This window comes from Bradyrhizobium shewense (genome assembly GCF_900094605.1).
GTDB classification, from domain to species: domain Bacteria; phylum Pseudomonadota; class Alphaproteobacteria; order Rhizobiales; family Xanthobacteraceae; genus Bradyrhizobium; species Bradyrhizobium shewense.
In genome coordinates, this window is sequence record NZ_FMAI01000013.1 from 57,672 (window position 1) to 114,282 (window position 56,611).

A 56,611-nucleotide genomic window follows, 5' to 3' on the forward strand; every position below is an offset into this window, starting at 1 on the left:
TCCGGGCCGTCTCGGCGGCAATCATCTCGTGGCCGAGATCGACCGCGCGCGTCTCCATCGCCGTCATCATCTGAAGGCCAAGGCCCATGCGCTGGAAGGCATCGGCGACCGAGATGGCAAATTCGCCGTGCCGAACGGCCGCGTCATAGGCGTATCGCGCTTCGCCGATGATCCGGCCGTGGCCCTCCTGCCTGAGTTCGGCGAGCAAGGTGAAGTGGTCGAGGCGGTCGGACTTGGCGACGCACTCGGCCGCGACCACGGAGAGATCGGTTCGCGCGCCCATGAAGCGCTTGCTACGCGATGTCGTGGAAAGGCCGGTGAAATAGACCGAGAGGCTCTCGACATCGGATTCGCTGGCGGTCCTGATGCAGACCATGCCCTTCGTTTCGGCCAGTTCGACCGGCTCGACGACGGCTCCCGGAAACAGCTGTGACATGCGTGATGCTTTCGGCAGGTTGCTGGGACTTGCAGACCTAGCCGAGGCCGCGCACCGTCCGCTTGGACGGAGCTGCCAATCATGCGGATAGAAACGAACAGCTCGTTTTCATGTGCCGCGCGTCACACACGGGAGAGCGAAGGCACCTCCTCGGGCACGATCGCCTGAAGGCCGCCGAAGCGGCGCTCGCGGCCGTGGAAGGAGGCCAAGGCGGCGGCGAGATCGCTCGCGTCGAATTCGGGCCACATCCGCTCGGTGAAGTGCAGCTCGGCATAGGCGCCTTCCCAGAGCAGGAAGTCCGACAGCCGCTTCTCGCCCGAGGTGCGGATGATGAGATCGACGTCGCGCAAGCCGGCTTCGCCGGTGACGAGCTGCGAGAAGGCTTCGCGGGTAAGGCTCGTCAGCGCGGCCGCCTTCGCCGCGGCATTGAGGATGGCGTCGCGCGCGGAATAGTCGACGGCGATACGCAGGTGCAGCGTCGAGCCTTCAGCGGTCGTCTCTTCGGCGCGCGTGATCGCGTTGGCGATGCCGTCAGGCAACCGGTCGCGGCGGCCGATCACGGTGAGGCGCACGCCGTTCTTGACCAGGCTCTGCACCTCGTTGGCGAGATAGAAGCGCAGCAATGTCATCAGCGCCGCGACCTCGGCCTTCGGTCTGCGCCAATTGTCGGTGGAGAAGGCATAGAGCGTCAGGGTGCCGATGCCCTGTTTTGGCGCGGCCTCGACGATGCGGCGGATGGTCTCGACGCCGGCCTCGTGGCCGCGCACGCGCGACAGGCCGCGCCGCGTCGCCCATCGTCCGTTGCCATCCATGATGATGCCGACATGAAGCTTCTCGTTGCGGGACGCAAGGTCACTTTGCATTGCAAAGTCTCCGGTCAAAAAGGGGGGAGGATCAGGTCGAGACGATACCGAGGCGGCCGAGCGGCGGCCCCTCGCGGCCGGCAGCTTTCGCAGCGTCGCGCACCAGGCGCTCGAGCACGGCGAGATAGTCGAGGAAACGGCGGCGCCCGGTCTTGGTGAGGCGGCAGGTGGTGTGCGGGCGGTTGCCCTCGTAGCCCTTGGTCACCTCGACGAGGCCGGCCTCCTGCAGCACGCCGAGATGCCGGCTGAGATTGCCGTCGGTGAGGCCGCAGAGCTGCTTGAGGTCGGCGAATGCCAACCCCTTGGGATGCGCCATCAACGAGGTCAGAAGCCCGAGCCTCGCCTTCTCGTGGATCACACGGTCGAGCCCTTCATAGGAGAAGGGCGCGCTGTCAGTCTTCGACATCATGGTCTCCCGATGCGACATAGAGAATGCCCGCCATCACCGACTGCCCGATCACGAAGGGCAGGCCCATGGTCCACGGCGACAACGTGTGCGTCTGGCTCGCGAGCACCACCACGGCGAAGCCGGACACGAAATACCAGGCACCGGCGAGCGCGACGGTGCGCGGCAGCGAGCGGACGGAAGCGAAAATGCCGAGCGACACCAGGATCTGCCACAGGCCCGGGAGCAGCCAAAGCGTCTCGCCCGCGAACTTCCACATCACCACCGCGAGCAGCACGCCGGCAACGCCTGCGGGCAGGAACTGCTCGACCGCCTGGTGGATCATGGCGTCGGCCAGACCCGAATGATGGCGGTGCGAACGCGCACGCATCTCGATCCCGATGATCAGGCCGGACAGCGCGGCGGCCATGAACCAGCCGAGGAAAAAGCCGAGCGGCTCGCCGGTGGGATCGCCCAACAGCCAGAATTGCAGGATCGCGGTGAGCAGCGCGACAGCGCCGGTCGCGGCCATCGTCGCAGGGCCATAGCCGCGGAACGCCGTACCGGCCGCAATCTGGCTGCGAATCGCCACGATGTCAGCCAGTGCCTTGTCGAGATCGCGCAACGCCAGAACCTCGCTCCGCCCGTGTTTCCGGGATTGCTCGTCCCGTTACTTTGTAATGCAAAGTATATGGCATTGCAAAGCAAACGCAAGCCCGAAAGTCGCTGCGAGAGGATACCGCCGGCCCAGACAACTGCCGGTTGCGTACTCCCTGCTCCCGTAGATAAGATGCGGTCCAAAAGCGTCCCGGGGGCTGGTATGTGGCTTAAGTCATTAATTCTCGCATCTTTATTGCAAATAGGTATCGCCGGAGCCGCGAATGCGGCGGGACCGTTCGGCAGCGTCAATGTCGGCAACTGGATCGGCGGCGCCTTCAGCAACGACCAGACCGGCGCCTTCTCCCATTGCGCCGCGACGACACCCTATGCGAACGGCGTCATCCTCGTCGTAAGCCAAAATTCCGCCGGGACCTGGTCGCTCGCCTTTGCGAGTCCCAGCTACAACTTCAACAAGGGTGAGAACGCCGCAATCGACGTGACCTTTGACGGGCGGGAGCAGGCCCGGCTGTACGCGACGGCGTATCAGTCCAACATGCTCACGGCCATCATGCCACTCAACGTCGTGCGTACGTTTCAGAAGGCCAGCCTGATGGTCGCAACAGCCGGCCGCGCCGTGCTGAATTTCGATCTGACATCGACCGGGCCGGTCATCGCGGCATTGGCCAATTGCGTGAGCAAGGTGAAAGCCGACGGGCTCGACAAGGCCGGCGACTTCACCAAGGTTGCGGCGAAGCCCGCAGCGGCCGGCGACAAGCAAGGTGCGCCTCCCGCCAAGCCGGGACGAACCGGAACCTTTACCGGCACTGGTTTTGTGGTCAGTCCCAACGGACATGTCGTCACCAACAGTCACGTGATCGATAGCTGCACCGGAGATATCAAGGGCAATCTCGCCGGTGAGGCCGCGATGGTTCTGCGCGTTGTCTCCAGCGACGCGACAAACGATCTCGCGCTGCTGCAGGCGCCGGCGACAGCAATGTTCAAGGATTTTGCGAAGATCCGGGACCGCTCGATGCACTCCGGCGATCCAGTGGTGGCCATCGGCTTCCCGCTGCACGGCTATCTCTCCTCCGACCTGACCGTGACGACGGGAATCGTCAGCTCCCTCAGCGGCTTCCGCAATCACACCGGACGTTTGCAGATCAGCGCGGCCGTTCAAGCGGGCAACAGTGGGGGCCCCTTGTTCGACCTGTCCGGCCAGGTCGCAGGCATCGTTGTTGCCAAGCTCAACGCGCTCAGGATGATCAAGGAGACCGGACAGCTGACGGAGAATATCAACTTCGCCATCAAGACCGGCGCGCTGCGCGACTTCCTCGACAACTCCGTGGTGCCCTACCAGACCGCAGAGCCCAAGGGCGAACTGAAGACTGCCGACATCGCCGCCAACGCCCGCGCCTACACGATGCTGATCTCGTGTACCGGCACGGAACAGGCGGACGCGAAGCGGTAGCGACGCGCAAGACGTAGCCCGTAGCCCGGATGGAGCGAAAGCGAAATCCGGGACGATATCTCTTCGGCTACAGCTCCCCGGATTACGCTGCGCTCCATCCGGGCTACGATCGGGTAGCCTTTAATACGGAGCGACGGGCCGCACGCGCCGCGGCGGCCGCGGTTCCGCCGGCAGCCCTTGGCCGTAGGCGAAGCGCGGATTGCGATCGCAATACAGCAGCCGGCCGGACACGCTGGCCTGGCATTGTTCATGGGTGTTGTAGCTGCATTCGCCGGGATAATCATAGTCGCCGCCCCGGGCGCACCATGGATAGTCGCGCGCGGCCGCGGGCGTGATGGTGGCGAAGCCGGCCAGGACCGCCGCACTGAACGTCATCAGCACCAAATGCATCTTGCGCATGATCCAACTCCTCTCTAGCTGGCCCGAGATACGGCGCCATCTATCATCAGGTTTCGCAGCGCCATTTTATTCCAGATCAACGAAACAAGACACGCAAGAAAAAAGCCCTGCCAGACGGCAGGGCTCCTATCCTCACGATCACAAGACCGCTACTCGACCTTCAGGCCGGCGAACTCGACGACCTTCTTCCACTTCTCGGTCTCGGCCTTGATCTCCTCGCCGAACGCCTCGGGCGTCTGCGCCCGCGGCTCGCCACCGAGCTCGACCAGACGCTTGGCCATGTCGGGCTCCTTGATCACCGCGTTGACCTCGGCGTTGAGCTTGGCGATGATTTCCTTCGGCGTGTTCTTCGGCGCGCCCATGCCGAACAATGCGCTGGCCTCATAGCCCTTGACGGTGTCGGCGATCGGCTGCACGTCAGGCAGCTGCGCCGAGCGCTCCGTGGTGGTGACGCCGATGGCGCGAAGCGAGCCGGAGCGGATGTGCTGGATGATCGAAGGCATGTTGTCGAAGATCACCTGCACCTGGCCGGCGAGCATGTCGGTGATCGCGGGCGCAGCGCCGCGATAGGGCACGTGCTGCATCTTGCAGCCGGTCATCGCCATGAACATCTCGCCGGACAGATGCACCGAGGTGCCGTTGCCGGACGAGGCCATGTTGACCTTGCCGGGATTGGCCTTCACGTATTCGATGAACTCGGCGACGTTCTTTGCCGGCACGTCCTTGTTGACGGTCATCACGTTCGGCACGCGCTGGAACGAGGCGACCGGCGCGATGTCGCGCACGAAGTTGAACTTCAGATTGGTGTAGAGCGAGGCGTTGATGTAGTTGGCCGGATTGACCAGCTGCAGCGTGTAGCCGTCGGGCTCGGCATTGACGACCGATTCGGTGGCGATATTGTTGCCGGCACCCGGCTTGTTCTCGATCACGAATTGCTGGCCGAGCTTTTCCGACAGGCGCTGGCCGATCAGCCGCGCCAGGATGTCGGTGGCCCCGCCCGGCGGATAGCCGACCACCCATTTCACCGGGCGGGCCGGATAATCGGCGGCAAAGGCCTTCGACAGCGGGGTGGCTGCAAGCGGACTGGCGGCGAGCAGGCCCAGCGCGGTACGGCGAGTGATCATCTCAAGGGTTCTCCCAACGTGTTGTTCTTGAAGCCAGATAGCTTGAAGCCGGCGTCGGTGGGGTTGTAACAAAGCTTGCCGCAGGCGCAAAGTGCGCGGGGCGCATCGCGACGAAAGGATAAGGCATGGCGGTCAAGGTCGAAGCCCTCGATCATCTCGTCATCAACGTCGCCGACGTCGCGGCTACCGCGGAGTGGTACCGCAGGATTCTCGGCATGGAAGTCAAGGTGTTCGACCCAGGCGGCGGCAAAGCGCCGCGGACTTCGCTTCACTTTGGTAACCAGAAGATCAACGTCCGGCCGCGCGATGCCGACAAGGTGGAGTGGTTCACCGCGCACCACCAGACCGCCGGCAGCGAGGATCTCTGCTTTCTCACCTCCGCCACGCCCAATGAGGTGGTGGCGCATTTGCAGGCGCACGGCGTCGCGATCGAGGAAGGTCCGGTTCCCAAGCAGGGCGCGCGCGGCACGCTGCGCTCGGTCTATTGCCGGGATCCCGACGGCAGCCTGATCGAGATTTCGTCGTACGAGGATTGAGGTAGGCGGGCGCTACACACTCCATCGTCATGCCCGGGCTTGTCCCGGGCATCCACGTTCTTCGAGCGGCAAGACGTGGATGGCCGGGTCAAGCCCGGCCATGACGGAGGAGAGAGTGCGCGCCTCACAAGGCATGATGCACTCATGCCCCTCCCCGATTTGCTCGCCGCGCCGTGCGATGGCAGGAAGACGCAATAAACAAAAGGCAGCCTCCATCAAGATGCAGGCTGCACGGGGAGGATCCATGCCACTTCACCAGACCGCGGCCGGGATTGTCGGCCCATTCGACGGGCTCGACGTACCCTGGCTCTTGAGGATGCGCGCCGAGGTGCGGCGTGATCATCCGTTCCTGATCTGGGCGCCGTTCGATGCGCCGGCGCGGCGCTGGAGCTATGGCGAATTTCACGAGCGGGTCGGCGCGCTCGCGGCAGGGCTGGCACGGCGCGGCGTGAAGCCGGGCGAATATGTGCTCATTCATCTCGACAATTGCATCGAGGCGCTGCTGGCATGGTTTGCCTGTGTCGAGCTAGGCGGCATCGCGGTCACCACCAACACCCGCTCGGCGCCGGCCGAGATCGCGTATTTTGCCGATCATTGCGGCGCGGTCGCCGCGATCACGCAGCCGGCCTATGCGGAGATTGTCGCGCAGAACTGCCGCAACATAAGCTGGATGGCGGTGACCTCGCATGATGCGGGCGCAGCGCCCGCACACGGCGTCTCGCGCGGCGACAGTTTTGAATCCCTGTTCGGCGACAGTGCCGACCGCCCCAGGCGCCCGGCCGATCCGCTGGCGCCGTGCAGCGTGCAGTACACCTCGGGCACGACCTCGCGCCCCAAGGCCGTGCTGTGGACCCACGCCAACGCGCTGTGGGGCGCCAAGATCAACGCCGCGCATGAGGACCTGCACGCCAGCGACGTGCACCAGACCTATCTGCCGCTGTTCCACACCAATGCCCTCGCCTACTCCATGCTGGCGACGCTGTGGGTCGGCGCCACCTGCGCGATCCAGCCGCGCTTCTCGGCCAGCCGGTTCTGGGGCGTCGCGCGCAAGCACGGCGCGACCTGGACTTCGACGATTCCGTTCTGCATAAAGGCGCTGCTCGAGCAGGAGATCCCCAGGGATCACAAATTCCGCCTGTGGGGCACCGCGATCAACGAGCCGCCGGCCTTTGCCGCCTTCGGCGTCAAGATGATCGGCTGGTGGGGCATGACCGAGACTATCACCCACGGCATCGTCGGCGAGGTCGACCAGCCCAACATACCGATGTCGATCGGCCGCGCGGCGCCTGAATATGAAATCCGCATCACCGACGACGAGGGACGGCCGACCGAGGTCGGCGGCACCGGCAATCTCGCGATCAAGGGCATCCCCGGCCTGTCGCTGTTCGCCGAATATCTGCACAACGAGAAAGCGACGCGCGAGAGCTTTGACGCGCACGGCTTCTTCCTCACCGGCGACCGCGTCGAGCGTTTGGAAAACGGCTACATCAAGTTCGGCGACCGCGCCAAGGACATGCTGAAGGTCGGCGGCGAGAACGTCGCGGCCTCCGAGATCGAGCAGGTGATCGCGCTGGTACCGGGCGTGCGCGAGGCTGCCGTGGTGGCCAAGTCGCATCCGATGCTGGACGAGGTGCCGGTCGTCTTCATCATCCCGCAGGCCGGCGTTGCAGGCGCCGCGCCAGACCTGCACGAGCGCGTGATGGAAGCCTGCCGCAAGGGCCTTGCCGACTTCAAGGTGCCGCGCGAGATCCGGTTCGTCGACGACATGCCGCGCTCGACGCTGGAGAAGGTGGCGAAGGCGGAGCTGAGGAAGTTGGTGGGGTAGCGCGCGGCCACACGGCGCGCTGCCGTAGGGTGGGCAAAGCGAAGCGTGCCCACCATTCAAAGTGTGATCGGAGAGAGCTCGTGGGCACGGCGCTTTGCGCCTTTGCCCACCCTACGGCAGCGGAAAACGCTGCGCTAGAACGACCCCAGCGCCACAGGCCTGAACGCCTGCAGCAGCTGCTGATCGAGCTTGCCGCCCATGCCTTCCATCATCCCGAACGCACGGGAATGCGTGAAGGGCATGCGGTAGGCGCGTTTCTCGACCAGCGCGGCGTAGATGTCGACGATCGTCGTCAGACGCACGATGTCGCTGATCTGGTTCGACGACAGGCCGTTCGGATAGCCTGAGGCGTCGAGGAATTCGTGGTGATGCAGCACGACGTCGAGCATCTCCGGCGGGAAGCCGCCTTGGGCGGCGAGCGCGTCATAGCCGCGGCGCGGATGCTGGCGGACCTCGGCCATCTCATCGTCGGAGAGCTTGCCGGGCTTGTCGAGCAGCGCGGAGGGAACGAAGGCCTTGCCGACATCGTGCAGCAGCGCGGCGCGGGTCAGGCGGCGCTGGTCGTCCTCGCGCATGCCGAGGTGCTGCGCGAAGGAGACGGCGAAGCCGGTGACGAACAGGCAGTGCCGGTAGCTGCCGACATGGTGGCAGCCAACCGTGGTGAGCCATTCACGCAGCGAGGAATGCTTGATCGCCTTCAGGATCTTGCTCTCGGCGGCAATCACGTCGTCGAAGGTCAGGGGCACGCCGAGCGGCAGCTTCTCGAACATCTTCGCCAGCACCGCGTGCGCCGCCTCGACGCCGCGGTTGAGCGTCTTGCCGCGGTCGGTCGCGTCATAGGCGGCGGTGTCCGGGAAGGCAGCGCGGATGCGCTGAAGGATGGCGTCCGCCTGGAGCGGCCGCGAGATGGTGTCGGTGGCGCCCAGTGCCCAGGCCTGCATGGTGCCGTGATGCAGGGCATCGGCGAGCACGAACAGCCGCGGCATCGAACGATAGGCGTCGCTGCGCAGCTTGTTGCGCACCCGCTGCACGCTCTCGGGCGAGCGCAGGTTGATATCGACCACGAGGCCGGACAGATCGCGCGAGGGCTGCTCGGGAATCCCCTGCGTCGTCACCGTCGAGACATCGCCGACCGCCTTCAGGATGCTGGCGAGCTCGGTGCTCTCGTCGCTCCGGTCGGAGGCGAGCAGAAGCCGGCGTTTGGCGGCGGTTTTGGCTGAGGCGTTCATGACTTCCCCAAAGCACGGGATTGGATTTGGCGTCAGCCTAAGCCGGATCAGGTTCTCCGGCCCTTAAGAGGCGTGCTCAATGGAACCTTCTGGAATCGGGCGCAATTTTAGGGACTTCGGGTTCCAGAAGAGGAACTTTAAAACCGCGAAAAACAACCCCATGCACAGTAGACGGGGCATTGAAAGATAAGGGGAATTTTACCGTCATGGCCGGGCTCGTCCCGGCCATCCACGGCCTTTGACCCCGGAGCACGAAGAACGTGGATGCCCGGGACAGGCCCGGGCATGACGGTGTACCGGATGCAGAGAGATCCAAAACAAATCCGCCGGAGGTTGCCCTCCGGCGGATCGTCTCATTCAGCAATCACGCTCGGCGTTACGCCTTCATGCTCGCCTTCACGGCCTCCGCCGTGATCGGCAGTGCCCGCACGCGGGCGCCAGAGGCGTTGAAGATGGCGTTGCCGATGGCGGGGGCGACCACCGTCACCGCGGGCTCGCCGACACCGGTGGCCTTCTCGCCATTGGCGATCACGGCAATGGCTACCTCCGGCATCTGGCTCATGCGCAAGGGCGTGTAGCTATCGAAATTGGTCTGCTCGATGCCACCGTCCTTCAGCGTTGCCTTCTCGTACATCGCCAGCGACAGGCCCCACAGCGCCGCGCCCTCGACCTGGGCACGAATGTTGTCGGGATGCACCTGCGTGCCGACGTCGGTTGCGACCGTGAGCTTCTTCACGGTAACCGCGCCCGACGGCGCCACCGCGACATGGGCGACGCACGCCGTCCAGCTCGCGGTTGCGCGCTCCTGCGACGAGACGCAGGCAACCCCCATGCCCTCGCCTTTCGGCAATGGCCTGGTGCCGTAGCCCGACAGCCCCATCGCGGCGAGCAGCGTGTTGCGCAGCCGCTGCGCGCCGCCATCGTTCTTGCCGGCGCCGTCGAGCAGGGAGATGCGGAACTGCGCGGGATCCTTGCCCGTGGCAGCCGCGATCTCGTCGATCATGCTTTCGACCGCCCAGAAGGTCCAGCCCGGTGCCACCGAGCGGAGCTGGCCGGACGGCGTGGCGTTGTGCGCGAGCTCGTTCTTGATCGCGCGCACATAATGGTTGGGCACGGTGTAGAAGAAGTCGGCCCCGTTCACCGTGAAGCTATCGAGCGGCCCCTTCTTGTCGACCGAGGGCGTCAGGAAATCGGGGATTCCCCAGCGCGCGGTCGGCCAGGCCGAGACCACGTCGTGGCTGAGCGCGACGAGCTTGCCGTCGCCGTCCACGCCGGCCTTCACTTTCTGGTAGGTGAGCGGACGCGAGAAATCCATCGTCATGTCGTTCTCGCGCGTGTAGATCACCTTGACCGGCTTGCCGATCGCCTTCGCCGCCTGCACCGCGGGAATCATCATGTCGGCATCGAGACGCCGGCCGAAGCCGCCGCCCAGCCAATGCTGATGCATGACGACGAACTTCGGATCGATCCCGGCTGCACCCGCAGCGATCGCGCCGGAGCGCGTCGCGAACTGGTTGCCGGAATAGATGTGCAGGATGTCGCCCTTGAACTCCGCAGTGGCGTTCATCGGCTCCAGCGGCGCGTGGATGTTGATGCTGGTGGTGTACTCGGCCTCCACCACCTTGGCCGCCGAGCCGAAGGCCGCGTTGGGATCGCCGTCCTTGACGAAGAACTGGCCGGAATCCTCCAGGCCCTGAAGCCGCTTGGCTTCATCGAGCAGCGACTGGCTCGACAGTTTCGCGTTCGGACCGCCGTCATAGGCGATCTTCAGCGCCGCCGCGGCCTTCTTGGCATTGGCGTAGGTGCCGGCGACCGCGACGACCCATCCCGATGTCGTGCCGGTCTTGTCGTCGAGGGTGACGGCCTTGATGAAGCCCGGCACCTTCTTCGCCGCACTGTCGTCGACCGATTTCACCGTGGCCCCAAACCGCACCGGCGGGGTAACCACCGCGCCATAGGCCATGCCCGGCAGCATCACGTCGATGCCGTATTTCGCCGTGCCATTGGTCTTGGAGGGAATGTCGAGCTGCGGCACCGACACGCCGATCATGGTGTACTGATCCGGCGTCTTCAGCTTGATCGCCTTCAGCTCGTCCGGCGTGAACGTCTTGGTCGCCTTGCCGCTCTTGACGATGTCGGCAAACGACATCTGCTTCTTCGACTTCGGATGCACGATCATGGAATCGCGCACCACGAGTTCCGCCGCCGGCACACCCATCGCAGCGGCCGCGCCTTCGGTCATGGCCATGCGACCCGCGGCGCCCGCGCGGCTCATCGCCTCGAAGTTCATCATGGTCGACCAGCTGCCGCCGGTGATCTGCGCGCCGAGCACGGGATCGTTGAACTTCGGATCGTTGGAGGCGAGCGCGACGCGCATGTCGCTCCATTTCGCGCCCAATTCCTCGCAGACGATCTGGGCCATGGTGGAGGCGATGTGCTGGCCCATGTCGGCCTTGCCGCAGGTCACGGTGACGAGACCATCCGGCGAGATCGCATACCAGACGCTCGGCTCGAAATTGGTGGGAGCCGCAGCCGAGGCGGAATCGATGCCGGGTACGCCGGCATAGCCGAGCACGAGGCCGCTTGCGGCGGTGCCGACGAGGAAGGAGCGGCGGCTGAGATCGGTCGTCGCGGGGCTGATGTTCTTGACGTGCTCGTTCATGTGGGCCTCCGTTCGTTGCCGGAGGCGGACGCGGTGCGCATCTCGGATGCGGCGCGCATGATCGCCTTCTGGATCCGCGAATAGGTCATGCAACGGCAGAGATTGCCGTCCATATGCGCCACGACCTCTTCCTTGGTCGGATTGGGATTCTTCGACAGCAGCGAAGCCGCCTGCATGATCTGCCCGGATTGGCAATAGCCGCATTGCGGCACCTGCTCGGCGACCCACGCTTTCTGCAAGGGATGATCGCCCTTGGCGGAGAGGCCCTCGATGGTGGTGATCTTCTTGCCGGCGACATCGCCGACCATCGTCTGGCACGAGCGCACGGCTTCGCCGTTGACGTGCACGGTGCAGGCCCCGCACAGCCCGGCACCGCAGCCGAACTTGGTGCCGGTCATCTGCAATTGCTCGCGGATGGCCCAGAGGAGCGGCGTGTCGTTCGCCGCATCCACGGACATACTCCGCCCGTTGATGGTGAGTGTTGGCATAGGCGTCTTCCCCTGCCGGTGCATGAAGCCGCTTACGGCGGCAACTTGAATAGCGGACGCCCACCGGGCTGGCGTCAGCCTTGGCGGCGAGAATGATCGGGTTCGCGTGCCGTGGCAAATGCAATTTGGAACGAGTCGAAAAAACCGCCTCTGCACTTGCTCGTTGTGCGCCGCGCCAACGGCGCCGACGCAGCCACTGGACACAACAGCGCGTGCGTCAGACATGCGTGCCATCGCGTTCAGGCAGTTTCTTCCAGGTAACTTGGCAGGCTAGAGTGCAACGTCGATGCAGGTGCCCCTTCTCCCCTTGCGGGAGAAGGTGGCGCGAAACGCCGGATGAGGGGTGTTTCTCCGCTCGCAAGACCATTCGTGAGGAGAGAACCCCTCACCCGGCTTCGCTCCGCGAAGCCACCCTCTCCCACAAGACAAGGGGAGAGGGTGCACCGGTGTCGAGGCGCGATATAACAAGAAACGAGAAGGGGTGGAGACATGCCGAAGATCAACAGAGACGGCGTCAATATCTACTACGAGATCCATGGCAACGGCCCGCCGCTGCTGCTCACCCACGGGTATTCCTCGACGTCGGCGATGTGGCATGGGCAGGTCGATGCGCTCGCGAAGGATCACACGCTGATCCTGTGGGACATGCGCGGCCACGGCCAGTCCGATTATCCCGATGATCCCAACGCCTATAGCGAAGCGCTGACGGTCGGCGACATGGCGGCGATCCTCAACGCTGTCGGCGCTGAGCGCGCGATCATCGGTGGTCTCTCGCTCGGCGGCTACATGTCGCTCGCGTTCTATCGCACCTATCCGCAAGCCGCCCGTGCGCTGCTGATTATCGACACCGGCCCCGGCTTCAAGAAGGACGACGCGCGCGAGGCCTGGAATGCGCGGGCGCTTGGCACGGCCGACAAGCTCGATCGCGAAGGTCTCGACATGCTGAAGTCGGCGACGCGCGAGCGCGCTACGGCGAACCATCGCAACGCCAGGGGATTGACGCTCGCCGCGCGCGGCATGCTGACCCAGCGGGATGCGCGCGTAATCGAGCTGCTGCCCGACATCAAGGTGCCCTGCCTGATCGTGGTCGGCGCCGACGACACGCCGTTCCTGGCCGCGTCCGATTACATGGCGGCAAAAATCCCCGGCGCACAAAAGGTCGTGATCCCCGCGGCCGGCCACGCCGTCAACATCGATCAACCCAAGGCTTTTGTTGACGCGGTCCAGCCTTTCCTGAAGAACTTGCCGGCATAGGCCAAGCAATCAGAGACGTACCATGATGCGAGCGATCTTCGCGGCGGGCGCAATGGCGGCGCTGCTATCGTCGGCGGCGCAGGCCGAGCCCTTCGGCGCGGTGCCGCCGCGCCAGCCCTTCGTCACGACCTTGTCGAACAATACGCCGCTCGCCTTCGGCATGGATGCCGAGCAGAGCGCCCGCGCTCTCGGGCAGCCGCTGCAATATGTGCGCGGACGTCCCGGCAACGAGATCTATCTCGCGCTGCGCAACATCGGCGGCAGCGGCTTGATCCCCTACCGCCACCGCCTGTTCCTGCAATTCCGTCATGGACGGCTGGCAGGATGGAAGGAGGATTACGGCGAGAACTGGATGTGGGAATAGGTACTGCCCCTCATCCTGAGGAGCTTGCGCAGCAAGCGTCTCGAAGGATGAAAGGCCCCGCTGCTGCATCCCGGCCTTGCATCCTTCGAGACGCACGCGAAGAGCGCGCTCCTTCAGGATGAGGGAGGGGAGTGAATTCCGTGACAACCAAGAAGGACAACCCGCGTGGGACAAGACATCAAGCTGACGGCCTCCGACAATTTCCAGTTTGGCGCCTATCGCGCCGATCCCGGTGGTACGCCAAAGGGCGCGGTGGTGGTGATCCAGGAGATATTTGGCGTCAATCACCACATCCGCTCGGTCTGCGACCGCCTCGCCGGGGAAGGCTATGTGGCGATCGCGCCCTCGATCTTCGACCGCACCGCGCCAGGCTTCCAGTCGGGCTATTCGCCCGATGAGATCGCCGAAGCGCGCAAGTTCGTCGCCAGCCCCGATTGGGCCGCGATGCTGCGCGACACCCAGGCCGCGATCGATGCGGTGAAGAGCGTGGGTCCGGTGGGCATCATCGGCTTTTGCTTGGGCGGCAGCATCGCCTTTGTCGCGGCGACGCGGCTGTCGGGACTGAAGGCTGCGATCGGTTATTACGGCGGCGCGGTCGTGCGCTTCGCCGACGAGACGCCGAAGGTGCCGACGCAACTGCATTTCGGCGAGAAGGATGCAGGCATCCCGCTGACCGACGTCGAGACCATCAAGTCGAAGCGGCCGGACGTGGAGGTGTTCGTCTATCCGGGCGCCCAGCACGGCTTCCATTGCGACGAGCGCGCGAGCTACGACAAGGCCAGCGCCGACATCGCCTGGCCGCGCAGCATGGACCTTTTCGCGAAGCATTTGAAATAGAGCCCCGCCTCTCTCCACCGTCATTCCGGGATGCGCCGATAGGCGCAGGCCCGGAATCCATACTCCCGATCGTGGTTATGGATTCTCTGGTGCGCAATTGCGCACCATAGCTCGCGCTATCGCGCGCCCCGGAATGACGAGGGGAGAGAGCAGGAATCGGGTGGCTGCATCCTGCCGCCCGGCGATAGAGCTGGCCAATCGAGCCAACTCACGCCGGAGACCGCCATGCCGCAAGCCATCACGCACCTCGTCATCCGCAATCCGTTCGGAACCATGGATGTCCCCTCACCCGATGATTCCGAGGTGATGGATTATGCCGCGACGGCCACGCTGCCTGGCGATGCCGCGGACGGCAATGCGGCGGCGTGGGCAGCGATCGCGGCGCGATCGGATCCGCTCGAAGGCATCTGGGCGAGCCGCTGGAATGGCGGCGCCGATCCGACCATCGCCGGCGACACGGCGGAGACGTGGAAACAAGGGCGCGCGGAAGTGCGCATCACGGGCAGCCGGATCTATCTGCGCTTCGACTGGGACAACGGCCGCCGGCACGGGCTGATCGAGGCCGCGCGCGAGGGCGCGGATCGGCTGGTCGGAAAATACGTCAACCTGACCACGCCGGCGATCACACGTCCCTGGGTCGGGCGCGTGGTCGACGCTAACAGGATCGACGGATGCTTTCCGGACGGGCGGCTGGATTTCAGACGGTGAGCTAGAACCAGCGCTCGCCGACGAACACGGTGTCGCCGGGGTTCAAGGGGGTGCCGAGCGGCACCACGGCGCGCATGGAGCCGCCGTTCTCGGTGTGCGTGATGGTGACCACGTCGCGCTTGGCGCGGGGCGAGAAGCCGCCGGCGATTGCGACCGCACTCTCGACCGTCATGTTCGGCACGTAAGGATATTGGCCGGGCGCCGTGACTTCGCCGAGAATGAAGAACGGGCGATAGGCCTCGATCTCGACCGCGACCGAGGGCTCGCGGATGTAACCGTTGCGCAGGCGCGCGGCGATCTCGCCGGCAAGGCCCGCCGTGGTGCGGCCGCGGGCCGGCACTGCACCGATCAGCGGCATGGTGATGGATCCGCCGGCGTCGATGGCATAGCTGTTGGTGAGACCTTCTTGGCCGTAGACCACGACGCGGAGCTTGTCGCCGGCGTCGAGATGGTAGGAGGCGTCATAGCGCACCGGCGCCGCAATCGGCGCGGCATAGCCGACCGGCATGGGTGCGGGCGAAGAGGCAAAGGAATTGCGCAGCGCGCCGATGGCGCCGCCGCCGTCAGCGACGACAACCGGTTGCGGCGCACCGTAGGGCTGGCCATAGGCCATGGAATCGAGATCGGCGCGCGGCTGCATGACCGCGACGGGGCCGGCGGTCTGCATGCAGCCGCCAAGGGTCAGCGCGGCGGACGCTGCCAGGGACGCTGCCAAGATCGACCATCGAAACGCGCGTGCAACCGGCACCGGACCAATCCCTCGAAACGAGACGGCTTAAGTGATGCACCGGTTATGGTTAATAAAGCGTTGAGCGGGGCGGCAGTGACCGTCGCACCCTCCCCTGGAGGGGGAGGGTCGATCGCGCGAAGCGCGAGCGGGGTGGGGTGATCTCTCCACTCGGGCGCTGTTGGATGTGGAGAGACCGTCACCCCACCCCGTCTCACATTTCGCTGCGCTCAATGTGAGCCGACCTACGGGCGAGCTACGCTCGTCCCGGACCCCTCCAGGGGAGGGTAAGCAAGATGCGTCGTCTCGCTTACGCGCTCACGCCGACGCCGATCGGGCAGGACACGCCGGTGCCCCCTAAGCCGCAATAGCCGGCGGGATTCTTCGCCAGATATTGCTGATGGTAGTCCTCGGCGAAATAGAATTCGCCTGATGGCGCGATCTCGGTGGTGATGGCACCGAGGCCCTTGGCTGCGAGCGCCTTCTGATAGAGCGCCTTCGACTCATCGGCCGCCTTCTTCTGCGCATCGGAATAGGTATAGATCGCGCTACGATATTGCGTGCCGACATCGTTGCCCTGACGCATGCCCTGCGTCGGGTTGTGGCTCTCCCAGAACGTCTTCAGCAGCGTCTCGTAAGAAATCCTGTTCGGATCGAACACGACCAGCACCACTTCGGTGTGACCAGTGCGTCCCGAGCAGGTCTCTTCATAGGTCGGGTTCGGCGTGTGGCCGCCGGCATAGCCGACGGCGGTGGTGTAGATGCCGTCGCCGAGCTGCCAGAACTTGCGCTCGGCGCCCCAGAAGCAGCCGAGCCCGAACACGGCCTGCTCGAGGCCGGCGGGATAAGGCGGCTTGAGCTTGCTGCCGTTGACGAAATGGAAGGTCGCGGTCGGAATGGCTTGCGCACGGCCGGGCAGCGCCTCGGCTGCGCTCGGCAACGCGGTGGTCTTGCGCATGAACAGCATGATTGGATCTCCGCAGACGAGCCGTCCGTCGTCCGAACCAGATGCTCAGGCGGCGTGCTCGCGATCAGGTGGGAATATAGGGATCTACGCTGGCGTGGGCAGCCTTGTTACGCCGCACGCCTCGCGAGCGCTCAATCGCGGGAATTGAAGATCAATCCCGGGAGTAGCCGATCAGCGGTTTCCGCGGCCGGAACAGGATCATCAGCAGGATGCCGAGAATGCCGAGGACGGCGAACACCGGCTGATCCAGCAGCAGGCGGATCACCGAGGTCCAGAGCCAGGGCGCCTTGGCCTCGACCCAGGTGCGGAATGCCGACTGGCTGGCCTGATTGATGTCGTTCCAGAACTGGCCGAACCGGGTGAATTTGAGGGTCTGGTCGGCCACCCAGCGGGCGCCGTCATAGACCATGAAGATGAACCCGCCAGCGAGCAGCAACAGCCCAATCAGTCGGAAAAAACCGCGGATCATGCCTCACCTTATATGGTCGTCCGATCGGAGGAGCCGACAAAACGCCGCCAGCCAATAGCCGGGAGACGGCAGAAATTCAACCTCTTCAGGGCGTTACGACGCCCCTGGAGGGCCCCGGGGGCCGCTTTTCCAGCCTGGAAAGCGTTGACGGTGCCGAAGACCCTCTCTATAAGGGCGCCAACTGGCGGCGGGCGCAATCCTGCCGCCGCTGTTCTTTGAGCAGTTGCAGGCTCCTTGAGCTTAGAGCTCTTTGCGGCCTCATGTTCCGGGGACAGCCTAGCAACCGAACACCCTAAATCCGAGCGTCGATTCCGCGGTCAAGCAAGCCGGCGCTACCCGACCAAGACGCGACCGGTACCCGCAAAGGATATTGAGACCATGGCCAATACCACTTCCGCCAAGAAAGCGACGCGCAAGATCGCCCGCCGCACCGCCGTCAACAAGTCGCGCCGCACCCAGATGCGCGGTGCCGTGCGTAACGTCGAAGAAGCCATCGCGACCGGCGACCGCGCCGCTGCCGTGAAGGCGCTGGCGAATGCCGAGCCCGCCTTGATGCGCGCCGCCCAGCGCAACATCATTCACAAGAACAACGCCAGCCGCAAAGTCTCGCGCCTCACCGCGCAGATCGCCAAGCTCGCCAAGTAACGAGCCAGGTAACGGCGAACCAATCGGTCGGCCGATCCGATCGAACATCGCACGCGTCAAACAGCCCGGCATCGCGCCGGGCTTTTTTGTTGCCCGTCATATTCACTCAACCGGTCACGCCACAGTCGATCTTCGATCGGAAGGTTTGCACCGCCTGCGCTATTCTTCGTTCCGTAGTTCTACCTGCCGATGTTTTGCAACAGTGGAAACTTTCACCGCGTTGCAAAAACCCCTGTGCTGCGGGGCTAAGATGAATTCGCGCGCGCAGGAGTTCTGCACACCGTAGATTCACCGGAACGCGCGTGGCTGTGGAGTTACCCTGTGAAACGAGACTCAAAAAGCGATGTCTCGCTAATCACTTATCGACATAGCGACCTCAAGCATTTGGAAAATTCGCCGACACGTCCGGCGCGTGACGAATTTGTAAAAATTTTTTTAGCAGTGACGGAGAATTGTCACATGATGCCCGGCATTCTCGATTCTGTGCACGAATCCAAAAACTTGCTTCCGAGCCTGTGAACAACTCCCGCGCGGCGTTAACCGAGGTCAAGTTTTTTGACGCCTCAAGTGTGAATCAATTTCGTTGCGAGTCTTTCCGCATAGTGTATTCCTTAAGTCGTCAGCGGCGTCCACGATCTTCAGACCAGCGCGGTTTAGGAAACGGGGCGAGCGTGCAAATCGGCGGCGGTGTGCACGTAGGCGACGCTTCAAAAAGCGAATGTCGGATCAAAAACCCATAGCAATATGGGAATGGTATCTCTTTGTCTGAATGTCTCCTAGCGGGATATTGCGTATCCCGATCTCGCGAGGCGCACGGACATCGCAAAGTTACCCCGACAAGAGCGATGGCGAAGCCGAGCGGACGAGCAGTGCAGACGGGCAGGGGCATCAGCGATTTTCGTCGCGGGCGTCTTCAGAAGCAGGACCTTGTCGTGAGCGATCACGGCAGGACGGGGAGGTATCATGTCCTACGGATTCAACGCGGTATTGACACAAGTTCCATCGTTCAACGATGCCGTCTCCGATCCGTCCAGCGTTCAGCCTCCCACATGCGAGGGCGCGTCGAGTACGCGCTGACCTCGCGAACTCTCCATCTCCGACATCGCTGATCTGACCTGCGGCGTTCGCGCCGAACGGTCGAGCTATGCCTGACGATGGACTCGCTTGAGGTCGCGCCATGACAGGAAACCCTGCTTGGCGCTCACCACGCAACCTTATCTCTCAAGAGAAGTTTTCTGACGATGACAATGGAACAGGATCGCTGGTCGCGCGTGAAGGGTCGGCTGCGCTCGAGCGTTGGCGAAGACGTTTACACGAGCTGGTTTGCGCGCATGGATCTGGAAGGCGTGCAGGAGGAGAGCGTGCGGCTCTCGGTGCCGACCCGGTTCCTGAAGAGCTGGATTCAGGCTCATTATGCCGAGCGCGTGCTGTCGTGCTGGCAGGCCGAGATGCCGGAAGTGCATCGCATCGACCTCACGGTGCGTTCGGCCGTGCGCCCGGTGATGCAGCCGAAGGAAGCCCCCGCGCCGGTCGAGACGCGACGCACGCCCACACCGGAGCTGCGCTCGACCGCGACCGCGCCGGTGTCGGCCAATCATGATGCGCTCGGCGGCTCGCCGCTCGATCCGCGCCTGACCTTCGCGAGCTTTGTCGTCGGCCGTTCCAACACGCTGGCGCATGCAGCCGCGCGCCAGGTCGCAGAAGGTCGCCGCGGCGACCCCGTGATGTTCAACCCGCTCTACATCCATGCCGGCGTCGGCCTCGGCAAGACGCATCTGCTCCAGGCGGTGACCTGGGCCGGCAATTCCGGCAACGAGCGCAAGGTGCTGTACCTTACGGCAGAAAAATTCATGTACGGCTTCGTCGCCGCGCTGAAGACGCAGACGGCTCTGGCCTTCAAGGAAGCGCTGCGCGGCATCGACGTGCTGGTGATCGACGATCTGCAGTTCCTGCAGGGCAAGTCGACGCAGGCCGAGTTCTGTCACACGCTGAACGCGCTGATCGATGCCGGCCGCCAGGTCGTGATCGCGGCCGACCGGCCGCCGTCCGATCTCGAAAGCCTCGACGACCGCGTCCGCTCGCGGCTCGCCGGCGGCCTCGTGGTCGAGATGGGCTCGCTCGGCGAAGAGCTGCGCCACGGCATCCTCAAGTCGCGCGTCGCCGCGGCCCGCGCCCATCATGCGACCTTCGAGGTGCCGGAGGAGGTGCTGCATTATCTGGCGCGCACCATCACCCATAACGGCCGCGACCTCGAAGGCGCGATCAACCGCCTGCTGGCGCACTCGAAGCTCAACAACCGGCCGGTGACGCTGGAGATGGCCGAGCACGAGGTGCGCGACCTGGTCCGGCCGCAGGAGCCGAAGCGGATCAAGATCGAGGACATCCAGCGCGTGGTGGCGCGGCAGTATAATGTCAGCCGCTCCGACCTGCTCTCCTCGCGCCGCACCGCCAACGTGGTGCGCCCGCGCCAGGTGGCGATGTATCTCGCCAAGACGCTGACCCTGCGCTCGCTCCCCGAGATCGGCCGCCGCTTCGGCGGGCGCGACCACACCACGGTGCTGCACGCCGTGCGCAAGATCGAGGCCCTGGTCTCCAAGGACACCGCGCTATCAGAGGAAGTGGAGTCGCTGAAGCGCCAGCTTCAGGAATAAACGCCTAAGGCGCTCCTGCCATTCCCCCGCCGCCCCGGCCATGCCTGGGCGGCGGTTTTCGTTTGGGCGGTAAATCGTGGGAATCGTGCGGAACTGGCCCCCGATCCCTTGAATCCGGGGGCCATCCGAGCCACCTTGCGCGACCTTGGCGGCTTTGGTCATATCGGTTGGATGGCCCTGACCTGCCGGGGTCATCGGTGCCGCGGCGGGGCTTTTCGACCGCCCGGCTTCTTCATTTTGGGGATCGGGCGAGTAGTGCAATGAAGGTTACGGTCGAACGCGCGCAACTCCTGAAGTCACTGGGCCACGTCCACCGCGTGGTCGAGCGCCGCAACACGATTCCGATCCTCGGCAACGTGCTGGTCCGGGCCGAGAACGCCAAATTGTCGCTGAAGGCGACCGACCTCGACCTCGAGGTGACGGAGACGCTGCCGGCGGAAACCGCGACCGCGGGCTCCACCACCGTGCCGGCGCACATGTTCTACGACATCGTGCGCAAGCTCCCGGACGGCTCGCAGATCGTGCTGGAGGCCGACGGCGACCGCGCGGTGCTGGCGATCCGCGCCGGCCGCTCGCGCTTCACGCTGCAGACCCTGCCGGAGAATGATTTCCCGGATCTGGCCGCCGGCGACATGTCGCACTCCTTCTCGCTGGCTGCCAAGGACGTCAAGCGGCTGATCGACCGCACCCAGTTCGCGATCTCCACCGAGGAGACCCGCTATTATCTCAACGGCATCTACCTGCACGCCGCGGGCACGCCTAAGGCTGCCACCCTGCGCGGCGTCGCCACCGACGGGCATCGCCTCGCCCAGCTCGATTTGGTGCAGCCGAAGGGCGCCGAGGGCATGCCCGGCGTGATCGTGCCGCGCAAGACCGTCGGCGAGGTGCAGCGCCTGATCGAGGACACCGACGCCGAGATGACGATCGAGCTGTCGCAGGCAAAAATCCGCTTTACGATCGGTAACGTCGTGCTGACCTCGAAACTGATCGATGGCACCTTCCCCGACTACGGCCGCGTCATTCCGCAGGGCAACGACAAGGAGCTCGTCGTCGACAAGAAGGACTTTGAGAACGCGGTCGATCGCGTCTCGACGATCTCCAGTGAGCGCGGCCGGGCGGTGAAGCTGTCGCTGTCACCGGGCAAGCTGGTGCTGTCGGTGACCAATCCGGATTCCGGCAGCGCGACCGAAGAGCTCGAAGTCGAATACGCCTCCGACGCCCTCGATATCGGCTTCAACTCCCGCTATTTGCTCGACATCGCCGCCCAGATCGAAGGCGACGTCGCAACGCTCCGACTCGCCGATCCCGGCTCGCCCACCCTGGTGCAAGACCGGGACGACAAGAGCGCGCTGTATGTGCTGATGCCGATGCGGGTGTGAGGGACGCTCTCTCGGCCAGCTATCGAAGCCGTAGGGTGGGCAAAGCTTGCGCCGTAGCTCGAAGAGCGAAGGCGAAAGCGTGCCCACCATGCAGCGGCGCGGATCGCGGCGAGACGTGGGCACGGCGCGCGAAGAGCGCACCTTTGCCCACCCTACGGCATGCTCCCGCAAAGGGAGACCGCGCGTCCATGACGAATAGAACATGACCCCCTCCCGCATTCATCGCCTGACGCTGACGCATTTTCGCAATTATCGGGCGGCGGGGCTCGAGACGGCGGCTGACATGGTGGCGCTGGTCGGGCCGAACGGGGCGGGCAAGACCAATTGCATCGAGGCGATCTCGTTTCTCTCGCCCGGGCGCGGCTTGCGGCGGGCGACGCTGGAAGACGTCGCCGACAACCAGGGCGACGGATCCTGGGCCGTCTCGGCGCAGGTCGAGGGCGCGCTGGGGCTGGCCACGCTCGGCACCGGCATCGATGCGCCGCGGCCTGACAGCGCGGTGAGCCGGCGCTGCCGCATCGACCGCGAGCCGGTAGGGTCCGCGACGGCCTTCGGCGACCATATCCGCATGGTGTGGCTAACGCCGGCGATGGACGGGTTGTTCATGGGCGCTGGCTCGGAGCGGCGGCGCTTCTTCGACCGCCTGGTGCTGGCCATCGACAACGAGCATTCCAGCCGCATCAACGCGCTGGAACGCTCGCTGCGCTCGCGCAACCGCCTGCTCGAAACCCGCAATTACGACGACCATTGGTGCGACGCGATCGAGCGCGAGACCGCGGAGCTTGCGGTCGCGGTTGCGGCGACGCGCGGCCAGACCGCAGCAAGGCTCACCGGCATGCTGAATGCGCGCGCGCAGGCCTCCGCCTTTCCCTCGGCGCAGATCGCGCTCGACGGCTGGATGGAGAACGCGCTGCTGACCGAGACGGCGACGTCGGTCGAGGATCGCTACCGCCAGATCCTGCGCGACAACCGTCCGCGCGATGCCATCGCCGGCCGCACCACCGACGGCCCGCATCTCACCGATCTCCAGGTGATCTATGCGCCGAAAAGCATGCCCGCGCGTGATGCGTCCACGGGCGAGCAGAAGGCGCTGTTGATCGGGCTGGTGCTGGCGCATGCGAGCCTGGTCGCCGAGATGACCGGCATCGTGCCACTGCTGCTGCTCGACGAGGTCGTGGCGCATCTCGATCCTAGCAGGCGCGCCGCGCTGTTCGACGAGCTGCGCAAGCTCGGCGCGCAGGTGTGGTTGACCGGCGCGGATCCGGCCGCCTTCGCCGAGATCGGCGCTGGAGGCGAAGTCTTCGACGTCGAGAGCGGACAGGTCTCGTCGCGACGCTAGGCCTCCGGGTTGAACCCGCTCTGTTCCATCAGCGACTAGCTGTCTGAAGCGGCGCCGACGGTGTCGCCGTTGTGCAATCGCGCAGGATTTCCCACGCGCGCGATGCTTGGAGCGTAGGCATGACGACGGTAAGGCATGGGGCAACAGCTCCCGCGCGATGGCAACTTCTTGCGTGCGGCCTCGCCCTGATCGCGAGCTGCCTGCTCGCGGCAAGCGCCGGCGCCTGGGTATCGAATTTGTCGCCACTGTTCTCAGTCGCGCTCGCGCCGGATCCCGATGCGCGGCTGCCCGCGCCGACCCGCTACCTCTATCGAGGCACCCACACCACCGTCATGCCCGGCGTCGAAGCCCCGCTCCGCACCAGGCTCGAAACCACTGTGCCGGCAGAGCTCGGCGACGTCCTCAACTTCTATCGCACGGAGCTCGGAAAGCTTGGCTGGCAGGAGAAGCCGGATGGCGCGGTGATCGCAACCGATCACGCCCAGCTCGCTTTCGCCTCCCCGCTGGGGCCGGCCGCACTGCGGCTCGCCCGCAAGGACAGCAGCACCTCGATCCATCTCGTGCAGAAGAACGCCGATGCGGCGACCCGGGCCAATATCATGCCCGAACCCGGCCAGGCCAAACTGGTGTTCAGCAATATCAGCGGGAGGAACGCCGCGCTCACGATCAACGCACGAACCGTCAAGCGCGCCGCCGGCGCCAATGCGGTATCGCTGGATCTGGCGCCCGGCAAGTATTCCTACGAACTGACCGTACCGGACCATTCAGCCACCACGAACGTCCTCACCCTTGCCGCCGGCGATACCTGGGAGCTCACGATCGGGCGCGACGGCGACGCCTGGCCGCCCCTCCAGCTGTATTGAGCCATGCCTGCCTGATCAGGCCCGTGACGCCGCTCGTACGCCGTCCGTTGAACCTCTCCGGTTCCCATCGCGACTTCTCGTCTGAGGCCGCGCGCCGAGGTGTCGCAGCCTGCCCCTGCGCAGGGCGACGGCCCGCGCAACACCCAGGAGTTTGACGATGCCGATGATCCCGCGCGGGGCGCAAGTCCCGGCAAGATGGCTGCTGCTTGCCTGCGGCGTTCTCGCGATGGCGAGCACGTCGTATCCCGCGGACGCGGCAGACGAAAGCTTCGTCGACGTCCATACGCTGCCGCGGCTGGACGGCGCGGTGGAGGATACTACGCGCCCGGACACCTATCGCGTCATCTACACTGTGCCGACCGCGCTTGCCGCCACGTCCGACGCCACGAAGAAGTTGCTGAGCGCCGACGGCTGGGTGCCCTATGTCTATCCGCTGGACGAGAAGAGTGCCGCGCTGACCTTCAAGAAAGGACGGCAGGGGCTGCGCGTCTCCTTCGCACAGGCCCGCGGGCGCTCCGACCAATCCGCCGTGTTCTACACGCCGAACCGGATCTATGCGAACGTGCCGTTTCCGGACGGCGCGACCGATCTCGTGTTCGACGAGACCCGACCCTATCTCGGCTGCATCGCGCCCGGTGCGTTCGAGGCGACTTCGGAGTTCTTCACGAAGGACATGGCGGCGATCGGCTGGCGCAAGCTCACGCCTGAAACGTCCTCGCGCTGGCCGAACGCCGATCTTGACGGGACCGTCCCGAACGGCGTGCGCGTCTTTTACGACCACCCCGATCGCGACGCGACGCACATCTACCAGAAGCCGGTGATGCTGACCCTGACACGACGCGACGACGGCCGCACCAATGTCGACATCCGGGTGGCGCCGTTCGCGCTGCCCCAGGAGCTCGAGGCCGACGATGACATGGCCGGCCTGCCGCGGCCGAAGCCGACCAAGTCGGCGAGAGCCCTTGGCAGCGCGAGCTCCAACAAGCGCGAGATGTCGGCCGCCGCGATGGCCGAGTTGCCCGCCGTGCTCGCCTTCTATCACCGCGAGTTCGCCGCGCGCGGCTGGCGGGAAGACGGCAACGCGCCGCTCGCGCCCGGCGACGAGATCGCGATCAATGTCTCATCGGCGGAGGAAACCGGCGTGCTGCGGCTCGGCCGCAAATATGATTTCACGATGATCAGTCTGACCGCGCAGGTGAAGGACTCCGCCCTTGCGGCCCGCGCCAAGGCGAAGAAGGAGGCGGACGCGAGGTTCCTCGGCGATGCTTTGGGGGCGGCTCAGCAGCTCATTGCCGCCGATGAGGCCAGGCGCAAGACGCAGGCCGCGGCCCTGTCCGATACGCCGATCACTGCGCTCACGGGCAGCAACACGCCGGTGCCGCTGCCCGAGACCGCCGAGGGCGTGAAATTCGAGGGCGACGACGGCCGGCTGGAATTCTCCTCGACATCGAGCGTGAAGGCACTCACCGCGTTCTATCGAGCATCGCTCAAGCCCGCCGGCTGGAAGGAGCAGCCCTCCGTCATCAACCAGCCCAACATGGCGGTGATGGAATTCTCCAAGAGCGGCAAGTCGATCTCGATGACCGTGATGCAGATGGGACCGAAGGTGAATGTCCGCGCCGAAGGATCGGGGCTGGTGATGGCCGCCGCGAAGCCGGCGGCCACCGCGGAAGTGCAGGCCAAATCCTCCGAGCCGCTCCAGCCCGACCCTGAATCCAAGCTCCCCGTGCCGACACAGCGGTCGTCGACCTCGCTCGCCACCACCAAAATGCCGGGTAGTGAGATGCCGTTCCGCCGCGAGCTGGCAGCCAGCATCCCGGCCCCGCTCGGCGATGTCCTGGCCTTCTACCGGGCCGAGCTTTCCAAGCTCGGCTGGCAGGAAAAGGCCGACGGCGCCACCGTGTCCACCGAACGCGCACAGATCGACTTCACCTCGCCGCAAGGCCCGGCCGTGCTCAAGCTCGGCCGCGCCAAGGGCGAGACCACGGTCAGTCTGGCGCAGAAGAATCCGGATGCCGCTGTGAAGGCCGACATCATGCCGAAGCCCGGCCAGGCCAGACTGATGCTCGGCAATATCGGGACGAAGGAAGCCTCGCTGACGATCAACAAGCAGACGGTGAAGATCGCGGCCGGCGCCGGCGGTCCGCAATCGCCGAAAGGCCCGATGCTCGACCTGCCGCCGGGCACCTACCAGTACGCCCTGCGCATGCCCGGGCGCCCGGCCCACACCGAGACCCTCACCGTCGCCGCCGGCGATGCGTGGGGCCTCCTGGTGGGGCCGAGCGGCGACGTGCTGCCGCTGCAGATGTATTGAGGCTGCTGCGCTTCCGGTCTCTCTGCATCGTCATGCCCGGGACAAGCCCGGGCATGACGACGGCCTGCGAATGCGCCTCACAAGGCGCCTCTGGACACCCTTCCCGAGCCCGCAAAAACCACGCCGTGTAACGCCCCGAAATACGCCTTCGAATCGGGCTTTTTGCAGCCCTCTAAATGGGCTTTCAAAAGCCTTGAAAACGGGCCTAAAAACCCCATTTAGTCAAAGGGTTGGCGGAAGATACTTTGCGCTAGGCGCAAGCCCTCTTTCGTGGCACAAATAGCTCGCAAATCAGCGCCTTTTGCGCCGCTGATTCGGGCGACATCTCGAAGGCCTCTCATGACAGAACCTGCTCGGCAGCCCGCTGCCGAAAACGAGCCCTCCAACGCGAGCGATTACGGCGCGGAATCGATCCGCGTGCTCAAGGGTCTCGATGCCGTCCGCAAGCGTCCGGGCATGTATATCGGCGACACCGACGACGGCTCCGGCCTGCACCACATGGTCTACGAGGTCGTCGACAACGCGATCGACGAGGCGCTGGCGGGCCACGCCACGCGCGTCGACGTCGTGCTCAATGCCGACAATTCCGTCACCGTGCGCGACGACGGCCGCGGCATTCCCGTCGACATCCACAAGGGCGAAGGAATCTCGGCGGCCGAGGTCATCATGACCCAGCTCCATGCCGGCGGAAAGTTCGACCAGAACTCCTACAAGGTCTCCGGCGGCCTGCACGGCGTCGGCGTCTCCGTCGTCAACGCGCTGTCGAGCAAGCTTGGCTTGCGGATCTGGCGCGACAACAAGGAACACTACATCGAGTTCGCCCATGGCGATGCCGTCGCACCGCTGAAGATGGTCGGCGATGCGCCGGGCAAGCGCGGCACCGAGGTGACATTCCTGGCCTCGGGCGAAACCTTCAAGAACATCGAATATGATTTCGCTACGCTCGAGCACCGGCTGCGCGAGCTCGCCTTCCTCAACTCCGGCGTCAACATCGCTCTCTCCGACATGCGTCACGCGGTCGAGAAGCGCGAGGAGATGCACTATTCCGGCGGCGTCGAGGAATTCGTCAAATATCTCGACCGCAACAAGAAGGCGATCGTGCCGGCGCCGATCATGGTGCGCGCGGAAGCCAACGGCATCGGCGTCGAGGCGGCCTTGTGGTGGAACGACAGCTACCACGAGAACGTGCTGTGCTTCACCAACAACATCCCGCAGCGGGACGGCGGCACCCATCTCGCCGGCTTCCGCGGCGCGCTGACGCGCCAGGTCAACGGCTATGCCGAGGCCAATGCGAAAAAGGAAAAGATCGCGCTGACCGGCGACGACTGCCGCGAAGGCCTCACCGCCGTGCTGTCGGTGAAGGTGCCCGATCCGAAATTCTCGTCGCAGACCAAGGACAAGCTGGTGTCCTCGGAAGTGCGCCCGGTGGTCGAGAACGTGCTCAACGAGGCGCTCCAGGCCTGGTTCGAGGAGCATCCCAGCGAAGCCAAGATGATCGTCGGCAAGGTGATCCAGGCCGCCGCCGCGCGCGAGGCTGCGCGAAAAGCGCGCGAGCTGACGCGCAAGAGCCCGCTCTCGGTCTCCTCGCTGCCCGGCAAGCTCGCCGACTGCCAGGAAAAGGATCCGGCCAAGTCCGAGCTCTTCATCGTCGAGGGCGACTCGGCAGGCGGCAGCGCCAAGCAGGGCCGCAACCGCGAATTCCAGGCGGTGCTGCCGCTGCGCGGCAAGATCCTCAACGTCGAACGCGTCCGTCCCGACAAGATGTTGTCGAGCGAGCAGATCGGCACGCTGATCACCGCGCTCGGCACCGGCATCAGCGACGAGTTCTCGGTCGAGAAGCTGCGCTATCACAAGATCATCGTGATGACGGACGCCGACGTCGACGGCGCCCACATCCGCACGCTGCTGCTGACCTTCTTCTACCGGCAGATGCGCGACATCATCGATGGCGGCTATCTCTATATCGCCCAGCCGCCGCTCTATAAGGTCTCGCGCGGCAAGTCCGAGCAGTATCTGAAGGACGAGCGCGCGCTGGAAGACTATCTGATCGATGCCGGCCTCGACGACTGCGTGTACATCCCCGGCACCGGCGGCGACCGGTCCGGCCGCGATCTGCGCGCGCTGGTCGACGACGCCCGCATCGTCCGCAGCATCCTGCGCAACCTGCACAGCCGCTATAACCGCAAGGTCATCGAGCAGGCCGCCATCACCGGCGTGCTGAACAAGGCGATCTACGGCGATCCCGAGAAGGCCGCTGCCGCGGCAGAATACATCGCGGGCCGGCTGGACAACCAGGCCGAGGAGGTCGAGCGCGGCTGGATCGGGCAATATGTGGAAGGACAGGGCTTCCAGTTCGAGCGCACCGTGCGCGGCGTCAAGGAAGCCGCTGTGATCGACGATGCGTTCCTGGGGTCGGTCGAGGCTCGCAAGCTCGACGAGTACACGACGAAGCTGCAGGACGTCTACGCCCGCTCCGGCAAGCTGCGGCGGAAGGATACCGAGCACATGGTCCATGGCCCGGTCGACCTGTTCGAGGCGGTGACCGAGGCCGGCCGCAAGGGCATCTCGCTGCAGCGTTACAAAGGTCTCGGCGAGATGAACCCGGAGCAGCTCTGGGAGACGACGCTGGACACCGACGTGCGCTCGCTGCTGCAGGTGAAGGTCAAGGAGGTCGACGAGGCCGACGACATCTTCACCAAGCTGATGGGCGACGTGGTCGAACCGCGCCGTGACTTCATCCAGGAGCATTCCCTCAGCGCGACGATCGATATCTGAGGCTTTGTCGATCTTGGGTTGATCTGCCAGCCGCGCATTCACTGCAACCTCTCCCGCTTGCGGGGGAGGTCGGCGCGAAGCGCCGGGTGGGGGCTCTCTCCTCGCGGGGACATTCTCCCTAGATTTCGACGATCCCACCGCGGAAGCACCCCCACCCCAACCCTCCCCCGCCAGCGGGAGAGGGAGCGCACCGCCGTCTTGGCTACGAGTCCCATTGCACTCTAAGCCGCCCCTGAACCTCACCTTGAGCCATCGCGACGAAGTGGCATGACCCCGTTGGCCGATTCCGGCCGGGAAGCCCTCACGCCATGACCGCCTCTGCAGCACCCAGTTCCGCCCAGCCCTCTCGCCGTCTCGGCATCATCGGCAGCATTGTCGGTGTGCTGGCGCTGATAGCGGCTGTGCTGCCGCGTTGGGTCGTGCCGATGGTGTTTCCGCCGCCGCCGGCTGACCAGGTGATCGTCGACACCGGACATCGCATCAAGGATCGCCTGATCGCACGCGTGAAGGGCGCGGAGTATCAGGCGCCGAAGGTCGAGAAATCCGCCGGGAGAAGCTGGAGGGAAACAGCTTCCGCCACCGCAGTCGCGCTCGGCCTGCTCGCCATCCTGCTCTCGGTCCTCTCGCTGATCTTCCGGGAGGAACGCCTCCTGGCCGGCGTGGCCGCCATCCTCGGCACCGGCGCCATCGCGATCGAAATCTCCTTCGTCATGATCGGCGCGCTGATCCTGATCGCGATCCTGTATGTGGTGGGGAATATTATCGGCTTGTTCTAAGCCCCCGGGCTGGCGGACGGGCCGGAGTCGCGGCCAGCACAATTGCTACCGCGCTCAATTCTCTGTAGTTTCCGCCTCCGAAACAGCCCGACCCATTAACAGGACAGCGAGAACCCCGTGGCGCCCATCCAATATATCGTCGAGGGCGGTCACCGGCTCTCGGGCTCGATCGAGCCGTCCGGCAACAAGAATTCGGCGCTGCCGATCATCGCTGCCGCCCTGCTCACCGAGCATCCGGTGACGCTGGAGAACGTGCCACGGATCCGCGACACCGAGACGCTGGTCGAGCTGATCCGCTCGGTCGGCGCGGCGGCGGAATGGACCGGGCGCAACACGCTTCACATCCATGCCAAGAGCATCCGCGCCGCCGATCTCGACCCTGAGCTCTGCGTGCGCATCCGCGCCTCGATCCTGCTCGCAGGCCCCCTGCTCGCGCGCTGCGGCGAGGTGATGCTGCCGCCGCCCGGCGGCGACGTCATCGGCCGCCGCCGCCTGGACACCCACGTGCTGGCGCTGGAGCAGCTCGGCGCCAAGGTCACCGCGACCGACCGGCTCGAATTCCGCGCGCCCAAGCTTGCCGGCGCGGACGTGTTCCTGGACGAGCCGAGCGTCACCGCGACGGAGAACGCGCTGGTGGCGGCGGTCGCTGCCGACGGCGTCACCCATTTGCGCAACGCGGCCTCCGAGCCCCACGTGCAGGACCTCGCCAATTTCCTGGTTGCGCTCGGTGCGAAGATCGAGGGCATCGGCACCAACACCATGATCATTCATGGGCCGGCAACGCTGGGAGAAGCGACCTATCGGATCCAGCCCGACCATATCGAGGTCGGCTCGCTGATCGGGCTTGCCGCCGTGACGCGCTCGCCGCTTCGCATCACGCGCGCCGGCGTCGAGCATCTGCGCTCGATCCGCATGGGGTTTGAGCGGCTCGGCATCGTCTGCCGGGTCGAGGGCGACGACCTGATCGTGCCGTCGAACCAGACGCTGAAGATCCAGGACGATTTCGGCGGCCACGTGCCGAAGCTGGAGGACCAGCCCTGGCCGGCCTTTCCGGCCGACCTGATGTCGATCGCGATCGTCACCGCCACGCAATGCGAGGGCGTGATCCTGATGTTCGAGAAGATGTTCGAATCCAGGATGTTCTTCGTCGACAAGCTGATCGCGATGGGCGCGCGCATCGTGCTGTGCGACCCGCACCGCGCGATCATCGCCGGGCCCAGCCGCCTGCACGGCGCGACCATGACCTCGCCCGACATCCGCGCCGGCATGGCGATGCTGCTGGCTGCCGTGTGCGCCCAGGGCACCTCCACCATCAACAACGCCGACCAGATCGAGCGCGGCTACGAGCGCATCGAAGAACGGCTGAACGCGCTCGGCGCGAAGATCAAGCGCGTGCCGGAGCGGAAGGGCTGAGGCTGCTTTCTTCCTTCTGCCTTGTGGCAGAAGGTGATGCGAAGCGCCAGTATCGTAGGGTGGGCAAAGCGAAGCGTGCCCACGGCTTCCGTTGCAATATTTGATAGGTCGTGGGCACGGCGCTAATGCGCCTTTGCCCACCCTACGATTCCGAGCTAGCGGATAGGGCCCCTCACTCATCTCGCTCACGGGCCATGTTTTCGTCGCGCGGCCGTGCTAATGAGCCGCCATGCTCGACACCGTCCAACATCATTCGCAGACGCAAGCCGGCGTGCCGCAGAACCATCTCGCCGAAGAGTTCGTCGAGACGCTGCGGCTGGCCGTGCCGATGATGCTGACGCAGCTCGGGCAGATCGCGATGATCACGACCGATCTCGCGCTGATCGGGCGGCTTGGCGAGGATGCGGTGGCCGCGGCGGCGCTGGCGCACACCGTCTATTTCGTCAGCTTCACCTTCGGGCTCGGATTGATGGCCGCGGTGTCGCCACTGGCCGCGCAGGCGTTTGGCGCCGGAGATGTCAGGCTGATCCGCCGCTCCTTGCGCGTCGGCCTGTGGGTCGCGCTGCTGATCTCGCTGCCGATGATGGCCTCGCCGCTCTATGGCGAGCGGATCCTGCTCGCGCTCGGACAGGCGCCGCAGTCGGCCGCGCTGGCCCAGCGCTATCTCAACGGCCTGGCCTGGGGCATCGCGCCGGCGCTCGGCTTCATCGCGTTGCGCAGCATGATGAGCGCGGTGAACCGGCCGCAGCCGCCGCTCTGGATCACGCTCGCGGCGATCCCGGTCAATGCTGCGCTGGTCTATGCGCTGATCCACGGCCTGTTCGGCCTGCCGGAGCTCGGCCTGTTCGGCGCCGGACTTGCGACCACGATCGTCAATCTCGGCACGTTCGTCGCCGTGCTCGCGATCGCAGGGCTGCGCAAGCCATTTTCGGACTACCGCCCACTCGCCCGCCTGTGGCGGATCGATTGGCCGCTGATGCGTCAGCTGATCGCGATCGGCGCACCGATCTCGTTTTCGCTGCTGCTGGAATATGGCCTGTTCTCCTCGGCAGCACTGCTGATGGGGTTGATCTCGACCGCCGCGATTGCCGCGCATCAGATCGCGCTGCAGATCACCGCCGTGCTGTTCATGGTGCCGCTCGGCATCGGCATGGCGGCCACCGTGCGGGTCGGCCACGCCTTCGGCCGCGGCGAGCCGGCGGCAGTGAAGCGCGCCGGGCTCGTCGCCGCCGTGCTCGGCATGGCGCTCGTCTCCGCCCTGACGATCGCCATCATCCTCGGCCGCTACCAGTTGGGCCAGCTGTTCTTCGGCAGCGGCGAGGCGAGCGCGGCCACCATCGAGCTGACCGCAACGCTGCTGCTGGTCGGCGCCACCTTCTTCATCGCAGACGGCCTGCAGACCATCATGGGCGGCGCGCTGCGCGGCATCAACGACACGAGAATGACACTGCTGTTCGCGGCGATCGGCTACTGGGGCATCGCCTTTCCCATCGCCTGGGTGCTGGCCTTCAACGCCGGGCTTGGCGCGGTCGGCGTCTGGGTCGGGTTTTCGGTCGGGACGTTCGTCTACGCCGGGCTCTTGATCTTGCGCTTCCGGATGCTGACGCGCAGACTGGCGGGATGAACGGAGCCGTCCGCGAAGTCACGCCTGAGGTCGATGCCGACACGCTGCTGGCAGGCGCGCAATTCGTCGATGCGTTTCGCATCGAGATCGGCGCAGCGACGGTGAATGCCCGCGAGGCCTGCACCCGGATGGTGCTGCACGGGCCGCGCTGGATCGACGTGCTGCTGCGCCTGCGCAACATTCTGGTGAGCCCGTTCGGGCTGAAGACATCAGGCGAAGGCGCACCGGCGCCGCACGGTCTGATCGGCCTGTTTCCGGTGGTCGACGAAACGCCGGAGCGGCTGGTCGCGGGTTTCGACGACTACCACCTCGACTTCCGCATCGTGGTCGATGTTGCAGGAGGTACGGCAGGCCGGCAGGTAACCTCGACCACGCTGGTGCGGACGCATAATCTTCTGGGCCGAACCTACCTCGCCCTCATCACACCCTTCCACAAGCTCGTCGTCCGCGCCATGATGGGACGGATCGTGGAGCCGGCGCGATGACGCTGTCCGTCGATCTGTTCTTCTCCTTCCGCAGCCCGTTCAGCTATCTGGCGCTGCCGAAGACGCTGAAGCTCGTCGAAGACTACGATCTCGCCGTGAACCTGCGGCCGGTCTATCCGCTCGCGGTCCGCGTGCCCGGCTTCTTCAAGAAGGCCAGCCCGAACTTCATTCGCTATGTGGTGCTCGACAGCACGCGCGTGGCGCAGCACGAGGGCATTCCGTTCCGCTTTCCCAGGCCCGATCCGAGCAGGACAAGACGACGTTCGATGTCGCGGCCGAGCAGCCCTACATCCACCGCCTGACCCGCCTGGGCGCCATGGCGCAGCTCGAGGGACGCTCGCTCGCATTCACCTCCGCGATCGCGCGCGTGCTGTGGGACGGCTCGGTGGCGGGCTGGAACGAAGGCGATCATCTCGCGCGCGCCGCCGAGAGCGCCGGCTTCGACCTCGCCGCGATGGATGAAGCGATCAGCGCCGACGCGGATCGCTACGAGCAGGTGGTCGCCGGAAACGAGAAGGATCACGCCGCCTCCGGCCATTGGGGCGTGCCGACCTTCGTGTTCGAGAACGAGCCGTTCTTCGGTCAGGACCGCATCGATCTCTTGCTCTGGCGCATGCAGGGCAAGGGGCTGACGAAGCGTGCGGGCCGACATTGACGAACACCGCCCGTGTTCAGCCCACCGGCCCCGGGGTCCAATTGTCCCCTGCGAGCGGACTCACTCTCACATCGGGAATGACTCCGAGGTCCATGCTTGGATCGAAATGGCGCATCGTCCGCTCATTGAGGTCAATGATGCGGCCAGGTCTTAGTGGCCCCACGTCATTTATCTTGACGATGACCTTCTTGCCCACGGCTTCGACGAGGGCATATTTCGGCCTCGCGCCAAATTGAACCCCACCGAATTTGCGACGCAAGCTCGTCTTGATGGCAGCCGTCCAGGCAGAGGGATCATAACGCTCGCCGGTGGCAGTCTTCGGACCGCCCTCCTCCTTGCCGGGCTTGAACGGATTGTATGTGGACGCAGCCCCAACGATCGCATCGCCAGAGGCGGCATCGACGACGTCACTTGAGTGATCCCCATGTGTTTCACTTCGAGCAACGGCAACAGAGAAGGCGAGCGCAACCAGGGCGCCGCAAATTGCGGCGCTCGAGCGGAATAGCATCATAAGTCCTGTGATTTTTTAGATTGACCGGTTCCAGAACCGCAAACGTGGTCAAGCGAACGCAGAAGCGTTCATGAACTTGCGCCAATCGTTTTGCGGATTCGAGCCAACCCCCTGGCTACGGAACCGTCGTGGGAACCGGAGTGGTCCTCACGTAGTGTTTTAGCTTCACACCGACTAAGACAGAGATTGCGTCAGCAGCATGACCCGATGGAACCTAGCGCGGTGCAGCGTCTCAGGCAGTCGATCAGAGCCAAGCCGCGCGACGTGCGCATTGTTGTCGAAAGCCGACGTTTACGAGGACGCGCCGTACTTACTCCGCAACGCGCGCGGTCTTGTCGTCCGAGACCTCCGACCATTCGCCGACGACGCGGTCGAGGTCGCAGAGATTCTGGTGCATCTGCTCCAGCGAGAAACCGAGTGCGAAGAAGCGTTCGGCCGTGTCGCCGGCGTGGCCGCGGATCAGGCCGTCGTGCCGGACTGATGCGACCGCTTCGGCGTAGTGCTGAAGCGCGACATGGACGGGATGGATCGGCGGCGCGCCGGCGCCTTCGCGCAAGGCCGCCGCGGCCGACCGCAGGAAGCGCGCGATCACCGTCGAGACCTCCGTCAGGGGCGCTGCGAGCCGCGTCTGCACCTCGATCGGCAACGGCACCACCGTAGCGCGGCCGATCATCACGACGTCATGACGCAACCGCAGAACCGTTCGCAGCAGCGGACCGGTGTCCGGACCGCTCGACAGCCGCGCGGCGCGCTCGCGCTCGGCTTCAGTGCCGATGGCATTGAGACCAACCATCGCGGTGCCGATCCCGTCCTGGATCCGGTGCAGCGCGTCGTTGTCGCGGCCGCGGGTGAGGCCCGCGAGCAGCTCAGTGAAAGCATCGGCGATCAGCTCGAGCAGGATCGCGGCGCTGGCGCGGATCTGCCGCACCGCGCGCGAGGGCAGCACCAGGAACGAGACCAGCAATCCCGTGATGGCGCCGACCGCGACCTCGCTGACACGGTCGATCGCCGAGGTCATGGGATCGGAATGATGCATGGTCGGAACCAGGAGCACGATCACGGCGGTCACGGTGGCGGCGCTGAGGCTCGGATTGATCGCGGCGATGAAGGCGAGCGGCGCGACCGAGAGCACCAGAAGCCCCAATAGGCCTGCCTCGCTGGAATAAGGAATCAGGATCGCGATGGCGCCGCCATAGATGGCACCGCCGATGGTGCCGAGCATGTAGTCGCGCGTCGCCTTCAACGAGCGGCCGACGCTCATCTGGGTCACGATCAGTGAGGTCAGCACCGCCCAGAGCGGCAATAGCAGATGCAGCGCGGTGGCGAGCGCATAGGCCGCGGTCGCGGCCACCGTGACCCTGATCGCCAATCCCAGTTGCGTCCGCCGCGACCTGATCCGCTCCCACACCTGTCCTGCGAATGCCATCGTCAGACGTCCCAATCTTCTCGGGCCAAGCAAAAGCATGGCTGATGCCCGCGGCCGCAAGGCCGCTTGAAAGGCCAAATCAGCCCGCCTAACTTGCGCGCCAAAACGAGGAAACACGATGGCCCACGAAACCGCAACGCTTGCCGCCTACGTCTTCAACCTGGAATACCAGGATATTCCGGCCGAAGTGCTGGATCGCGCCAAGGTGCTGACGCTGGACTTCCTCGGCAGCGCGATCCGGGCCAGGCGCGAGGCGGAATCGACCCCGTCGATGCTGAAAATGCTGGAGGCGCTGGCGCTCGACACCAAGGGCGAATCCACCGTGTTCGGCGACTCCAAGACCTGGACGCCCGCGGTCGCGGCGCTGCTCAACGGCGCGCTCGGCCATTCCCTCGATTTCGACGACACCCACGCCGATTCCTCGCTGCACCCGAGTGCGCCGGTCGTTCCGGCCGCCTTCGCCGTCGGCGAGATGGTCGGCGCTTCGGGCCGCGACGTGCTGACCGCGATCGTCGCGGGCTATGAGGTCTGCTGCCGGCTCGGCAACGCGCTCGACCCGACCTCGCATTATGCGCGCGGCTTCCACCCGACCGCGACCGCCGGCACCTATGGCGCTGCCGCAGCTGCCGGAAAACTGTTCGGCCTCTCCGAGCAGCAGCTCATCGCCGCCTTCGGCGTCTCCGGCAGCCAGGCCGCGGGTTCGCTGCAATTCCTGGTCAACGGCGCCTGGAACAAGCGCTACCAGGTCGGCGCCGCCGCGATGAATGGCGTGATCGCCGCGACGCTGGCGCGCAACGATTTCGTCGGCGCGACCGAATCGGTCGAGGGCAAGCACGGCCTGCTCGCCGGCTACACCGACGATGCGCATCCGGACAAGGCGGTGGCCGAGCTCGGCAAGACCTACGAGACCATGAAGATCGGCGTGAAGCCATATCCGAGCTGCCGCTACACCCATGCGGCGATCGACGCGCTGATCGCGATGCGGCGTGAGCACAATCTGACGCCCGACCAGGTCAAGCGCGTCGAGATCGGCCTGCATCGCAACGGCATCACACTGACCGGCGATGCCGCGACCAAGCGCCACCCGACCTCGATCGTCGGCGGCCAGTTCTCGATGTTCTTCACCGGCGCGCTCGCGCTCGACCAGGGCTCATTCGGCTGGGACGACTATAACCGCCTTGGCGATGCCGCGATCGACGCGCTCGCCGACAAGTTCGAGGTGGTGCAGGACGACCGGCTCGAGATCGGCCGCACCCATCCGTTCGGCGCCCGCGTCAGCATCACGACGGACGATGGCGTGCATGAGCGGCTCTATGCGGATCCGTCCGGCGAGCCGAATTCGTTCCCGGACGCGCAGGCGATGCAGCAGAAATTCCTGACGCTGGCGCGCCCCGTGCTCAACGCGCGCGCGGAAAAATTCGCGGATGCGATCATGACGCTGGAGCGTTTCGACCGCGTGGCCAAGGCGACGGAGCTGGGGCGGTAGAAGCGACGGCGCTTTCCTTCCCTTCTCCCCTTGTGGGAGAAGGTGGCGCGAAGCGCCGGATGAGGGGTACGTCTCCGCGCAATCAACTGCATGAGAGGCGTGCGGAGAGAGACCCCTCACCCGTCTCGCCGCTACGCGGCGAGCCACCCTCTCCCACGAGGGGAGAGGGGAAGTAGCGCCAAGCTCTACTTTCAATTCGCCCCCGCTATCTTTCCCTTCTCGCGCGTTGCCGCAATCACATCACGCACCAGATCGAACACGCCATCCGCCCCCAGCGGCCCGTTCGGCGAGCGACCGAGCCGCACGATCACCAACTTCTCCGATGGGATCATGATCGCGTACTGCCCGATCGTGCCCTTGGCGAAGAAGGCATCGCGCGGCCAGCCGTGCTCGATGCGAAACTTTGCACCAATGCTGCCGCCCTCGTTGGTCCAGAAGCCGGCGCCGATGCCGACCCAGGCATTTGGCGTGGCCGTGGCCGAATAGGCCACCCAGCCCTCGGGCAGGATACGCTTGCCCCCGGCTATGCCGTCGTTGAGATAGAGCTGGCCGAAGCGCGCCCAGTCGCGCGCAGAGGCCAGCATTTCGCCGGAGCCCTCGATCGTGCCTGAAGCGTCGAGCTGAAGCGTGACGTTGACCATGCCGAGTGGCGCGAACAATTCGCGGCGTGCGAAGCGGAGCGCATCGGCGGGCTTGCCGCCGGCGGCATTACGCAGCAGATGCGCGAGGATGAGGAAGTTGCCGTCGTGATAATTCCACGCCGTGCCCGGCGCTGTTGCAAGCGGCGCGCGCTCGGCAAAGCTGGCCATATCGTCTTCGGCATATTTCATGGTGTTGACCGGTTCCAGCGCGGAGCCGAGCGAGGCCTCCAGCGAGCTTCCGAGCGCAATGCCCGCGGTGTGACGCAGCAATTGATCGACGGTGACGGGATGACGCGGATCATCCGGATTTTGCCAGGCGGCGATGGGCGCGGGCCCGTCGAGCTTCAACTTGCCCTGGCGCACCAGAATGCCTGTCAGCGCTGACATCACCGACTTCGTCATGGAGAAACCGAGCAGTTGCGTCTCCGGCCCGATACCGTCGGCATAGCGCTCGGCGATGATGCGGCCGGCCTTCATGACAACGATCGCGCGGGTGCGCCGATAAGGCGGCTGCGCGGGCTCGGCGAAGGCGCGGTCGAGCGCGGCTGCCAGGCCCTCACTCTGCGGCGGCACGATCCCCGGGGCGGCGATCTCGGGGAGCAGCGCGGGCTGCTTGTCGTCCGGCGGCAACGCGACATCGGCGATCCCCTGCCCGTGCTCGAGCGTGCAGCCGAGCCCCTCGCGATAGACGGCATGGCTGCGGCCAAATCCGAACAGGGACACCGTGACATCCTTGCGCGTGCGATCGACGCGAAGATCCATCGCCCAGGTGAGCAGACCCGCGCCCGGCATCGCGTCGGTGGTCTCGGCGAGGTCGCGCGTGGGATCGAGGCCGGAGACGAAGGTCTCCGAGCAGAGCGTGTGGGCGATGAAGCCGGTCGCAACCTTCGGCGCGTCGCGGGCGCGTGCGGCGCCGAGCGCGAGGCCGGCACAGGCGATGGTGGTGGTGAGGAGAATGATCTTGCGGCGGCGAGTCACGGGCCTTCTCCGGCTTTGGGGCGAGTGCGGGAGAGCAGGCCGGAGGCGGGTGATACGCGCTCGCTGGATTTGAAAAACGACCTCGTCGAAAGTGATCGAGGCTCGTCGATTTCGGAATTCTTACGTGATTTCAAAGGTCTAAAAATCTAGGCCGCGTCAGCCTTGAGCCCGCCGATATTCCGTCGGTGTCACCCCAGTCACGGCCTTGAAGGCGCGGTTGAACGGACCCAGCGACTGGAAGCCGGCGTCCATCGCGATGGTGATGACGGGAACCTCGGCCTGGCTGGCATCGGCGAGCGCGGCCTTGGCCTCCTCGATCCGGTGATTGTTCAGGAACACATTGAAGTTGCGATAACCGAGCCGCTGGTTGATCAGCCGGCGCAGCCGGTATTCCGGAATTTTCAGCCGGCCCGCCAGCACGCCGATGGTGATATTCTCCTGACGATAGATCCGCTCGCCCGCCATCAGTCGCATCAGGGCGTCGATGAGTTTTTGATCAGCGGATTCATCGGCCGCAGGCTGACTGAAAACAACCGGCGGGGCGGGCGCCACCGCGGCCGGAAACAGATCCGCCCCATCGATGCGCATCATGGCATAGACGATCGCCGCGACGGTGCAGGCGAGCGCGCCGGCATTGATGGTTTCGGCGACATCGCCGACGTGGTGGCCGACGACGGCGATCTGGAGCACCGCGTTGAGCCCGCCATAGAGCGCGGTTGCACAGACGACGAAGACACGAGCGCTGCGGCGGCGCTCGACCAGGTCAGCCGGCCAGGAGGCGATCATCTGCCCGACCGCAAGGGCGATGAAACCGAGCACGATCAGATTGACCACCGTCACCGAGAAGCGCACATGGCCGCTGGGCGCAATCCAGACGCAGCCTGCGAAGCTGAAGGCCGTCACCAGCGCCCAGACCCATCCGTGCCACCAGCGGAGGTGAAACTCGTCGTCGAACAGGGAGCGTGTGAACAGCCAGAACACTACGATGGTGCCAGTCGACAACGCGATCAGCGGTGCATGCCAGAGCGCGATCGGCGAGGTGACATCCACCGAATAGCTCACCGCATGCGCGGCCGAGCTGAGCGCGAAGGCGGCGCCGAGGCGGGCTGCCAGCACGTTGCGAAAGTCGTGCAACAGCGACGCCGCCAGCATCAGTAGCAGCGCAGCGCTGGCAGCGCGGAAGGCGAGCTCGGTTGCGGCAAGGGTCATCGGCTGGGGCGAACGGGAGTGGTTGGAACCAGCCGAACATCGTTCGTTGGCGTTATTTTTTCAAGGACCATCCTTACTCACAACTGTCATCGCCCGGCTCGACCGGGCGATCCAGTACTCCGAGACAGTTATAATTGAACCAAAAAGCCTCGACGTACTGGATTCCCCGCTTTCGCGGGGAATGACAGCGGAGTTTGTGGAGCGGCCTTTGCCACGACGACGACAAACTCTGCTAAGATCAAGCTCACAAAGATACGGAAGGAATCCACCATGAGCTGGCAACCCTCGAACGATCCCGTGCTCGGCGATCCCATGTCCTGCGATGCGCTCGATCTCGTCATCGTGCCGCGCACGCGCGATCTCGGCGACGGATTCGAGGTGCGACGCGCACTGCCGCATGGCAAGCGGCAGATGGTCGGGCCCTTCATCTTCTTCGACCATTTCGGACCGGTGCAGTTCGTCTCCGGCAAGGGCATGGACGTGCGACCGCATCCGCATATCGGCCTTGCCACCGTTACCTATCTGTTCGACGGCGCGATCATGCATCGCGACAGCGAGGGCAACGTCCAGGAGATCGCGCCCGGCGCGATGAATTTGATGACGGCCGGGCGCGGCATCGCGCATTCCGAGCGCACGCCCGAAGCGCAGCGCGCCTCGGGCCAGAAGATGCTGGGCCTGCAAAGCTGGATCGCGCTGCCGGCGGGATCGGAAGAGATCGCGCCGTCGTTCCAGCATTACGGCGCCGGCGATTTGCCGATGATCTCCGAGCGCGATTTCACCGCACGGGTGATCGCGGGCTCGTCGTTCGGCATTACGTCGCCCGTGACGATGGTCTCGCCCTGGTTCTACACCGAGGTCACGGCCGCCGCCGGCGCGAGCGTGCCGCTCGATCCCGATCATGAGGAGCGCGCGATCTATATCGTCGACGGCGAGGTCGAGATCGCAAACGAGCGTTACGAGGCGCCGCGGCTGCTGATCTTCCGCCCGGGCGACCGCATCACCGTGAAGGCGCTGAAAGCGACCCGGATGATGTTTCTCGGCGGCGATGCGCTGGAGGGGCCGCGCCACGTCTGGTGGAATTTCGTATCCTCCAGCAAGGAGCGGATCGAGCTGGCCAAGCAGGACTGGAAAACCGGCCGTTTCGCTGCAGTTCCGCAGGAACATGAGTTCATTCCGCTGCCGGAATAGGCTAATCCGGTTGCCGGCCGTGCCATCCAGTGCGGCCGGATGTCCTGCCTGATAGCCAAGTCTGCGAAAGCTTTGCGATGACCACCATGCTCTCCAGCGACCTGCCCCTGCCCAAGATCGGACGCGGCAAGGTGCGCGATATCTACGCCGTCGACGACGATCGCCTGCTGCTCGTCACCACCGATCGCATCAGCGCCTTCGACGTGGTGATGGGCGAGACCATCCCGATGAAGGGCGCGGTGCTGACGCAAATCAGCGCGTTCTGGTTCAACGAGCTCGAAGGCGTGGTGCCGCATCACATGATCAGCGCCGACACCGACGAGATCATCGCCGCCGTGCCGGCCTTGAAGCCGCACCGCGCCGAGATCCTCGGCCGCGCCATGCTGTCCCGCCGCACCACCGTGTTTCCGATCGAATGCGTGATCCGTGGTTATCTCTCGGGCTCGGCCTGGAAGGAATACGCCGCCAGCGGCACGCTCGCCGGCGAGAAGCTGAAGGCGGGCCTCGTCGAGAGCGAAAAGCTGGAGCCGTCGATCTTCAGCCCGGCGACCAAGGCCGAGACCGGCCACGACGAGAACATCACCATCGCGAAGATGCGCGAGGTCGTCGGCGACGACGTTGCCTACACGCTCGAGAGTATGACGCGTGCGATCTACACGCTCGGTGAGGAACTGGCGCGCGAGCAGGGCATCATCATCGCCGACACCAAGTTCGAATTCGGCCGCGACAAGGACGGCCGCATCATCCTGATCGACGAGGTCATGACACCGGATTCCTCGCGCTTCTGGGCGGTCGATGCCTACAAGCCCGGCCAGCCGCAGGCCAGCTTCGACAAGCAGCCCTTGCGCGACTATCTCGACGTCGAGCGCCGCGCCGGCCGCTGGAACGGTGACGCCCCGCCGCCGCCACTGCCGGCCAGCGTGGTGGAGGCGACCAGCAAGCGGTATCTGGAAGCGTATCGTCGCGTGACGGGGAAAGAGCTGAAGATCTAGGCACGGTTGCTGCCGCACGCCCCGCCTCCTACGTCGACCGTCATTCACACTTCGCTGTCGTCCCGGACAAGCGTAGCGCAGATCCGGAACCGTCCGACGAGCAGAGAATTCGGATTTAAGTGGAGCTCTCATTAGGGCGGCGCTTTGGCTCCATCTGGGCTGCGATCTCGACTCCATTGATCCAGATCAAACCGGGAGCCAACGATAAAAGAATGCTGATCACTCGGCTTGATACAACAACGAGGGAGATTGCCATGAGGCTGGTCGGCACCAAGCGAATGCTACTTGTTGCAGCCGTTCTGGGCTGCGGAATGTTCGGCTCGGCGAACTGGTCGAACGGCACCGGTATCGCACTCGGCGTTTCAAGCGCCGAAGCCAGGGTCGGCCGACCGGCCACCCCAGCGAGCGTCGCCGGCGTTGCACGCCGAACCACGCGGCGCGCGGTCGTCGGTGGCGTGGCTGTGGGTGCGGCAGCTGCCGGCGCAGCATGCGTCCGCGTCTATGTGAACGGCGCCTACGTGTGCCGCTGATGCATTCGCGCCGGCGAGTCCAAATCGCCGGCGCGGGAGCCTCGATTGCCGGTCACACCCCCGCCATCATCACGTATTTGATCTCGACATATTCTTCCATGCCGTGACGTGAGCCTTCGCGTCCCAGGCCGCTTTCCTTGACGCCGCCGAAGGGCGCGACTTCCGTGGTGATGAGGCCGGTGTTGACGCCGACCATGCCCGATTCCAGCGCCTCGGCGACGCGCCAGACGCGGCCGAGATCGCGGGAGTAGAAATACGACGCCAGGCCAAACGGCGAGGCGTTGCACATCGCGACCACATCGGCTTCGTCCTTGAAGCGGATCACCGGCGCGAGCGGGCCGAAGGTTTCCTCCTGCGACACCAGCGAGTCCGGCTTGACGTCGGCAAGCACGGTCGGCTCGAAGAACGAACGCCCGAGCTCGCTGCGCTTGCCGCCGATGACGACCTTCGCGCCGCGCTTGACCGCATCCGCGATGTGGCGCTCGACCTTGTCGACCGCCTTCAGGTTGATCAGCGGGCCCTGCGTGACGCCGCTCTCGGTGCCGTCGCCGATCTTCATCGCGGCGACCTTCTTCGACAGCTTCTGCACGAACTCGTCGTAGATCTTGTCCTGGGCGTAGAGGCGGTTGGCGCAGACGCAGGTCTGGCCCATGTTGCGATATTTCGAGACGATGGCGCCTTCAACCGCAGCGTCGATATCGGCGTCGTCGAACACCACGAAGGGCGCATTGCCGCCGAGCTCGAGGCCAAGCCGCTTCACGCCGACGGAGGCCTGCTGGTAGAGGATCTTGCCGACCGCGGTCGAACCAGTGAAGCCGACGAAGCGCACCGCCGGATGCTCGCACAGCACCTTGCCGATCGGCGGCGCATCACCGGTGATGATGTTGAGCACGCCCTTGGGGATTCCGGCCTTCTCCGCCAGTACAGCCAGCGCCAGCGCCGAGAGCGGCGTTTCATTGGCGGGCTTGAGCACCACGGTGCAGCCGGCGGCGAGCGCCGGGGAGACCTTGCGGGTGATCATCGAGTTCGGGAAATTCCACGGCGTGATCGCGCCGCAGACGCCGATCGGCTGCTTGATCGCGAGCAGCCGCGCGTCGGGCCGCTGCGTCGGAATGGTCTCGCCGTAGACGCGGCGGGCTTCCTCGGCGAAGAACTCGATATAGGCCGCACCGATATCGACCTCGCCGAGCGCTTCCGAAAGCGGCTTGCCCTGCTCTGAGGTCAGGATCAGCGCGAGATCCTCACGGTTGGCGATAATCAGCTCGAACCATTTGCGCAGGATGTTGGAGCGCTGCTTGGCGGTGTGCTTGGCCCAGGCCGGAAAGGCGCGCTGAGCCGCCTCGACCGCCTTGGTGGTATCGTCCGCACCAAGCTGCGGGACTTTTGCAAGCTCGACGCCGGTGGCCGGATTGTTGACGGCGAAGACCGGCGTGCCGACCCAGGCGCCGTCGATGTAGCAGGCCTCCTTCAGGAGCGAGGGGTCTTTCAACCGGTCGCGCAGGGTGGCGGTGGCTTGCGTGGCGCGTGCGGCAGCGGTCGGGGTCATGGCGTTACTCCTCGAACGATCATTTCGGGGCGATCGGATCGGCCGGAATATAGGGACAAGCAGCGCGCAATGCACCGTCCCACAACGCACATCTGATGGGAGCTAAACCGGCAGCGGCCTTAGGCCGCGCCGCTCATATAGGTCTCGCGGCGACCGATCATGCGCTCGGCCGCGGCCTTGGCGTCGGCCTTCGACGACGTTGCGCAGGTACGGTATTCGAGATCGGGAACGTCGGACGGGTTGCGGCGGCCGAACCAGTTCTTGGAGCCCACCGGCAGCAGCGCCAGCGCCTGCGCCAGATTGTCGACTGCACCGAAGGAATAGAGCGCGCCGGTCCCGGCGATGCGCACCTCGTAGATCCCAGGCGAGATCGGCGCCTCCAGGTTCTCGCCCCGTCCGGGACGGGGATAGCGCTTCCATTCGCTCCAGGTCGAAATCATCTGAGGTCCCCCCGCGGCCGCTCGGCGACCGCCCAATTTGCATCAAGTCTTAACGTCGGCCGTCGATTGGCCGAGTGCTGAACGCCGCAACGCACAAAATGTTTCAAGTGCTTCAAACACAGGAATCATATCGCCAGCGCCCATTCACGGTCACGGCGAAATGCGGCCATCCACCGCAGATTGTGACGGAGTGTTGCCGTTCGGCGTGCTTGTCGTCCTGCGTGGGGCACGGACCGTCAAGTCACGACATCGCGACCGCCGCGGGCATCTGGACGCGCTTGCCGCGCGGAGCGTGCGGGAGGACAATCGATCGCTGCCAACAATAATCAAACTCGAGGAAACGCCATGCAAAGCAAAGCTGAGATCGACGAGATTCTGCGTCAGAAGAGCGACGCCAAGGAGATTCCCGGGGTCGTCGCCATCGCCGCCAGCGGTAACGACGTGCTGTATCAGGGCGCGTTCGGCAAGCGCGACCTGTCCAAGCCGGATGCGATGACAGCGGACAGCGTGTTCTGGATCGCCTCGATGACGAAGGCGGTGACGTCGGCGGGCGCGATGCAGCTGGTCGAGCAGGGCAAGCTGTCGCTGGATGCGCCGATCGGTGAAGTGTTGCCCGATCTCGCCGCGCCGCAAGTGCTCGAAGGTTTCGATGCCAAGGGCGAGGCCAAGCTGCGACCGGCCAAGCGGCCGATCACGCTGCGCCAGCTCATGACCCACACCGCCGGCTTCTGCTACAATATGTGGAACGGCGATCTCGCGGTCTATCTCGACAAGAACGGCATTCCCGCGATCACCACGTGCCAGAACGCGGCGCTGAATACGCCTGTCATGACCGACCCCGGCACGCGCTGGGAATACGGCACCAACATCGATTTCGTCGGCAAGGCGGTGGAAGCCGTCAGCGGCAAGCGGCTCGACGCTTACCTGCGCGACAATCTTTTCGCGCCGCTGGGCATGAGCGATACGGCGTTCAAGATCACCGACAGCATGCGCAAGCGCCTCGTCGGCATGCATGCGCGCGGCGAGGACGGCCAGCTCGCATCGATCCCGTTCGAGCTCGAGCAGAATCCGGAATTCCACATGGGTGGCGGCGGCCTCTATTCGACCGCAGCCGACTACATCAAGTTCACCCAGATGATCCTGAACAAAGGGAGCGGCAACGGCAACCAGGTGCTGAAGGCCGACACGATCGCCATGATGAGCCAGAACCAGATGGGCGATCTCAACATGACCAAGATGACGACGGCAGCGCCGATGTACACCAACGACGTCGATCTCTATCCGGAGCAGGTGAAGAAATGGGGCCTCAGCTTCATGATCAACACCGCCAAGACGGCCGAAGGCCGCAGCGCCGGCAGCCTCGCCTGGGCGGGCCTTGCCAACACTTATTACTGGATCGACCCGGCGCGCGACGTCACCGGGGTGATCCTGATGCAGCTGCTGCCGTTCGCGGATGGAAAGTGCCTGGAGGCGTTCGCGGGCTTCGAGCGTGGCATCTATGCCGGGCTCGACGCGGGCAGCGGGAAGAAGGCGGCCTAGCCACTTAGTATGAGGTGCGCGGCGTCGCGCGCCTTCGCCGCAATCGATAACCTCGTGCCCAAGGCCATCGGCTTCAGGCACGAGGCATCAACTTCGAGGAGACGAACTTGGCGAACGATCTAGCAGGCAAAGCCGACAGCTACGTTAGCGGCATCTCGGACACGCCGCTGCTCGGCGACACCATCGGTCGCAGCCTCGACCACGCGGTGCGGCGCTGGAGCGATCGCGAGGCGCTGGTCTCGCCCAGCCACGGCGTCAGATGGACCTGGAAAGAATTCGCCGAGCGGGTCGATGCACTCGCCGCCGGCTTTCTCGCGCTCGGGCTCGAACGCGGGGAACGGATCGGCATCTGGTCGCTGAACCGGCCGGAATGGACGCTGACCCAGTTCGCGGCCGCCAAGGCCGGCCTGATCCTGGTGACGATCAATCCGGCCTACCGGCTCAGCGAGCTGGAATTCGCGCTGAAGAAGGTCGGCTGCGCGGCGATCGTCACCGCAACCGCGTTCAAGACCAGCAATTACATGGAGATGCTCAACACGCTGCTGCCGGAGCTGGCGGGCGCAAAGCCCGGACAGTTGCAGGCGGCGCGATTGCCGGCCTTGCGGATGGTGATCCAGATCGGCGGCCCGGCGGCCTCAGGCACTGTCGCGTTCGAGGAGGTCGCGCGCATGGGCCGGGCGGCGCATCGCGAGCAACTTGCCGCGCTCGGTGCTGCGCTTCAGTTCGACGACCCCGTCAACATCCAGTTCACCAGCGGCACCACGGGATCGCCGAAGGGCGTCACGCTGACCCATCACAACATCCTCAACAACGGCTATTTCACCGGACGCGCGATGCGCCTGACGGAGGCGGACCGCATCTGCATTCCGGTGCCGCTCTATCATTGCTTCGGCATGGTCATGGGCAACCTTGCCTCGGTCACGCTCGGCACCACCATGGTCTACCCGGGCGAGGGCTTTGATCCGCTCGCGACGCTGCGCGCGGTCGAGCAGGAGAAGTGCACCGCGCTGTATGGCGTGCCGACCATGTTCATCGCGGAGCTCGATCATCCCGAGTTCAAGACTTTCAATTTGAAATCACTGCGCACCGGCATCATGGCGGGCGCGCCCTGCCCGATCGAGGTGATGAAGCGCGTCAACACCGAGATGAACATGCGCGAGGTCACCATCGCCTATGGCATGACCGAGACCAGCCCGGTGAGCTTCCAGAGCGCGACGGACGACCCGATCGAACGACGCGTCTCCACGGTCGGCCGCATTCACCCGCACGTCGAGGTGAAGGTCGTCGATCTCGAAGGCAAGATCGTCAAGCGGGGCGAACGCGGCGAGCTCTGCACTCGCGGCTACAGCGTCATGCTGGGCTATTGGGAGGAGAAGGAAAAGACGTCCGACGTGCTCGACGCCAATGGCTGGATGCACACCGGCGACCTCGCCACCATCGACGTATCAGGCTATTGCAACATCGTCGGCCGCATCAAGGATCTGGTGATCCGCGGCGGCGAGAACCTTTACCCGCGCGAGATCGAGGAGTTCTTGTACCGTCACCCCAAGATCCAGGACGTGCAGATCTTTGGCGTCGCCGACACCCGCTACGGCGAGGAGCTCTGCGCCTGGATTCGCGTCAGGCCGGGCGAAACGCTGACGGCCGAGGAGGTCCGCGCCTTCTGCGACGGCCAGATCGCCCACAACAAGATCCCGCGCTACGTGGAGTTCGTCGATGAATTCCCGATGACGGTGACGGGCAAGATCCAGAAATTCGTGATGCGCGATGCCGTGGAGCAGCGGCTGGGATTGAAGGCGGCGAAGACGGCGTGAGGGACTGAACACTTTGCCACGCAATCGCTGTCATTCCCCGCGAAGGCGGGGAATCCAGTACACTGCGGCTTCTCGATTCAATCACAACCGCCTCTGGAATACTGGATCGCCCGGTCGAGCCGGGCGATGACAGCGAGGCTGGTGCCGACTTCCCTAAACCGTCAGCCCGCGCTGCTGGGCCAGCTCCCTCAGCGACACCTGCGGACGCGCGCCGATGTGCTGGATGACTTCGGCGGCCGCGAGCGCGCCGAGCTCGCCGCACTGCTTGTGCGCGAGGTTACGCGAAAGGCCGTAGAGGAAGCCCGCTGCAAAGAGATCGCCGGCGCCGGTGGTGTCCACCAGTTTCGTGACCGGCGAGGCCGGGGCTGCGACAGCGTCGGTCGGTGTCACCACCACGCAGCCCTTCTCGCTGCGGGTGACCACGCCGAGATTGACGTCGTTGCGCAGCTGCTTCAGGGCGGTGTCGAAATCCGAGGTCATGTAGAGCGAATGCAGCTCGGACTCGTTGGCAAAGACGATGTCGACGGTGCCGTTGCGCATGAGCGAGAGAAACTCGTCGCGATAGCGGTCGACGCAGAAGGAATCCGACAGGGTCAGCGCCACCTTGCGCTTGGCATCATGCGCGATCTTGGCCGCCTTGACGAAGGCGTCCTTGGCGTTCTTGGGGTCCCAGAGATAACCCTCGAGATAGACGATGCCAGCGCCGGCGATCTCGGACGGATCGATATCGGCGGGCGAAAGATCCTGCGCGGCACCGAGATAGGTGTTCATGGTGCGCTCGCCGTCACCGGTGACCAGGATGTAGGAGCAGCCGGTGGCGGGGCCGTCCGTCGCGGCGGGCGTGTTGAAGGCGACGCCGGCAGCGCGGATGTCATGGACGTAGAGCTTGCCGATCTGGTCGTCCTTGACCTTGCCGACATAGGCGGCGCGTGCCCCTAAGCTGCCGATGCCGACGATGGTGTTGGCGGCCGAGCCGCCGGAGACTTCCGTGGCCGGCCCCATGTCCTTGTAGATGGCAGCCGCCCGCGCCTCATCGATCAGGGACATGCTGCCCTTGGTCATGCCGTGCTTGCCCAAAAAGGCCTCGTCGGTCCTGACCAGCACGTCGAACAACGCGTTGCCGATGCCGAGAACGTCATATTTCACGTCAGCCATTCACCTTGATCCTGTTTGGCGGATTGCGAACCCTGCGGAAATCCGCTTCCTGTCATCCCGAAATCTGGCTCGCGGCCTATCACGACCGGGCCTGCGCGAGCAAGCAACGGTATGATAAAGAGCCGATGATCCGCTCCTTCCTGACCGTCTCGACGGGAACACTGGCCTCGCGGCTGATGGGCTTTGCCCGCGATTCCCTGATCGCGGCGCTGCTCGGTACCGGCGCCGTGGCGGATGCGTTCCTGGCCGCGTTCCAGCTCGTCAATGTGGTGCGCCGCCTGCTCAGCGAAGGCGCGCTGAACGCGGCGCTGGTCCCGGCCTGGCTGCGCATCCGTGACCGCGATGGGGCGGCTGCTGCGGCGGCGTTCGCCGGACGCGTGCTCGGCACGGTCAGCGCGGCGCTGATCATAATCTCGATCGGCATTGCCCTGCTGATGCCGCTGATCATGACCGTCATCGCGCCGGGCTTTCTCGGTGCCGGCACGCTCGATCTCGCGGTCCAGAACGCGCGGCTGATGCTGCCTTATCTCGCCTTCGCCGGTCCCGTCACCGTGCTGATGGGCCTGCTGAATGCGCAAGGACGCTTTGCGCTCACCGCGTTCTCGCCGCTGCTGTTCAACATCGCGCTGATCGCCGCGATCGCTTTGCTGCTTGTCTGGCACGCTGACGCCGGCTACGCCGCGTGGCTGCTGGCGGCCACGGTCGGCATCGCCGGCCTGCTGCAACTCCTGATGCTGCTGTCGCAGCGCAGTGCGCGCCTCGCCACGCCTCTGCGCGTCAGTTTCGACAAGGAAATGCGCAGCTTCTTCGCCAAGGCGATCCCCGGCATGATCGCAAGCTCGGGACCGCAATGGCTGATGGTGGCCGGCGCGATCATCGCATCGGCGACGCCGTCCGCGGTATCCTGGCTCTATTTCGCCAACCGCCTGATCGAGCTGCCGCTCGGCATCGTCGGCGTCGCCATGGGCACCGTGCTGGTGCCGGAACTGACGCGCGCGGTGAGCGGCGGTGACCGTGATGCGGTGGCGCACGCGCAATCGCGCGCGCTGGAGCTTGCGACCGGGCTGGCGCTGCCGGCAACGCTCGGCCTGATCGTGCTGGCCGAGCCGATCGTGCGGCTGTTGTTCGAGCATGGCGCCTTCGGTGCCGGGGACAGCGCGGCGACCGCGCATGCCTTGATGTGGCTGGCGCTTGGCCTGCCCGCCCACGTGCTGATCAAGGCGCTGTCGCCGGCCTTCTATGCCCGTAGCGATACGATGACGCCGCTGCTGGCGACGGCCAAAGGCTTTGTGGTCGCGGTCGGCCTCGCCGTGCTGCTCGGCCATTTCTTTGGCGCAAGCGGGATCGCGGCGAGCATCGCGGCCGGCGCCTGGAGCAGTGCGCTCTCGCTGCTTCGGAAAGGCACCAGCGAATTCGGCTTCTCGATCGATTCTGCCGCCCGCAAGCGGCTGCCAAGGATCGTGCTCGCCGCCGCGGTCATGGGCGCCCTGCTCTGGCTGACTACAGGCCTGGTGCCCGCCGAGGCGCACGGCTTCATCAAATTCATCGTGCTGGGCGTGCAGATCGCGGCCGGGATCGCCGTTTACGGCTTGCTGCTGCAAATCCTCGGCGCCGCTTCCTGGCGCGAGGCGGTAGCCGCCTTGAAGCGACCCGCCTAGCCCGGCCCGGTGCGCGGGTCCATCGAATTGCCCTTGACGGGGCAGCGCCGCTGTTGGAAACGACGGCCGAATACCTATGGGAAGGCTTACCATGCCATTCGTTGAACGGGTCTTTTCGGGCGTCCAGCCGACAGGCAATCTACACCTCGGCAATTACCTCGGCGCCATCGTCAATTTCGTGAAGATGCAGGAAACCCACAACTGCATCTATTGCGTCGTCGACATGCACGCGATCACGCAAGGCGTGGATGTCTGGGGCGGACCGGCCGAGCTCGCGCGCAACACCCGCGAAGTGACCGCGGCGTTCATCGCGAGCGGCATCGATCCCAAGAAGCACATCGTGTTCAACCAGAGCCAGGTCTCCGGCCATGCCGAGCTCGCCTGGATCTTCAACTGCGTCGCGCGCATGGGCTGGCTCGGCCGCATGACCCAGTTCAAGGAGAAGGCCGGCAAGGACCGCGAGAACGCCTCCGTCGGCCTGTTTGACTATCCCGTGCTGATGGCCGCCGACATCCTGCTTTACCGCGCCACCCATGTGCCGGTCGGCGAGGACCAGAAGCAGCATCTCGAGCTCTCGCGTGACATCGCGCAGAAGTTCAACAACGACTTTGGTGACTCGATCCTCAACCTCGGCGCCAATGACGGCCTGTTCTTCCCGCTGCCGGAACCCCTGATCACGGGCCCGGCGACGCGGGTGATGAGCTTGCGCGACGGCACCAAGAAGATGTCGAAGTCGGATGCGTCGGACAATTCGCGCATCAATTTGACTGACGATGCCGACACCATCGCGCAGAAGATCCGCAAGGCGAAGACCGATCCGGAGCCGTTGCCGTCAGAGGAGAAGGGCCTCGAAGCCCGTCCCGAGGCCGACAACCTCGTCGGCATCTTCGCCGCGCTCTCCGGCCGCCCCAAGGCGGACGTGCTGCGCGAATTCGGCGGCGGCCAGTTCTCCAGCTTCAAGAACGCGCTGGCGGAGCTGTGCGTCACCAAGCTGGCGCCGATCGCCGGCGAGATGAAGCGCCTCGTCGCCGACCCCGGCCATATCGATTCGATCCTGAATGAAGGTTCCGACCGAGCCCGGGCGATCGCCGACGAGACGATGAAGCTCTCCAAGGACATCGTCGGCTTCATCCGCCGGCGCTAGAGACGGTCGGCGCCAGCGCGCCGGCCGCATCTCCTCTCCCCAACCCTGCGGGAGTGTGGCAGCATGCCGGCCGTGCACATGCCGGGAGATGCATGACCAGCAAGCGACTTTGCTTCGAGCCGGGTCACAAGCCCAAATGCCTCGTCGTCGTCGACGAGACCGCCGAATGGGATCGTGCGGTCTACTATGCCAGCCGCTGGGCGATCCGCGCCGGCGGCGGCGTGGTGATGCTGCGCATCATCGAACCCGAACAGCAGAGCCAGGAATGGCTGGGGGTCGCCGACATCATGCGCGCGGAGGCGCAGGAAGCGGCGGAGGCCGCGCTCGACCGCGCCTCGGGCCGCGCCAACGGCATCGCCGCAATCACCCCGGAGCGGGTGATCCGCGAGGGTGTGCCGATGGAGCAACTGCTGGCGGTGATCGACAAGGACCCTGATATCGCCATGCTGGTGCTCGCCGCCAATCCCGGTGCGGAGGGGCCGGGTCCCCTGGTTGCGCTGCTGGCCCACGCGGTCGGAACCTTCCCGATTCCCGTGACCATCATTTCCGGCGCGCTCAGCGACCAAAGCGTGGATTCACTGTCGTAGCGACGGTGCCTCTTACCCTCCCCTGGAGGGGGAGGGTCGATCGCGCGCAGCGCGAGCGGGGTGGGGTGAAGGTCTATCCTCATCGAATACCGCCCGCGTGGAGAGATCACCCCACCCCGGCGCTTCGCGCCGCCCCTCCCCCTCCAGGGGAGGGCGAGCAGCGCCCTAACTCACTGAAATTTATGGACGAAATTGCTCGTTCCCCTTGATCGTGCGTTCTCCGTCGCCATCTGCTAGTGGAGAGAGCACGCGCCGGCCTTGAACCGGCGACGTCTGGAGAAAACCATGTTCATTCAAACCGAAGCCACCCCCAATCCCGCCACGCTGAAATTCATTCCGGGCCGCGTCGTGGTCGACGGCAGCCCGATGGAATTCGCGAGTCGCGAAGCCGCCACCCGCTCGCCGCTGGCCGAAAAGTTGTTCGAGGTGCCCGGCGTCACCGGCGTGTTCTACGGCTCGGACTTCATCACCGTGACCAAGGCAAACGGTGAATGGCAGCAGCTCAAACCCGCGATCCTCGGTGCCATCATGGAGCACTACATGTCGGGCGCGCCGCTGCTCGCCGGCGGCGCGGCGCAAGACGATGCCGATCTCGATGACGAGGACGAGTTCTTCGACGAGGCCGATGCCGAGACGGTCGACATGATCAAGGACCTGATCGAGACCCGCGTACGGCCGGCGGTCGCCAATGACGGCGGCGACATCACCTTCCGCGGCTTCAAGGACGGCATCGTCTATCTCAACATGAAGGGCGCCTGCTCCGGCTGCCCGTCATCGACCGCGACGCTCCAGCACGGCATCCAGAACCTGCTCAAGCACTTCGTGCCTGACGTGGTCGAAGTCCGACCGATGTGAATTGCACGGCCTGCGCACTGATTCACTCCGTCATGCCCGGGCTTGTCCCGGGCATCCTCGTTTTTGGAGCCGCAAAGTCGTGGATGGCCGGGTCAGGCCCGGCCATGACGGCTAGAACCTTAGGCATCATCCAATTGCCAATGCTATGATCACGTCATGCTGATCCTTGCCATCGATACTGCTCTCGACGCCTGCGCCGCGGCCGTACTCGACACCGAAACGGCCGAGCTCGTTGCGCAGGAGCAGCTTCTCATGAAGCGCGGCCACGCCGAGGCCCTGATGCCGATGATCGCGCGCGTGATGCAATCGGCCGATCTCGCCTTTACCTCGCTCGACCGTATCGCCGTCACCGTCGGCCCCGGAAGCTTCACCGGCCTGCGCGTCGGCATTTCGGCGGCGCGCGGCCTCGCGCTCGCAGCCGAGCGGCCGGCGATCGGCCTGACCACCTTGTCCGCCTATGCTGCCGCCATCGTCGGCCAGAGCAAATCGGCACCCGTGATCTCCGCAATCGACGCGCGGCACGACCATGTCTATTTCCAGATCGTCGCCGGCGACGGCAGCCAGCTGGTGCGGCCGAGCGTCGCTCCCGTCGACGAGGCGATCGCAGCCTCGCAATTCGGCGCACCGCATCTGGTCGGCAATGCCGCAAACATCCTCGCCGAGCGCTGGCCGAACGATGTCCCGCAGCCGGTCGCGGTCGACGCGCAGCCCGCGCCCGATATCGGCTGGGTCGCATGGCTCGGCGCCGCCGCCGATCCCGCGACGAATCCGGCCCGGCCGTTCTATCTGAAGGCGCCCGACGCCAAGCCGGCGGCACCGCCGCCATTTGCAGCACAAGCCGCGACCCCATGATGAGATGGCTGTCGGAATGGTGGCGCGGCGGCATCGCCGCCGTCGAGCCCGCATCCGTGCGTGACGCCGCGCAGCTGGCGCAGCTTCACGGCGCCTCCTTCGCGCGCGGCTGGGGCGAGGGCGAATTCGAGAGCATGGTCAGCGAGCGCAACACGCTCGTGCATCGGTTGCGCCTCGGCCGCAGGACGGTCGGATTCGCGGTATCGCGGATCGGGGCGGATGAAGCGGAAATCCTCTCGATCGCGGTGGACCAGGCCTATCGCGGCCGCGGCCTCTCCCGCACGCTGCTGATGACCCATCTCGGCCATCTCGCGGGGCGCGGCGTGCGCACAATATTTCTCGAAGTTGAGGAAAATAACCAGCCGGCGCGGCGGCTGTACGATGGGGCCGGATTCATGGTGGTCGGGCGCCGCGAACGCTACTATAAGCAGCCGAACGGGGAACAATTGAACGCCCTTCTGATGCGACGTGACTTGTCGTAACATTGGTGGCAGAAAGCGCCCCCGCCAGGCAGACAAGCTATGACCGCACTGAAACCTTCTTCCGCATCCAAGGCGTCCGGCATCGAAGCCCGCTGTGCCGCCACCGGCATGCGCATGACCGAGCAGCGCCGTGTCATCGCCCGCGTGCTCGCGGAGGCGATCGATCATCCCGATGTCGAGGAACTGTACCGGCGCTGCGTTGCCGTCGACGACAAGATCTCGATCTCGACCGTGTATCGCACCGTCAAGCTGTTCGAGGACGCCGGCATCATCGAACGCCATGATTTCCGCGAGGGCCGCGCGCGCTACGAGCAGATGCGCGACAGCCATCACGATCACCTCATCAATCTGCGCGACGGCAAGGTGATCGAGTTCACCTCCGAGGAGATCGAGAAGCTGCAGGCGGAAATCGCCCGCAAGCTCGGCTACCGGCTGGTCGACCACCGGCTCGAGCTCTATTGCGTCCCGCTCGACGACGACAAGCCGACGTCTTAAGTGGCATGATCTTGTCGGAAAACCGCTACACACTTTTCCGGATCATGCCTTAGTGCCGATAGACCTCATCATCTTCGATTGCGACGGTGTGCTCGTGGACAGCGAGGTGATCTCCTGTCGCGCGCATGCGGATGTGCTGACGCGTCACGGTTATCCGATCACCTCGGAGCAGGTGCTGGTCCGCTTCCTCGGCGTGTCCGAGAAAGATGCGCGGCGGATGGTCGAGCAGGAGATCGGTCGCAGCCTCCCCCACGATATAGAGCAGCAGGTGAATGCGGCCACGCTGCAATTCTACGCCAGCGATCTGCAGCCGATCACCCATGTGGCTGCGGCGATCGGCGCGATCGATTTGCCCAAATGCGTCGCATCGAGCGGCACGCCGGAGAAGATCACTCACGGCCTGACCTGTGCCGGCCTTTACGACCTGCTCGCTCCGCACATCTTCTCAGCGAGCCAGGTCGCACGCGGCAAGCCCGCGCCCGATCTGTTTCTGTTCGCCGCCCAGCAGATGAAGGTCGCGCCGGAACGCTGCCTCGTGATCGAGGACAGCGTCCCCGGGGTAACCGGCGCGTCCGCGGCCGGGATGACCGTGCTGGGCTTTCACGGCGGCAGCCACTGCCCGCCGGGTCACGCCGAAAGGCTGCGCGCCGCCGGCGCCGGATCGACATTCGATGATATGCGGCAATTGCCGGAGCTGGTCCGACGGATCGAACCGGCCCGCCCCGTGAGGTAGCCTTTGACCGTCATTCCGGGGCACGTGCAGAGCGCGTGAAGCCGGAATCTCGCCCAAAACCTCCGGATTCCGGGGCACGACTGCATCGCA

The 56,611-nt window shown here is 65.2% G+C and carries 51 protein-coding genes and 1 pseudogene (1 of these 52 running past the window's edge); 33 read left to right on the top strand and 19 right to left on the bottom strand.

The features are described 5' to 3' along the window. The 4 genes from GA0061098_RS23845 to GA0061098_RS23860 all read right to left on the bottom strand — a co-directional run. Nucleotides 1-436, bottom strand: the 5' portion of a protein-coding gene (locus GA0061098_RS23845) for a GNAT family N-acetyltransferase (RefSeq protein ID WP_091962057.1). The gene continues 101 nt to the left of window position 1, outside the view; only the first 436 of its 537 coding nucleotides appear in the window; it begins with the start codon at nucleotides 434-436; its stop codon lies off the left edge, out of view. A gap of 122 nt (nucleotides 437-558) precedes the next feature. Then, nucleotides 559-1,299, bottom strand: a complete 741-nt coding sequence (locus GA0061098_RS23850) for a di-trans,poly-cis-decaprenylcistransferase (protein WP_091962060.1) — start codon at nucleotides 1,297-1,299, stop codon at nucleotides 559-561. 31 nt (nucleotides 1,300-1,330) lie between these two features. After that, on the bottom strand, nucleotides 1,331-1,705 hold the full coding sequence (locus GA0061098_RS23855) for a winged helix-turn-helix domain-containing protein (RefSeq protein WP_165637569.1): 375 nt from the start codon (nucleotides 1,703-1,705) through the stop codon (nucleotides 1,331-1,333). Then, a complete protein-coding gene (locus GA0061098_RS23860) occupies nucleotides 1,692-2,309 on the bottom strand; it encodes a hypothetical protein (RefSeq protein WP_091962069.1) in 618 nt (205 codons plus the stop codon). The genes GA0061098_RS23855 and GA0061098_RS23860 overlap by 14 nt, the downstream gene beginning before the upstream one ends. Nucleotides 2,310-2,504: 195 nt before the next feature. Here GA0061098_RS23860 and GA0061098_RS23865 point away from each other — a divergent pair, with 195 nt between their 5' ends. Beyond that, a complete protein-coding gene (locus GA0061098_RS23865; protein WP_091962073.1) occupies nucleotides 2,505-3,752 on the top strand; it encodes a S1C family serine protease in 1,248 nt (415 codons plus the stop codon). 120 nt (nucleotides 3,753-3,872) lie between these two features. On the opposite strand, the gene GA0061098_RS23870 is transcribed toward GA0061098_RS23865, so the two are convergent. Both GA0061098_RS23870 and GA0061098_RS23875 read right to left on the bottom strand, forming a co-directional pair. Beyond that, the gene (locus GA0061098_RS23870; RefSeq protein ID WP_091962078.1) at nucleotides 3,873-4,151 is read right to left on the bottom strand and encodes a DUF3551 domain-containing protein; all 279 of its coding nucleotides are present in this window, start codon (nucleotides 4,149-4,151) and stop codon (nucleotides 3,873-3,875) included. 149 nt (nucleotides 4,152-4,300) lie between these two features. Beyond that, nucleotides 4,301-5,275 (bottom strand): Bug family tripartite tricarboxylate transporter substrate binding protein, encoded by a 975-nt coding sequence (locus tag GA0061098_RS23875; protein WP_091962081.1) that lies wholly within the window; start codon nucleotides 5,273-5,275, stop codon nucleotides 4,301-4,303. Between the two features lie 125 nt (nucleotides 5,276-5,400). On the opposite strand from GA0061098_RS23875, the gene GA0061098_RS23880 reads away from it, so the two are divergent. Both GA0061098_RS23880 and GA0061098_RS23885 read left to right on the top strand, forming a co-directional pair. Next, complete coding sequence (locus GA0061098_RS23880; RefSeq protein ID WP_091962084.1) at nucleotides 5,401-5,811, top strand: VOC family protein; 411 nt, start codon at nucleotides 5,401-5,403, stop codon at nucleotides 5,809-5,811. 244 nt (nucleotides 5,812-6,055) lie between these two features. Next, nucleotides 6,056-7,636 carry an AMP-binding protein gene (locus GA0061098_RS23885; RefSeq protein WP_091962535.1) on the top strand — a complete coding sequence of 527 codons (1,581 nt, stop codon included), beginning with the start codon at nucleotides 6,056-6,058 and terminating at the stop codon, nucleotides 7,634-7,636. Nucleotides 7,637-7,770: 134 nt separating this feature from the next. Here the strand turns inward: GA0061098_RS23885 and GA0061098_RS23890 are convergent, their stop codons facing one another. The 3 genes from GA0061098_RS23890 to GA0061098_RS23900 all read right to left on the bottom strand — a co-directional run bounded on the left by GA0061098_RS23890 (nucleotide 7,771) and on the right by GA0061098_RS23900 (nucleotide 12,015). Beyond that, on the bottom strand, nucleotides 7,771-8,865 hold the full coding sequence (locus GA0061098_RS23890) for an HD-GYP domain-containing protein (protein ID WP_091962088.1): 1,095 nt from the start codon (nucleotides 8,863-8,865) through the stop codon (nucleotides 7,771-7,773). A gap of 376 nt (nucleotides 8,866-9,241) precedes the next feature. Then, nucleotides 9,242-11,527: a xanthine dehydrogenase family protein molybdopterin-binding subunit gene (locus tag GA0061098_RS23895; RefSeq protein ID WP_091962090.1), complete on the bottom strand. Its 2,286-nt coding sequence runs from the start codon at nucleotides 11,525-11,527 to the stop codon at nucleotides 9,242-9,244. Further along, entirely contained in the window at nucleotides 11,524-12,015 is a 492-nt protein-coding gene (locus GA0061098_RS23900) for a (2Fe-2S)-binding protein (protein ID WP_028139556.1), read from the bottom strand. Before GA0061098_RS23900 ends, GA0061098_RS23895 begins: the two co-directional genes overlap by 4 nt. 489 nt (nucleotides 12,016-12,504) lie before the next feature. Between GA0061098_RS23900 and GA0061098_RS23905 the strand changes: the two genes are divergently transcribed. From GA0061098_RS23905 to GA0061098_RS23920, 4 genes are all read left to right on the top strand, one after another. Next, nucleotides 12,505-13,269 (top strand): alpha/beta fold hydrolase, encoded by a 765-nt coding sequence (locus GA0061098_RS23905; protein WP_091962093.1) that lies wholly within the window; start codon nucleotides 12,505-12,507, stop codon nucleotides 13,267-13,269. A gap of 22 nt (nucleotides 13,270-13,291) precedes the next feature. Next, nucleotides 13,292-13,633 carry a hypothetical protein gene (locus tag GA0061098_RS23910; protein ID WP_091962096.1) on the top strand — a complete coding sequence of 114 codons (342 nt, stop codon included), beginning with the start codon at nucleotides 13,292-13,294 and terminating at the stop codon, nucleotides 13,631-13,633. 165 nt (nucleotides 13,634-13,798) lie between these two features. Next, entirely contained in the window at nucleotides 13,799-14,470 is a 672-nt protein-coding gene (locus GA0061098_RS23915; protein ID WP_091962099.1) for a dienelactone hydrolase family protein, read from the top strand. 225 nt (nucleotides 14,471-14,695) lie between these two features. Next, nucleotides 14,696-15,178 (top strand): hypothetical protein, encoded by a 483-nt coding sequence (locus tag GA0061098_RS23920; protein WP_091962102.1) that lies wholly within the window; start codon nucleotides 14,696-14,698, stop codon nucleotides 15,176-15,178. A 1-nt stretch (nucleotide 15,179) separates the two neighbouring features. Here GA0061098_RS23920 and GA0061098_RS23925 read toward each other — a convergent pair whose 3' ends face one another. The 3 genes from GA0061098_RS23925 to GA0061098_RS23940 form a co-directional block, all read right to left on the bottom strand. Then, nucleotides 15,180-15,926 (bottom strand): polysaccharide biosynthesis/export family protein, encoded by a 747-nt coding sequence (locus tag GA0061098_RS23925; protein WP_091962105.1) that lies wholly within the window; start codon nucleotides 15,924-15,926, stop codon nucleotides 15,180-15,182. A gap of 289 nt (nucleotides 15,927-16,215) precedes the next feature. After that, entirely contained in the window at nucleotides 16,216-16,872 is a 657-nt protein-coding gene (gene msrA / locus GA0061098_RS23935) for a peptide-methionine (S)-S-oxide reductase MsrA (RefSeq protein WP_091962113.1), read from the bottom strand. A 151-nt stretch (nucleotides 16,873-17,023) separates the two neighbouring features. Then, on the bottom strand, nucleotides 17,024-17,341 hold the full coding sequence (locus GA0061098_RS23940) for a hypothetical protein (RefSeq protein ID WP_028139549.1): 318 nt from the start codon (nucleotides 17,339-17,341) through the stop codon (nucleotides 17,024-17,026). A gap of 378 nt (nucleotides 17,342-17,719) precedes the next feature. Between GA0061098_RS23940 and rpsT the strand changes: the two genes are divergently transcribed. From rpsT to GA0061098_RS24005, 12 genes and pseudogenes are all read left to right on the top strand, one after another. Further along, nucleotides 17,720-17,986, top strand: coding sequence for a 30S ribosomal protein S20 (gene rpsT, locus GA0061098_RS23945; protein WP_018319466.1), 267 nt, complete (start codon nucleotides 17,720-17,722; stop codon nucleotides 17,984-17,986). Between the two features lie 1,241 nt (nucleotides 17,987-19,227). Next, nucleotides 19,228-20,637, top strand: a complete 1,410-nt coding sequence (dnaA, locus tag GA0061098_RS23955; RefSeq protein ID WP_091962116.1) for a chromosomal replication initiator protein DnaA — start codon at nucleotides 19,228-19,230, stop codon at nucleotides 20,635-20,637. Nucleotides 20,638-20,897: 260 nt separating this feature from the next. Continuing rightward, on the top strand, nucleotides 20,898-22,016 hold the full coding sequence (gene dnaN, locus GA0061098_RS23960; RefSeq protein WP_018319464.1) for a DNA polymerase III subunit beta: 1,119 nt from the start codon (nucleotides 20,898-20,900) through the stop codon (nucleotides 22,014-22,016). Between the two features lie 202 nt (nucleotides 22,017-22,218). Then, the gene (gene recF / locus GA0061098_RS23965; protein WP_091962119.1) at nucleotides 22,219-23,355 is read left to right on the top strand and encodes a DNA replication/repair protein RecF; all 1,137 of its coding nucleotides are present in this window, start codon (nucleotides 22,219-22,221) and stop codon (nucleotides 23,353-23,355) included. Nucleotides 23,356-23,474: 119 nt separating this feature from the next. Then, complete coding sequence (locus GA0061098_RS23970) at nucleotides 23,475-24,218, top strand: hypothetical protein (protein ID WP_091962122.1); 744 nt, start codon at nucleotides 23,475-23,477, stop codon at nucleotides 24,216-24,218. Between the two features lie 157 nt (nucleotides 24,219-24,375). Next, on the top strand, nucleotides 24,376-26,532 hold the full coding sequence (locus GA0061098_RS23975) for a hypothetical protein (protein WP_091962126.1): 2,157 nt from the start codon (nucleotides 24,376-24,378) through the stop codon (nucleotides 26,530-26,532). A gap of 339 nt (nucleotides 26,533-26,871) precedes the next feature. After that, the gene (gene gyrB / locus GA0061098_RS23980) at nucleotides 26,872-29,307 is read left to right on the top strand and encodes a DNA topoisomerase (ATP-hydrolyzing) subunit B (RefSeq protein WP_091962129.1); all 2,436 of its coding nucleotides are present in this window, start codon (nucleotides 26,872-26,874) and stop codon (nucleotides 29,305-29,307) included. 308 nt (nucleotides 29,308-29,615) lie between these two features. Then, complete coding sequence (locus GA0061098_RS23985) at nucleotides 29,616-30,083, top strand: hypothetical protein (protein WP_091962131.1); 468 nt, start codon at nucleotides 29,616-29,618, stop codon at nucleotides 30,081-30,083. A 117-nt stretch (nucleotides 30,084-30,200) separates the two neighbouring features. After that, entirely contained in the window at nucleotides 30,201-31,496 is a 1,296-nt protein-coding gene (murA, locus tag GA0061098_RS23990; protein WP_028139540.1) for a UDP-N-acetylglucosamine 1-carboxyvinyltransferase, read from the top strand. A gap of 229 nt (nucleotides 31,497-31,725) precedes the next feature. Continuing rightward, nucleotides 31,726-33,120 carry an MATE family efflux transporter gene (locus tag GA0061098_RS23995; protein ID WP_091962134.1) on the top strand — a complete coding sequence of 465 codons (1,395 nt, stop codon included), beginning with the start codon at nucleotides 31,726-31,728 and terminating at the stop codon, nucleotides 33,118-33,120. Next, nucleotides 33,117-33,605: a DUF2867 domain-containing protein gene (locus tag GA0061098_RS24000; protein ID WP_091962137.1), complete on the top strand. Its 489-nt coding sequence runs from the start codon at nucleotides 33,117-33,119 to the stop codon at nucleotides 33,603-33,605. Before GA0061098_RS23995 ends, GA0061098_RS24000 begins: the two co-directional genes overlap by 4 nt. Beyond that, nucleotides 33,602-34,260 (top strand): annotated as a pseudogene (locus GA0061098_RS24005) (2-hydroxychromene-2-carboxylate isomerase). Before GA0061098_RS24000 ends, GA0061098_RS24005 begins: the two are co-directional and overlap by 4 nt. 16 nt (nucleotides 34,261-34,276) lie before the next feature. Here GA0061098_RS24005 and GA0061098_RS24010 read toward each other — a convergent pair. Further along, the gene (locus GA0061098_RS24010) at nucleotides 34,277-34,771 is read right to left on the bottom strand and encodes a septal ring lytic transglycosylase RlpA family protein (RefSeq protein WP_201760110.1); all 495 of its coding nucleotides are present in this window, start codon (nucleotides 34,769-34,771) and stop codon (nucleotides 34,277-34,279) included. Nucleotides 34,772-35,081: 310 nt separating this feature from the next. Then, entirely contained in the window at nucleotides 35,082-36,197 is a 1,116-nt protein-coding gene (locus GA0061098_RS24015) for an FUSC family protein (protein WP_091962140.1), read from the bottom strand. A gap of 118 nt (nucleotides 36,198-36,315) precedes the next feature. On the opposite strand from GA0061098_RS24015, the gene GA0061098_RS24020 reads away from it, so the two are divergent. Then, nucleotides 36,316-37,683, top strand: a complete 1,368-nt coding sequence (locus GA0061098_RS24020) for an MmgE/PrpD family protein (protein ID WP_091962141.1) — start codon at nucleotides 36,316-36,318, stop codon at nucleotides 37,681-37,683. A 191-nt stretch (nucleotides 37,684-37,874) separates the two neighbouring features. Here the strand turns inward: GA0061098_RS24020 and GA0061098_RS24025 are convergent, their stop codons facing one another. Next, on the bottom strand, nucleotides 37,875-39,302 hold the full coding sequence (locus GA0061098_RS24025) for a serine hydrolase domain-containing protein (RefSeq protein WP_091962143.1): 1,428 nt from the start codon (nucleotides 39,300-39,302) through the stop codon (nucleotides 37,875-37,877). Between the two features lie 156 nt (nucleotides 39,303-39,458). After that, the gene (locus GA0061098_RS24030; RefSeq protein ID WP_091962145.1) at nucleotides 39,459-40,511 is read right to left on the bottom strand and encodes a helix-turn-helix domain-containing protein; all 1,053 of its coding nucleotides are present in this window, start codon (nucleotides 40,509-40,511) and stop codon (nucleotides 39,459-39,461) included. 270 nt (nucleotides 40,512-40,781) lie between these two features. Between GA0061098_RS24030 and GA0061098_RS24035 the strand changes: the two genes are divergently transcribed. The 3 genes from GA0061098_RS24035 (at nucleotide 40,782) to GA0061098_RS24045 (ending at nucleotide 43,221) form a co-directional block, all read left to right on the top strand. Then, nucleotides 40,782-41,699 (top strand): pirin family protein, encoded by a 918-nt coding sequence (locus tag GA0061098_RS24035; protein WP_091962147.1) that lies wholly within the window; start codon nucleotides 40,782-40,784, stop codon nucleotides 41,697-41,699. Nucleotides 41,700-41,776: 77 nt separating this feature from the next. Further along, nucleotides 41,777-42,691 (top strand): phosphoribosylaminoimidazolesuccinocarboxamide synthase, encoded by a 915-nt coding sequence (locus tag GA0061098_RS24040; protein WP_091962149.1) that lies wholly within the window; start codon nucleotides 41,777-41,779, stop codon nucleotides 42,689-42,691. Nucleotides 42,692-42,945: 254 nt separating this feature from the next. Further along, the gene (locus tag GA0061098_RS24045) at nucleotides 42,946-43,221 is read left to right on the top strand and encodes a hypothetical protein (protein ID WP_091962151.1); all 276 of its coding nucleotides are present in this window, start codon (nucleotides 42,946-42,948) and stop codon (nucleotides 43,219-43,221) included. A 52-nt stretch (nucleotides 43,222-43,273) separates the two neighbouring features. On the opposite strand, the gene GA0061098_RS24050 is transcribed toward GA0061098_RS24045, so the two are convergent. Beyond that, a complete protein-coding gene (locus GA0061098_RS24050) occupies nucleotides 43,274-44,767 on the bottom strand; it encodes an NAD-dependent succinate-semialdehyde dehydrogenase (RefSeq protein WP_091962153.1) in 1,494 nt (497 codons plus the stop codon). A 119-nt stretch (nucleotides 44,768-44,886) separates the two neighbouring features. Next, the gene (locus GA0061098_RS24055; protein WP_018319440.1) at nucleotides 44,887-45,207 is read right to left on the bottom strand and encodes a hypothetical protein; all 321 of its coding nucleotides are present in this window, start codon (nucleotides 45,205-45,207) and stop codon (nucleotides 44,887-44,889) included. A gap of 345 nt (nucleotides 45,208-45,552) precedes the next feature. On the opposite strand from GA0061098_RS24055, the gene GA0061098_RS24060 reads away from it, so the two are divergent. Then, entirely contained in the window at nucleotides 45,553-46,746 is a 1,194-nt protein-coding gene (locus GA0061098_RS24060; protein WP_091962155.1) for a serine hydrolase domain-containing protein, read from the top strand. Nucleotides 46,747-46,853: 107 nt separating this feature from the next. Next, nucleotides 46,854-48,560 carry an AMP-binding protein gene (locus tag GA0061098_RS24065; RefSeq protein WP_091962158.1) on the top strand — a complete coding sequence of 569 codons (1,707 nt, stop codon included), beginning with the start codon at nucleotides 46,854-46,856 and terminating at the stop codon, nucleotides 48,558-48,560. A gap of 153 nt (nucleotides 48,561-48,713) precedes the next feature. Here GA0061098_RS24065 and GA0061098_RS24070 read toward each other — a convergent pair whose 3' ends face one another. Further along, nucleotides 48,714-49,715 (bottom strand): adenosine kinase, encoded by a 1,002-nt coding sequence (locus tag GA0061098_RS24070; protein WP_091962160.1) that lies wholly within the window; start codon nucleotides 49,713-49,715, stop codon nucleotides 48,714-48,716. 125 nt (nucleotides 49,716-49,840) lie between these two features. Between GA0061098_RS24070 and murJ the strand changes: the two genes are divergently transcribed. The 8 genes from murJ to GA0061098_RS24110 all read left to right on the top strand — a co-directional run bounded on the left by murJ (nucleotide 49,841) and on the right by GA0061098_RS24110 (nucleotide 56,521). Then, complete coding sequence (murJ, locus tag GA0061098_RS24075) at nucleotides 49,841-51,373, top strand: murein biosynthesis integral membrane protein MurJ (RefSeq protein ID WP_091962544.1); 1,533 nt, start codon at nucleotides 49,841-49,843, stop codon at nucleotides 51,371-51,373. Nucleotides 51,374-51,464: 91 nt separating this feature from the next. Further along, complete coding sequence (trpS, locus tag GA0061098_RS24080) at nucleotides 51,465-52,517, top strand: tryptophan--tRNA ligase (RefSeq protein ID WP_091962161.1); 1,053 nt, start codon at nucleotides 51,465-51,467, stop codon at nucleotides 52,515-52,517. Between the two features lie 92 nt (nucleotides 52,518-52,609). Continuing rightward, on the top strand, nucleotides 52,610-53,104 hold the full coding sequence (locus GA0061098_RS24085; RefSeq protein ID WP_165637570.1) for a universal stress protein: 495 nt from the start codon (nucleotides 52,610-52,612) through the stop codon (nucleotides 53,102-53,104). 285 nt (nucleotides 53,105-53,389) lie between these two features. Beyond that, on the top strand, nucleotides 53,390-53,959 hold the full coding sequence (locus GA0061098_RS24090) for a NifU family protein (protein WP_091962167.1): 570 nt from the start codon (nucleotides 53,390-53,392) through the stop codon (nucleotides 53,957-53,959). 156 nt (nucleotides 53,960-54,115) lie between these two features. Then, a complete protein-coding gene (gene tsaB / locus GA0061098_RS24095) occupies nucleotides 54,116-54,811 on the top strand; it encodes a tRNA (adenosine(37)-N6)-threonylcarbamoyltransferase complex dimerization subunit type 1 TsaB (RefSeq protein WP_091962170.1) in 696 nt (231 codons plus the stop codon). Further along, nucleotides 54,808-55,293: a ribosomal protein S18-alanine N-acetyltransferase gene (rimI, locus tag GA0061098_RS24100; RefSeq protein ID WP_091962173.1), complete on the top strand. Its 486-nt coding sequence runs from the start codon at nucleotides 54,808-54,810 to the stop codon at nucleotides 55,291-55,293. The genes tsaB and rimI overlap by 4 nt, the downstream gene beginning before the upstream one ends. Before the next feature lie 39 nt (nucleotides 55,294-55,332). Then, complete coding sequence (locus GA0061098_RS24105; RefSeq protein WP_018319430.1) at nucleotides 55,333-55,788, top strand: Fur family transcriptional regulator; 456 nt, start codon at nucleotides 55,333-55,335, stop codon at nucleotides 55,786-55,788. Between the two features lie 52 nt (nucleotides 55,789-55,840). Next, a complete protein-coding gene (locus GA0061098_RS24110) occupies nucleotides 55,841-56,521 on the top strand; it encodes an HAD family hydrolase (RefSeq protein ID WP_091962176.1) in 681 nt (226 codons plus the stop codon). Nucleotides 56,522-56,611 lie beyond the last annotated feature (90 nt).

Excerpts from the sequence above, each read along its gene's own strand:
- GA0061098_RS23850 (WP_091962060.1), bottom strand. The coding sequence starts at position 1,299 with ATGCAAAGTGACCTTGCGTCCCGCAACGAGAAGCTTCATGTCGGCATC.
- GA0061098_RS23855 (WP_165637569.1), bottom strand. The coding sequence starts at position 1,705 with ATGTCGAAGACTGACAGCGCGCCCTTCTCCTATGAAGGGCTCGACCGT.
- GA0061098_RS23865 (WP_091962073.1), top strand. The coding sequence starts at position 2,505 with ATGTGGCTTAAGTCATTAATTCTCGCATCTTTATTGCAAATAGGTATC.
- GA0061098_RS23870 (WP_091962078.1), bottom strand. The coding sequence starts at position 4,151 with ATGCGCAAGATGCATTTGGTGCTGATGACGTTCAGTGCGGCGGTCCTG.
- GA0061098_RS23875 (WP_091962081.1), bottom strand. The coding sequence starts at position 5,275 with ATGATCACTCGCCGTACCGCGCTGGGCCTGCTCGCCGCCAGTCCGCTT.
- GA0061098_RS23880 (WP_091962084.1), top strand. The coding sequence starts at position 5,401 with ATGGCGGTCAAGGTCGAAGCCCTCGATCATCTCGTCATCAACGTCGCC.
- GA0061098_RS23885 (WP_091962535.1), top strand. The coding sequence starts at position 6,056 with ATGCCACTTCACCAGACCGCGGCCGGGATTGTCGGCCCATTCGACGGG.
- GA0061098_RS23890 (WP_091962088.1), bottom strand. The coding sequence starts at position 8,865 with ATGAACGCCTCAGCCAAAACCGCCGCCAAACGCCGGCTTCTGCTCGCC.
- GA0061098_RS23895 (WP_091962090.1), bottom strand. The coding sequence starts at position 11,527 with ATGAACGAGCACGTCAAGAACATCAGCCCCGCGACGACCGATCTCAGC.
- GA0061098_RS23900 (WP_028139556.1), bottom strand. The coding sequence starts at position 12,015 with ATGCCAACACTCACCATCAACGGGCGGAGTATGTCCGTGGATGCGGCG.
- GA0061098_RS23905 (WP_091962093.1), top strand. The coding sequence starts at position 12,505 with ATGCCGAAGATCAACAGAGACGGCGTCAATATCTACTACGAGATCCAT.
- GA0061098_RS23910 (WP_091962096.1), top strand. The coding sequence starts at position 13,292 with ATGATGCGAGCGATCTTCGCGGCGGGCGCAATGGCGGCGCTGCTATCG.
- GA0061098_RS23920 (WP_091962102.1), top strand. The coding sequence starts at position 14,696 with ATGCCGCAAGCCATCACGCACCTCGTCATCCGCAATCCGTTCGGAACC.
- msrA (WP_091962113.1), bottom strand. The coding sequence starts at position 16,872 with ATGCTGTTCATGCGCAAGACCACCGCGTTGCCGAGCGCAGCCGAGGCG.
- GA0061098_RS23940 (WP_028139549.1), bottom strand. The coding sequence starts at position 17,341 with ATGATCCGCGGTTTTTTCCGACTGATTGGGCTGTTGCTGCTCGCTGGC.
- rpsT (WP_018319466.1), top strand. The coding sequence starts at position 17,720 with ATGGCCAATACCACTTCCGCCAAGAAAGCGACGCGCAAGATCGCCCGC.
- dnaA (WP_091962116.1), top strand. The coding sequence starts at position 19,228 with ATGACAATGGAACAGGATCGCTGGTCGCGCGTGAAGGGTCGGCTGCGC.
- dnaN (WP_018319464.1), top strand. The coding sequence starts at position 20,898 with ATGAAGGTTACGGTCGAACGCGCGCAACTCCTGAAGTCACTGGGCCAC.
- recF (WP_091962119.1), top strand. The coding sequence starts at position 22,219 with ATGACCCCCTCCCGCATTCATCGCCTGACGCTGACGCATTTTCGCAAT.
- GA0061098_RS23970 (WP_091962122.1), top strand. The coding sequence starts at position 23,475 with ATGACGACGGTAAGGCATGGGGCAACAGCTCCCGCGCGATGGCAACTT.
- GA0061098_RS23975 (WP_091962126.1), top strand. The coding sequence starts at position 24,376 with ATGCCGATGATCCCGCGCGGGGCGCAAGTCCCGGCAAGATGGCTGCTG.
- gyrB (WP_091962129.1), top strand. The coding sequence starts at position 26,872 with ATGACAGAACCTGCTCGGCAGCCCGCTGCCGAAAACGAGCCCTCCAAC.
- GA0061098_RS23985 (WP_091962131.1), top strand. The coding sequence starts at position 29,616 with ATGACCGCCTCTGCAGCACCCAGTTCCGCCCAGCCCTCTCGCCGTCTC.
- GA0061098_RS23995 (WP_091962134.1), top strand. The coding sequence starts at position 31,726 with ATGCTCGACACCGTCCAACATCATTCGCAGACGCAAGCCGGCGTGCCG.
- GA0061098_RS24000 (WP_091962137.1), top strand. The coding sequence starts at position 33,117 with ATGAACGGAGCCGTCCGCGAAGTCACGCCTGAGGTCGATGCCGACACG.
- GA0061098_RS24010 (WP_201760110.1), bottom strand. The coding sequence starts at position 34,771 with ATGATGCTATTCCGCTCGAGCGCCGCAATTTGCGGCGCCCTGGTTGCG.
- GA0061098_RS24015 (WP_091962140.1), bottom strand. The coding sequence starts at position 36,197 with ATGGCATTCGCAGGACAGGTGTGGGAGCGGATCAGGTCGCGGCGGACG.
- GA0061098_RS24020 (WP_091962141.1), top strand. The coding sequence starts at position 36,316 with ATGGCCCACGAAACCGCAACGCTTGCCGCCTACGTCTTCAACCTGGAA.
- GA0061098_RS24030 (WP_091962145.1), bottom strand. The coding sequence starts at position 40,511 with ATGACCCTTGCCGCAACCGAGCTCGCCTTCCGCGCTGCCAGCGCTGCG.
- GA0061098_RS24035 (WP_091962147.1), top strand. The coding sequence starts at position 40,782 with ATGAGCTGGCAACCCTCGAACGATCCCGTGCTCGGCGATCCCATGTCC.
- GA0061098_RS24040 (WP_091962149.1), top strand. The coding sequence starts at position 41,777 with ATGACCACCATGCTCTCCAGCGACCTGCCCCTGCCCAAGATCGGACGC.
- GA0061098_RS24045 (WP_091962151.1), top strand. The coding sequence starts at position 42,946 with ATGAGGCTGGTCGGCACCAAGCGAATGCTACTTGTTGCAGCCGTTCTG.
- GA0061098_RS24050 (WP_091962153.1), bottom strand. The coding sequence starts at position 44,767 with ATGACCCCGACCGCTGCCGCACGCGCCACGCAAGCCACCGCCACCCTG.
- GA0061098_RS24055 (WP_018319440.1), bottom strand. The coding sequence starts at position 45,207 with ATGATTTCGACCTGGAGCGAATGGAAGCGCTATCCCCGTCCCGGACGG.
- GA0061098_RS24060 (WP_091962155.1), top strand. The coding sequence starts at position 45,553 with ATGCAAAGCAAAGCTGAGATCGACGAGATTCTGCGTCAGAAGAGCGAC.
- GA0061098_RS24070 (WP_091962160.1), bottom strand. The coding sequence starts at position 49,715 with ATGGCTGACGTGAAATATGACGTTCTCGGCATCGGCAACGCGTTGTTC.
- murJ (WP_091962544.1), top strand. The coding sequence starts at position 49,841 with ATGATCCGCTCCTTCCTGACCGTCTCGACGGGAACACTGGCCTCGCGG.
- trpS (WP_091962161.1), top strand. The coding sequence starts at position 51,465 with ATGCCATTCGTTGAACGGGTCTTTTCGGGCGTCCAGCCGACAGGCAAT.
- GA0061098_RS24085 (WP_165637570.1), top strand. The coding sequence starts at position 52,610 with ATGACCAGCAAGCGACTTTGCTTCGAGCCGGGTCACAAGCCCAAATGC.
- GA0061098_RS24090 (WP_091962167.1), top strand. The coding sequence starts at position 53,390 with ATGTTCATTCAAACCGAAGCCACCCCCAATCCCGCCACGCTGAAATTC.
- tsaB (WP_091962170.1), top strand. The coding sequence starts at position 54,116 with ATGCTGATCCTTGCCATCGATACTGCTCTCGACGCCTGCGCCGCGGCC.
- rimI (WP_091962173.1), top strand. The coding sequence starts at position 54,808 with ATGATGAGATGGCTGTCGGAATGGTGGCGCGGCGGCATCGCCGCCGTC.
- GA0061098_RS24105 (WP_018319430.1), top strand. The coding sequence starts at position 55,333 with ATGACCGCACTGAAACCTTCTTCCGCATCCAAGGCGTCCGGCATCGAA.